Source organism: Azospirillum brasilense (genome assembly GCF_003349955.1).
GTDB classification, from domain to species: Bacteria; Pseudomonadota; Alphaproteobacteria; order Azospirillales; family Azospirillaceae; genus Azospirillum; species Azospirillum brasilense_B.
In genome coordinates this window covers 115,344-172,350 of sequence record NZ_QLKQ01000003.1, presented here as the reverse complement: position 1 = coordinate 172,350, position 57,007 = coordinate 115,344, and the positions used below count along the sequence as shown (strand labels likewise).

The window sequence follows — 57,007 nt, the reverse complement described above, 5'->3', positions numbered from 1 at the left end:
CTGCGCCCCGGCTTCGGCGGCCTGTCGGACCTGCCCGCGGTGTGCCGCCGCTTCTGGTCCATCGGGCATTGGGCGCTCGCCAACAACCTGTTCCTGATGCTGCGGGTGCAGAGCCTCGTCTGGCTGATGGCGGCGATGGACGGCATGGCCTCCACCGCCGCGTTCCAGGCGGTGGTCAATCTGGTGAACATCGCCAACCCGATCATCATCGGCATGGGCAACCTCGTCCCGCAGGTCGCCGCACGGGGACGAAGCGCCCTGTCGGACGACGGCGGCGCCCCTCATCCGGACGAGAAGGCATGGCTGGCGATCCGCGGCTACGTCGTCATCGGCGCGGCGCCGCTGCTGGTCTATTACAGCCTCGCCCTGCTGATCCCCGATCAGGTGCTGCACATTGTCTATGGCACGGCCTCGCCTTACGCAAACCAGGAGCTGCCTCTGCGCCTGCTCTCCATCGGGGCGCTGACCGGCTATCTGGCGGAGATGGTCTGCTCCTACTTCTACGGCGTGCAGCGCAGCCAGTTCGCGCTCGTGGTGAACGTCGTCGGCACGCTCGCCGTGTTCGCGGCGGTCGGGCCGCTGGCGGCGATGTACGGCGTCGCCGGGGTGTGCATGGCCCTGCTCTTCTCCAGCGTGCTGCGCGTCGGCGCGGCCCAATATTACCTCTCCAAGACGAGGACCGCCCATGTCGCCCGCTGACGGCAGCGCCGGACTGGCCTTCGAGGATGCCGGACTGCGCCCGCTCGACCTCCGGCACGTCGTGATCCAGCCGGCCATCGCCCACCCCTCCTCGGCGAACGGGCTGCACAACGTGGTGCGCTGCCTGATCGCGGAGCAGCGCGCCATGGGCGACGACGCCCGGCTGTTCCTGTTCTCCGACGATCCGGACGCCCTGACCGGCATCCCGGCGGACTGTCCGGCGCAGCGCTTCCCCCTCGGCGGACCGCGGCTGTCCGGACGGTCGCTGACCATCGCGGGGGCGACGCTGGACCGCCTGCTGGACGGCGCCGGGCCGGACACGGTGGTGCACATCCACGGCGCCGTGAAGCCGCTGTTCGCGGCGCTCGCCCGCGGGCTCCACCGGCGCGGCGTCGCCTATGGCGTGACGCTGCACGGCCAGTGCTCCCACGTCTATGACGGCGCGGGCCGGGTGCGGCGGCGCCTGCCCGCCGCGTGGCTGCGCGTCGTCGACGGCCCTGCCCTCGTCCGCGCCCGCTTCGTCCACGCCATCACGGAGGACGAGGCCGCCATCGTCCGCCGGGTGGCCCCCGGCGCCGCCGTCCGCCTCCTGCCCAACACTGCCTGGTCGGCGCGGCGCGGCGGCCTTCCCGCCGCCGTTCCGCGCGCCGCCCCGGACGGGAACCGGCTGACCTTCGGCTATTGCGCGCGCTACGAGATCGACCACAAGGGCGTGGACCTGCTGATCGACGGCTTCGCCGCCTACCGCCGGGCCGGCGGGCGCGGGGTGCTGGAGCTGGCGGGGTCCGGCCCCGCCCGCGCCGAGCTGGAGCGGCGCGCGCAGGCCCATGGCCTCGGCACCGACATCCGCATCCACGGCCCGGTCTTCGGGGCGGAGAAGGCGGCGATGATGGCGGGCTGGCACTACTTCGCCCTGACCTCGCGCTACGACGTGATGCCGACCGGCTGCCTGGAGGCTGCCCTGTCCGGCCTGCCGCTGATCGTGACGCGGGAAACCGGTCTCGTCCCCTATGTGGACGGTCACCGGGCCGGCTTCGGCATCCCGGACCTGACGGCCGGGGCGGTGGCCGACGCGCTGGCGCGGGCCGAGCGGGCCGGCCCCGGCATCTGGAGGGACATGGCGGCCAACGCGCACCGCATGGTCGTGGCGATCGGCGACTGGGGGCGGATCGCCGCCCGGCTGCGCGCCGCCGGCTATGGACGCCCGTCATGAGCGCCGTCCTCTCCACCCCCAAGCGCAGCCGGACACGGGTGGCGGACCTCTATCTGGGCTTCCTGATGGTGGTCCTTCTCGGCTACACCCTGGCCGGGCGCGGTTTCGCCTACATCGGGATGCCGCCCCTCTTCATCGGGGAGATCCTCCTGCTGACCGGACTCCTGGTCATGCTGCGGACCGGCGGCATCGTCGCAACGCTGTCCAGCCTGCCGGGAACGCTGCTGGCGATCCTGATCGTCTGGGTCCTGGCCCGCACCATCCCGTTCCTCGGCCTCTACAGCTTCGACGCCCTGCGCGACAGCGTGATCGTCATGTACGGCCTGTTCGCCTTCATCGTCGTCGTCGTGCTGTACGACGAGCCGGAGCGTTTGCGCCGCCTCGTGCTGGCCTATGGCAGCTTCGCGGTGCTGTTCGTGTCGATCATGCCGATCGTCTATCCGGGCTACCAGCTGCTCCAGTCGCAAATTCCCATCTGGCCGCGCTACAACGTTCCCCTGATCAGTCTGCGTCCGGGCGAGGTCGGCGTGCATTTCGCCGGGATCGCGCTGTTCGTCCTGCTCGGGTTCCGCCGCCTTGGCCCGGTGCAGTTGGCGTTGCTGGTGGTCGGGATCGCCATGGTCGCCGCGCACAGCCGTGGCGGAACGCTCGCCATCGTCATCCCGCTGTGCATCGCCCTGGCCATGGTGCCGCGCAGCCGCCAGCTCGCCCCGCTGCTGATGATCGCCGCGGCCATCGTGACCATCGCGGCCCTGCTGAATGTGGAAATCGAGGTGTCGTCGCGGAAATTGTCGGTCGACCAGATCGCCACCAACCTGATGAGCATCGCGGGCTCCGCCGATACCGCCAGCCTGGACGGCACCAAGCAATGGCGCATCATGTGGTGGGACAAGATCGTCAACTACACCGTCCACGGCGACTATTTCTGGAACGGCAAGGGGTTCGGCATCAATCTGGCCGACGATGACGGCTTCCAGGTCATCGACGAGGAGGAGGCGCAGGTGCTGCGCAGTCCGCACAACGCGCACATGACGATCCTCGCGCGGTCCGGCGTTCCCGGCTTCCTGCTGTGGGTGGCCATGCTGGGAAGCTGGGTGGCCTTCATGGTCCGCGCGTTCCTGCTGGCCCGCCGGCACGGCGACCGCGCCTGGGCGCGGCTGTTCGTCTTCCTGCTCTGCTACTGGCTGTCCATCGTCATCAACGCGTCCTTCGACGTGGCGCTGGAGGGCCCGATGCTGGGCATCTGGTTCTGGGTCCTGTTCGGGACGGGCATCGCCGCCGGCTTGATCCACCGCACGGAAATCGAAGGGCGGACGGGCGGGCGCCGGCTCGCCCGCTGAGGGGCGTGTAGCCCCGCGCCAGCTTGCGCACGATTCCGCCGCGGTCTTGGTTGAACCGGCCCCACCGCGGCACCCCTCGGGCTGCCCTCCCTGGGCGCCCCCCTTTTTCAGGGGGCGTCCTTTTCGGCGTGATGGAGCGACGTCGGGCTTACAACCCGTCGAAGAGAAGCTGGGCCGGCGGTTCGGCCTTGCGCTTCTTCTTCTTTTCCTTGGCCGCTTTCTCCGGGGGCACTTTCTCCGCAGCGGTCTTGTCCGGAGAGTCCGCCTCCAGGGCCATCTCGACCCGCTCCAATGGAGCCACCTCGGGCGCGGGGGCGGGTGATGCCGCCTCGACCGGTTCCGGATCGGCGGGCGCCACCGCGGCCAGCGCTTCCACAGGCGCCGCTTCCACGGGTGGCGCTTCCACGGACGGGGCGACCTCCGCCTCAACCGGCTCAACCGGCTCAGCGACCGGCTGAGCCGCCTTTTTCTTCTTCGGGCGGGCCGGGCGCGGTTCGATGCCAACCCCGTCCTTGACGCGGGCCTTGGCCTTGTCGCGGGCGACGGCCTCCGGAGCGTTCGGGTCGTCGTTCAGCCACTTGCCGCGCTTGATGACCTCGTTCACGCGGCCCTGGTTGACGCTGAGCTGGAACGCGATCTCCTGCTGCGTCATGTCGGTGGTGCGGTGAAGCTCCAGAATCTGCGCGGCAAGTTCCGGGGTCATCTTCTTGCCGACGACGCGCCGTGCCGGGCGAATCGACCGCTGGGCCTTGTCGCGCTCGCGCAGCTTGCCCAGGATCTCCAGGGCCTCCGTGTTGCCCGCCGTCTTCAAGGCTTCTTCGAATTCCTTGAGCGTCGCCACCCGTTCCTCCTGCCACCATCCACCCGCGGCGACACCATCGCATCGCCGGCCAACAAGACCGACTATACATGGAATCGCGCGGGCGGTTGAGAAGCCTCTTTCCGGGATATCCACAGAATGGCACGGCCGGAAGGGGACGGCGATGCGACGCTATTAGACGTCTAATCGACCAGCCTCGCCATTCGCTGCCACACGTCTGCCGCTCAAATCGGTTCCGCATTGGCGGAGACGGGAGGCAACATCCTGGCCCGGCAAACGTTGCGGCTTTCACAACACGGCCACCGAATTGCCCCGGCACAGCCCATCCGCCATCGGATAGGATGCGGCGGACAGAACCACAACGGAGGAACACCAATGCCGACCATGACCGTCCGACCCCTGTGCCTTGCCGCGGCGCTGGCCGGGTCCCTGGCGCTGGCCGGATGCGCCGGAAACTCGACGGGGCTCGGGCTGAATCTCGTCTCGCAGGAGCAGCTCGCCGAACTCGGCCAGCAGGACTGGCAACGCCTGATCCAGTCGACGCCGGCCACCACCAACGCCAGCCACCAGCGCCGCGCCGAGCAGATCTCCGCCCGGCTGCTGCGCGCCGCCTCGCTCGACCCCGCCGGCTGGGAAGTGCGCGTGTTCCAGGGCCAGGAGGCCAACGCCTTCGCCCTGCCCGGCCAGAAGATCGGCGTCTATGAAGGCCTCTTCCAATACGCCAAGACCGACGCGCAGCTCGCCGCGGTCATCGGCCACGAGATCGCCCACAATCTGGAAGGCCACGCCGCCGAGCGGGTGAGCACCCAGATGGCCACCGACGCCGGCACGAGCATCCTGGGCGCCGTGGCCGGGGCGAGCGGGGTCGGCGGCAGCGAGATGATCGCCGCGGCCCTGGGCACCGGCGCGCAGTACGGCCTGCTGCTGCCCTATTCCCGCAACCAGGAGCTGGCGGCCGACCGCGCCGGCCTGCTGATGATGGCCCGCGCCGGCTACGACCCGCAGGCGGCCATCGAGCTGTGGCAGAACATGAAGCAGGCCGGGGCCGAGCAGCCCACCTTCATGTCCACCCACCCCGGCACGGCGGACCGCATCGCCGCGCTGCAAAAGCTGATGCCCGAAGCGAAGGCGGTCTACAAGCCGGGCTGACCGGCGCGGCGGGCGGTGCTGCGGTCGCACCACCCGCCGGAACCCCGTCTCGCGAGAGAATCCCGCGAGAAAATTTTCTCGCCGAATGTTGACTCCCCTCCCCTGCCCCGGAGTCAACATTCCGGCTTGACCGCACTTCGGCGCCGCGCAAAAGTGGCCGCGGGGCAAGGCAGGGGAATGAACCATGCGCGGCGAGGACATCAAGGCGTTCCGGGAAAGCCGGACGCTGAACCAGCCGGATTTCGCGGCTTGGCTGAACGAAAAACTCGGCCGGAAATACGACAAGGCGAAGATTTCGCGCTGGGAGAACGGCAGCGAGAAGATCCCTGCCCCGGTCATTTCCCTGCTGCTGCAGGAGAAGATCGGCACGGTGACGCAGCATGGCCCGGCGCTGATCTGTGCGGCGGCCAACCGCAAGGGCGGTGTCGGCAAGACCGCCTTCACCGTCAACACGGCCACCCTGCTCGCCCGGCACTTCAAGGTGCTGCTGATCGACGCAGACCCGCAGGCCAACGCCACCATCCATCTCGGCATCAACTCCATCGAACGCGAGCGCGAGGAGAAAACCCTCTACTACGCGCTGAAGGCGTCCGTGGAGGCGCTGAAGGTGCGGGGGAAGGGGTTTGACCTCGGCGACTACATCGTCACCACGGAGAGCGGGCTCGACGTGATCCCCAGCGGCATGCGGCTGGGCGACGCGGAGGCGGAGCTGCAAAGCCAGTCGTCGGGCGACTGCGCGCTTCGGGAATGCCTGGATGGCGGAGCGCGGCAGAGCTACGATTTCATCTTCGTCGACACCCCGCCGCATTTCGGGATGCTGGCGCGCAACGCGCTGACCGCCGCCAACACCGTCGCCATTCCCTGCCAGACGGAGATGCTGAGCGTCGCCGGCGTGGAGTTCCTGCTGGAGAACCTGGACATGATCCGCCGCCGGGCCAACCCGGGGGTCAGCGTTCTCGGCATCCTGCCGACGATGTTCAACGCCCGGCTGACCCAGGATCAGGCGTCGCTGGACGACATCCGCACCCTGTTCGGCGCGAAGCTGCGCGTCTTCGGCCCGATCCCGCGGGCGACCGTCTACGCCCAGGCGGTGGCCGCCGGGCGCGCGGCGCTGGAGGCGGTTCCGGACGCGCCGGGCTACGAGGTCTATCAGGCCGTCGCCGACGCGCTGATCCAGGAACGTGCCTGCTTGCCGGAGGTGATGGCCCATGTCGCGTAAACTGGCCCGGACGAACACCGGCGTGCTGACCACCGCGGCGGCGGAGCGTCAGGCCCGCGAAGACGGGCAGGGCTTCAACCGCCGCGGCCCGGTCGTCGTGGAGATCGACATCGGCCGCATCGTCACCAACCCCGATCAGCCGCGCCGCCATTTCGACGAGGCGGACATGGAGGCGCTGAAATCCTCCATCGCGCAGCACGGGCTGGCCCAGCCGGTCGGCGTGCAGCAGTTGAGCGACGGGCGGTTCCAGCTCGTTTTCGGGGAGCGGCGTTTCCGCGCCGTTCGGGCGCTCGGCCACCCGACCATCTACGCCGTCACCGTGACCGGCGCGTCGGACGAGCTGGCGCTGATCGAGAACGTCGTCCGCGCCGACCTGTCTCCCTTCGAGGAGGGCGACGCCTACGCCCGGCTGATGGAGCGCCACGGCTACCGGCAGGAAGATGTCGGACGGATCGTCGGCAAGGACCGGGTGGACATTTCCCGCGCGCTGCTCATCAGCCGCCTGCCGCAGCGCATCCGCGACGAGTATCCGCTGCACCGCCCGGCGCGCTACCGGCTCGTGGAGATCGCGCGGCTGAAAGGGGAGGGGGACCAGCTGCGCGGCTGGGACGCTCTGGTCACCGAGATGACCCGGCGGTCCGCCGACGAGGAGGCTCCGGCGCCTGCGGCGGCAAAGCCCCGCGGCAACGCGGTTCCAACCGGCAGCGCCCTGCCAAAGTCGCTGGCCAAGATGGTGTTCGGGGCGCGCCAGACCGTCGCCAGCGTCCGTGAACAGGGCTTGACCCTGGCGGATATCGACCGGGAAACGCTCCGCGCGATCCGCGACGACATCGACGCGATCCTGAACGCCGGTCCGAATGCCGGGAAGGGCAGGGGAGGGGAGTGAGAAGGACCGGCTCCGCGAGAAAATTTTCTCGCGGAGCCGGGACGTCCAATACGGGTCAGCGGCTCGCCAGGGCCACCGGCGCGGCCGGGGGCCGGGCGCTCTCCAGCGATTGCAGCAGGTTGGTGCGCGCCATCACCAGCAGCAGGTCCGTCTGGGTCACCACCCCCAGCAGCCCGCCGTTTCCGTCCACAATGGCGACCTCGTGCGTGCTCCCGTCCGACAACGGGCCGAGCAGGCGGAAGGCCGGGGTTTCCGGGCCGGCGGTCACCGGCGGGGCCATCATTGCGGCCACCGTTGCGGCGTCCCCGACCAGATGCCGGTGCCCGACCAGACCGACCACCACGTTGCGCTGGTCCACCACCGGGAGGGTTCGGAAGCCGTGCTCGATCAGGCGGGCGCGGGCCAGCTCGGGATGGGCGTCCGCGTTCACCGTCACCACGTCGCGGGACATGATGTCGCCGCAGGTGATCCCGCCGTGCATCCGCTCCATGGCGTGAAGCTCGGCCTTCTCCAGGAGGGCGCTCAGGTCGTCGCGGTTGACGTCCAGCGCCTCTCCCAACTCGCGGATCGCCTCGTCCAAGTCGTCGGCGGTCAGGCCGGCGCGCGTTTGGGCGGGGGGATCGGCGGTGCCATGGCTGTTGGCCGGCTTGGGTGGCGCCTGGTGCGGGTAGGAATGGCCGGAGAAGCGATGGAACGTCCAGCCCGCCAGCACCAGCAGGATGGAGTTGACAGCCACCGGATAGAACACGAACTGCATCCCCGACGCCGCGATCGCCGGGCCGCCGATCACCGCGGTCAGGGCGGCGGCGCCGCCCGGCGGGTGCAGGCAGCGCGTCATCGACATGGTCGCGATCGCCAGCGCCACCGCCACGCCACCGGCCAGCATCGGATCGGGGATCAGCGCCGCCACCATCACCCCGACCAGCGCCGACAGGGTGTTGCCGCCGATGATCGACCAGGGCTGGGCGAGCGGGCTGGCCGGCACCGCGAACAGCAGAACCGCCGACGCTCCCATGGGAGCCACCAAGGCCGGCGCGCTGGTGATGTGGGTCAGCAGGTTGTGGCAGAGCAGACCCGTCGCGGCGAGCCCGAGCATCGCTCCGCAGCAGGCAATCAACCGGTCCTTCAGGTTGGCGCCGGGCAGGATGGGCCTGAACAGGGCAAGGCGGCGGCGGTTCTCGCGTTTCTTCAGCAGAGTGATTTTCCAGCGGCGCAGCAGATGCCGTATCTCGCGGTGCATTCGGCCCGGTCCCTCCCAAGGTTTCGACGTGCGGCGGCAGGATAGAACCTCAAGCTAAGTTGAGGTCAAACGGAAAGTGCCGGACCGCGTCACCGCTTCCGCGCGGTTGTGCCGCCATCGGAGCGAAAATCGGGAGCATCCGCCTTGACCGGGGGCAAGGGGGTGATCCCGTCCAGCGCCTCCTTCAGACCACGCACGCGCTCGACCGACGCCGTCCACTGGGCGACGGTCGCCAGATTGTCGATGGGCCAGGACAGCGCCGCGACGGCCTGCTGGAAGGCCTGCGCGGTCTGCATCATCACCCCCAGCGTGATGGCTCCGGCGGCGTAGCGGGGCGCCACCACCAGAATGGGAAAGACTGCGGACAGCACCGAATAGGACGCGCCGAAGGCCATCACGCGGACCAGCGCGCCGGTCTGCCGCTCCCAGCCGCGGCGCACCCCGTCGAACAGCAGGGCCATGCGGCCACGCTCCACGGCCTCGCCGCGCTGCCGGGCGATGACCGAAGCGTTCTCGCGAACCCGCGCCAGCCCGAAGCGGAAATCGGCCTCCAGTCCCTGCCGGCGCTCCGCCGCGCCGACCAGCGGCCGGGCGACGGCGAGGGCGGCGGTGGTCCCGGCGGCAGCGAAGGCCAGGGCGAGGATCAGCAGATGGCCGGGCACCGGGACGCTCACGCCGCCGATGGCGATAGGCACGACGCCGGACAGCCGCCACAGAATGCCGGCGAAGCTGACCAGAAGCAGCAGGCAGTAGGTCAACGAATGGCCGAGATCGACGGCGAGTTCGGTGACGACGCGGACGTCCTCGGCGATGCGCCCGTCCGGATTGTCGTGGTCGCCGGGGCGGGAGGGGAGGGCCTGCTCCCGCCCGTCCGACACCCAATCGCCGACCAGCCGCCGGGTCAGCCACGCCCGCCAGCCGAACTGGAGGCGCCGCCTCACCCACAGATGCGCCACGGTGACCGCGATGTTGTAAAGCAGGATGCCGCCGGCCGCCGCGGCCATCACCGGCAGGCGGTCCATCGCCCGCTGCTCCAGCGCGTCGAAGAGGCGCTGGCTCCACAGGTTCATCATCACCGGAACGGACACCTGCGCCACCGTCAGGGCCAGCAAGGCCGCCGCCAGCGACCGCACCGACCAACGGCCCCGTCCCGACCAGTAGCCCCCGGCCAACCCGGCGAAGCGCCGGATGAAGCCGGGGGCGGTCCTCAGGGAAGCCTCTCTCACCATGACCGACCATCCCGGCCGCCCGACCGAGGCGCCCGACATTCGCGCCTCGGTTCAGCCTACCACCCTTCCGACGGAGGGGAACCGGAACAAGCGGTGATCCCCTCATCCCGCCGGATCAGGCGGCCCGGACGGTGGCGATGAAGCTGCGGACCTCGCTGCGCAACCGCTCGGCCTCGGCGGCCAGTTCCTCCGACGTGCCGTGGACATGGCTGGCGGCATTGCCGGTCTCCGACACCGCCGTGCTGACGCCGGCGATGTTGCGCGACACCTCCTCCGTCCCCTGGGCGGCCTGGGACACGCTGCTGGCGATCTCGCGAGTCGCGGCGGCCTGCTCCTCGATGGCGGCGGCGATGGTGGTGGCGATCTCGCTCATCCGGCCGATGGTCTGGCCGATGCTGCCGATGGCCTTCTGCGCGCCGCCGGTGGTCTGCTGGATTTCCTGCACCTTCGACTGGATTTCATCGGTCGCCCTGGCGGTCTGGTTGGCCAGCGCCTTCACCTCGCCCGCCACCACCGCGAAGCCCTTGCCCGCGTCGCCGGCGCGGGCGGCCTCGATGGTCGCGTTCAGCGCCAGCAGGTTGGTCTGGGCGGCGATGCCGCTGATGATCTCCACCACCTGTCCGATCTGCTCGGCGGCGGTGACCAGGGCGCGCATGGTGCGGTCGGCCCCCTCCGCGTCGGTCACCGCCTGACCGGCGATGCGGGTGGAGATTTCCACCTGCTGGCCAATCTCGGCAATCGAGGCCGACAGTTCCTCCGTCGCGCTGGCGACGGTCTGCACGTTGGCCGAGGCCTCCTCGGAGGCGGAGGCGACCAGCAGCGAGCGCTCGCTGGCGTCCGCCGCGGTGCCGGACAGGGTGCTGGCGGCGTTGTGCATGCCGCCGGCGGCGCTCGCCACCGCCTCGACGATGCCCTGGACGGTCGCCTCGAAGGTGTCGGCCATGCGGATCATCGAGGCGCGGCGCTGCTCGGCGGCCTGCCGTTCGGCCTCCTCCTGGGCCTTGCGCATGCGCTCCATCTCCTCGGCGTTTGACTTGAAGACCTGAAGGGCGCGGGCCAGCGCGCCGATCTCGTCCTTTCGCCACCCCTCGTCCACCTGCACCGTACGGTCGCCCTCGGCCAGCCGGCCCATCGCCCCGGTGATGGCGCCGAGCGGACGGGTGATCGCCCGCGAGATCATCCAGGCCAGCAGCAGGCCCAACGCCACGGCGGCGGCGGTCACCGCGGCGCCCTGCCGCTCGGCGGCGGTCACCGCGGCGGCGGCGCTGACCTCCAGCCCCTTCAGGACCTCGGTGGAGTGCCGGCGGATCGAGCCGATCTTCCCGTTGATCTGGGCTCCGGCGCGGGTCAGCGTGTCGGCGTTGACGCGGGCCATCTCCTCGGCGATGGCGGCGATGCGCTCGATGCCCGCGGTGTAGCGCGGCAGCTTGGCGAGCACCTCGGTGCGCTTCGCGGCGCCCGGGGAGTCGGTCCAGCCCTTGGCTTCGCCCTCGACGTCGGCGGCCACCGCCGCCAGATCCTGGCGGATGCGGACCAGATCCTCGGGCTTCGTCTCGGTCACGAAGCGGGCGACCAGAACACGCACCAGCAGATACTGCTCGCTGACCCCCGCGGCCTGAACGGTGCGGTCCAGATTGCCGGTCTGCCGTTCGGCCGTCACCAGATCGCTCAACGTCCGACGGATGTCGGCCCCCAGCTTGTTCACCACATCCGCGACGATGCCGTCCCGTTCGGTGCGCAGGGCGACCAGTCGGTCGAAGCCGGTCAGGAAATCCCGTTCCAGCCCGCGGATCTCGTCCACCGCCTGACGGTCGCCAGAGTCCCCGATGCCGGGGGCCGCCTTGTCCAGATGCCGGCGGAAGTCGCCGGCTGTCGCGCGGAAGCGGTTGGCAGCACCGTCCGTCCCGGAGACGAGAAACTCCGCCGCCGCCCCCAGCGCGTCGGACAGCGCGGTATCGGCCTCTCCCAACGTCACGGTGATGTCGGACTGCGCCGCGTAGCTGCGCAGCGCCGTATCGTTGGACCGAAGGCCACTCCAGGAAACCGCCCCCAACGTGACCAGCAGGGCCAGCGTGACCCCGAAGCCGGTGTAGACCTTGGTTGCGGTGCGCAAGTTGGCGAAAGCACGAAGGGAGGTGGTCATGATGGGATGTCCTGCCTGGGGGTTTCTTCCTTGGGGGTATTTTTTGTTCGGCGTCGGTCGCCCGCACCGGATCAAATCATTCTCAAATTCCGTACCAACTCCCAATCCCCACGCAATTGCTGTTCCACCCAGCAAAATTCCCGAGCGGGCCGCCCGGTTGTTTCTTCCCATCCGTTGCAAAATGCCAACGCGCTCCCATCCGCGTCGCAAATTGCCACGCCAGCGTCGGCAGGTTGCGAATGGGAACGCCGTGACCCTCCCCGTGTTGAGGGCCGGTGTTGAGGGAAGCGCCGCCAGAGCGCACACTGCCCCCTCTCTGCACCCGCGCATCAACGAGAGGTCGATCATGCCGGACAGCAAGCATTTCGCTCCGCCCGGACCCATCGGGTTTGGTGGCGCTCCGCTCGGCAACATGTTCGAGGAGGTGCCGGACGACGTGGCGGAGGCCACGCTGGCCGCCGCCTGGGACGCCGGCATCCGCTATTTCGACACGGCCCCGGAGTACGGCCCCGGCATATCGGAGCACCGGTTCGGCCATGTTCTGCGCAACCGGCCGCGCGACGACTTCGTCCTGTCCACCAAGGTCGGGCGCCTGCTGCGGGCCGACGCCAGCAAGGGCGGCCAGCACGGCCCCTTCGTGAAGGGGCTGCCCTTCCGCGTGGACTACGACTACACCGCCGACGGGGTGCGCCGTTCCATCGAGGACAGCTTGCAGCGGCTGGGCATGGCCCGCATCGACATCGCCTACATCCACGACTGCGCCGAGGACGCCCACGGCGACCGCTGGCTGGAGGTGTTCGACACCGCCATGAAGGGCGCCGCCGTGGCGCTGACCCAGCTTCGCGAGGAGGGCGTGATCCGCGGCTGGGGCCTGGGCGTCAACCGGGTGGAACCCTGCGTGATGGCGCTGGAGCGCGCCGATCCCGACGTCTTCCTGCTGGCCGGGCGCTACAGCCTGCTGAACCAGCCGGCGCTGGACACGCTGTTCCCGCGCTGCCAGGAGCGCGGCGTCCATGTGGTGGTCGGCGGCCCCTACAACTCCGGCCTGATCGCCGGGGGCAAGAATTTCGAGTACCAGGAGGCTCCGCCGGACAAGGTGGCGGCGCGCGACCGTCTGGCCGAGATCGCCAAGCGCCACGGCGTGGACCTGCGGGCGGCGGCGCTGCAATTCTGCGCGGCGCACCCGGTCGTCGCCTCGGTCATTCCGGGCACCAAGAACCCGCCGCGCGTGCAGGAGAACATGGCCCTGATGAAACAGCCGATCCCGGCGGACTTCTGGCGGGAGTTGAAGCAGTCCGGCGTTCTGCCCGAGCAGGCGCCGACTCCGGCCTGAGATTCCGGCCTAATCATCCGCCCGGACGGCGGCGGCGATCCAGTGGCGGAAGCTCTGCATCGCCGCCGTTTCGGAGCGGGAGTGCAGGCGGGTCAGCCAGTAGCGGCCCGCCGGCACCTCGATGGCGAAGGGACGGACCAGCCGGTCGGTGGCCAGATCGTGCCCGAACAGCCGCGCGGGCAGCAGCGCCACCCCGGCGCCCATTGCGGCGGCGGCGGCGATGGTGGGCGAGGAGTCGAAGACCGGGCCGCGGATGGCCGGGCAGGGCACCCCGGCCAGCGCGAACCAGCGCTGCCATTCCTCAATCCGGTAGGAGCGCAGCAGCACCTCCCGCGCGAGGTCCGCCGGGGTGAACAGCCGCTGCGCCAGCGCCGGGGCGCAGAGTGGGGTCAGCGGCGCGTCGAGCAGCGGCACCGCCTCCACCCCGTGCCAGGAGCCATCGCCGAAGCGGATGGCGAAATCCAGCCCTTCGCCAGCCAGATCGACCCGGTTGTTGTTGGTCAGGATGCGCAGGTCGACCGCCGGGTTCGCCGCGGTGAAGGCCGGCAGGCGCGGCAGCAGCCAACCCGTGGCGAAGGTTCCCACCACCCCGACTGTCAGCACCTCGTGGTAACGCCCGTCGGCGAAGCGGTCGAGCGTCGCGCCGATGCGCTCGAAGGCGTCCATCAGCACCGGCACCAGCGCCGCCCCCTCGTCGGTCAGGGCGAGGCCGCGCGGCAGGCGGCGGAACAGGGTGACGCCCAGCCGCGCCTCCAGCGTGCGGATCTGCTGGCTGACCGCCGCCTGGCTGACGCACAGCTCCAACCCGGCGCGGGTGAAGCTGAGATGGCGGGCCGACGCCTCGAAGGCGCGCAGCGCGTTGAGCGGAAGCTGGGGACGGGCCATCGACAGCCATTAGTTTTTCTTGTGGCTTGTGAAAACTATCATCGTTTGTTCCGACGCCGGGAGCTTTTTATCGTCCGCCCATCGACACGGCATGACACGAGGACACGATGATCGGACGGCGGGCTTTCCTGGCCGCGGCGGGCGGCGTGACGCTGCTGGCGGCGACCGGCGTGAAGGCGGAGAAACCCAGGACTTTCGGGGACAAAAGGCTGGCGGACGCCATCGCCGCGCTGGAAAAGCGCAGCGGCGGGCGGCTGGGCGTGGCGGTGCTCGACACCGGCACCGGGCAGCGCTTCGGGCAGCGCGCGGACGAGCGCTTCCCGATGTGCAGCACCTTCAAATTTCTTTTGGCTAGCGCCGTCCTGAAGCGGGTGGACGAGGGGCGCGAGCGGCTGGACCGGCGCATCGCAGTGACCAAGGCGGACATGGTCCCCTACGCCCCCTTCGCCGAAACCCGCCTCGACGGTCCGCCCCCCACGGTGGCCGAACTGTGCGAGGCGACGATGACGCTCAGCGACAACGTGGCGGCGAACCTGCTGCTGCCGGCGGTGGGCGACCCCGCCGGGCTGACCGCCTTCCTGCGCACGCTGGGCGACCGGAAGACCCGGCTGGACCGCAACGAGCCGTCGCTGAACAGCGCCATCCCCGGCGATCCCCGCGACACCACCACGCCCGCGGCGATGGTCCACAGCATGGAGCGGCTGATGCTGGGCGACGCGCTGACCCCGGCGTCGCGCGACCAGCTCATCGCCTGGATGGTCGCCAACCGGACCGGCGACAAGCGCCTGCGCGCCGGCCTGCCGAAGGGCTGGCGCGTCGGCGACAAGACCGGCACCGGCGTGCGCGGGACGGCCAACGACATCGGCATCGTCTGGCCGGAGGGCAGGGCGCCCCTGCTGATCACCAGCTACCTGACCGAGACGCCCGACAGCTTCAAGGAACGGGACGCCACCCACGCCGGCGTGGCCCGCGCCGTCGCCGACGCCCTCAAGGGCTGATCCACGCCGGACACTGTGCTCCGCCCCCTGCGGCATGTCGTCACTGGGGTTTACCCTAAGAAGTGTAGGGATGCCCCCAATGGGAGTGGGGACAGGGCGCCGGTACCCTTCGCACCGTAGGGCCGCGGTTCGTCGCGGCCGAAGGAATCAGGTGCGAAGAGGCCAGCCATGGACCGATCAAGGCGCAACTTCTGCCTCGGCGCCGGCGCCACGACCATCGGGGCCGTGACGGTGGCTGCGATGCCCGCCGCCGCAGCAGCCCCCGGCGCTGCGTCGCCCCGCCGCGACGGCGATCCGGCGCACCGCTGGGCGATGGTGGTGGACGTGGGCAAATGCGTGGGCTGCCAAGCCTGCACGGTCGCCTGCATCATGGAGAACGATGTCCCGGAAAACAGCTTCCGCACCATCGTCTCCACCTACGAGGTGACCGAGCAGGGCAAGGCCGGCAGCTACATGCTGCCGCGCCTGTGCAACCATTGCGAGGACCCGCCCTGCATCCCCGTCTGCCCGACCGGCGCCACCTTCCAGCGCCGGGACGGCATCGTCGTCGTGGACAACACCGTCTGCGTCGGCTGCGCCTACTGCGTCCAGGCCTGCCCCTACGACGCGCGCTTCATCAACCACGAGACCCAGACCGCCGACAAATGCACCTTCTGCGTCCACCGCGTGGAGGCCGGGCTGCTGCCCGCCTGCGTGGAAACCTGCGTCGGCGGCGCCCGCATCTTCGGTGACCTGAACGACCCGCACAGCGCCGTCGCCACCCTGGTCCGAGAGGAGAACCCCAAGGTGCTGAAGCCGGAGCAGGGGACCCAGCCGCGCGTCTTCTACCTCGGCCTCGATCCCCGCTTCCAAGGGAAGGTCGACGGCACGCCGACGCTCTGGCGGCCCACCAGCCAGCCCCATTCCCAGAAGGAGCACGCGTGATGGACAACCACATCGTCGAGGTCATCAACGTGACCCGCGAGGTCGCGTGGCTTCCCTGGGCCGTACAGTATTTCTTCCTGATCGGCCTGTCGGTCGGCGGCCTGCTGCTGAGCCTGCCCGGCTACGCCTTCGCCCGGGCGGATTGGCGTGCGCTCGGGCGCATCGCCCTGCTGGTGGCGCTGACCTGCGGGCTGGCCGCCCCGGTGGCGCTGCTGTCGGACCTCCACCAGCCCGGCCGCTTCTGGCATTTCTACGTCGTGCTGCGCCCGACGTCGTGGATGTGGTGGGGGTCGATTTTCATCCCCCTCTACGTCACCGTCCTGCTGGTCTACGGCTGGGCGTGCTTCCGCGAGGAGTTGCAGGCGCACGGCCGGGTGGACAGCCGCCTCGCCGCGCTCTACCGGCTGGCGTCGCTGGGCGGCGGGCGCAACGACGCGCTGATCCGCGCCGCCGGCCTGTTCGCCCTGGCTGGCGCGCTCCTCGTCGCCCTCTACACCGGGGCGGAAGTCGCGGTGGTCAAGGCGCGCCCGCTGTGGCACACGCCGTTCCTGCCCGTGCAGTTCCTGCTGACCGCGCTGGCCGGCGCCGCCGGGCTGGTGCTGCTGCTGAACCGCTTCGCCGCCGGCAACGACCGCGCGGTGGAGGTGCGGGCGAACCGGCTGCTCGCCGGCGTCCTGGGCGGCGTCATGCTGGTCGGCGCGCTGTGGCTGGCGCTGGGCCTGTTCGGGCTGGACGCCACCCACGCCGAGGCGCTGGGCAGCGTCGCCGGGTCGGAGGCGTGGCGAGTCACCGCCGTCTGGGCCGTCGCCGCCACCGCGCTGCCCTTCGCCATCGCCGTCGCCAAGCCGGCCGGGACGGGCCTGCTGACCGGGCTGATCGCCCTGCACGGCGCCTGGATGTTCCGCTGGACCGTGTTCATCGGCGGCCAGACCGTGCCGAAGACCGGCGCCGGCTTCTACGACTACGCGCTGCCCGCCGGTCCGGAGGGGCTGCTGGGAATCGTCGGCACGGCCGGACTCTGGCTGTTCCTGCTGATCGCCCTCACCGCCATCCTGCCTTCCCCGCGCCGCCCGGCGCCCGCTCCGGCCCGCGCCCCCCGGGCGCCCGCCGGACCCGTGGCCGCCGCCGAGTGAACGGAGCAACCATCATGTCGATTTCCCGTCGCCTTCTCCTGAAGACCAGCGCCGCCGGCGGCGCGCTCGCCGCCTTCGCGGGTGGCTTCTCCGACACCGGGCGCAAGCTCGTCAAGGGCGCCTGGGCCGGGGACAAGCCCGACCATGCCATCTCCGGCAACGCCCCGGCCCCCGAATTCCGCGTCGATCCGGCGACCGGCGCCCTCACCCCGACGCCGGGCCAGATCGTCGCCAACGTCGCCTGCCTCGGCTGCACCACCCTGTGCGGCGTCCGCGTCCGGGTGGATGTGGAAAAGAACAAGGTGCTGCGCGTCGCCGGCAACCCCTACAGCCCGCTGTCCACCGATCCCTTCCTGCTCTACGGCACGCCGATCAAGGAGAGCTTCAAGTCCCTGTCGCGGCTGGACGAGAAGGGGCTGAAGGGCCGCTCGACCGCCTGCGGGCGGGGCAACGCGGCGCTGGAGATGCTCACCTCGCCCTTCCGCGTCGCCACCCCGATGAAGCGGGTCGGCCCGCGCGGCTCCGGCCAATGGGAGCCCATCGCCTTCGATAAACTCGTGGAGGAGATCGCGGAGGGCGGCGACCTGTTCGGCGAAGGTCCGGTGCCCGGCCTGCGGTCTTTGCGCGACCTGAAGACGCCCATCGATCCGGCCGCCCCCGAACTGGGGCCGAAGGTCAACCAGGTGGCCCTGCTGTCCTCGGTCAACGACGGGCGCGACCCCTTCGTGCGGCGCTTCTTCAACCAGGCGCTGGGGACGATCAACTATGTCGGCCACGGCTCCTACTGCGGCGGCGCTTACCGATCCGGGTCGGGGGCGGTGTTCGGCGACGCCAAGAAGATGCCGCACGCCAAGCCGGACCTGCAGAACGCCGAGTTCGTTCTCTTCATCGGCACCGCCCCGTCGAACGCCGGCAACCCGTTCAAGCGGCAGGCCATGCTGCTCGCCAAGGGGCGGACGGACGGCGTTCTGAACTACGTCGTCGTTGATCCGGTGCTGACCAACGCCGACAACCGCGCGGCGGGGGAGCGGTCCAACTGGATTCCCATCCGGCCCGGCACCGACGGCGCCCTGGTCATGGGCATGATGCGCTGGATGTTCGAAAACGGGCGCATCGACACCAACTATCTCGCCCAGCCCAACGGCAAGGCGGCGGAGGCCGCGGGCGAGGCCGGCTGGTGCAACGCCACCCATCTGGTGATCCAGCAGGCGGGCCACCCGCGCGACGGGCGGATGCTGCGCGCCTCCGACCTCGGCTGGGTGACGCTGGGCGAAAAGGAGCGCTACGGCGCCAAGGACGCCTTCGTCGTGCTCGACCCCAGCGGGACTCCGGTGGCCCACGACGCGCTGATGGGGCCGGCCGCGCTGTTCCACGGCGGGACGGTGGCGACCCCGGCGGGCGACGTCGCGGTGAAGACCAGCCTGACTTTGCTGCGCGAGCAGGCGATGAAGCTCGACCTCGCCGGCTACGCCGACGCCTGCGGCATCCCCGCCGACGTCATCGCCGGGCTGGCGCGGGAATTCACCAGCCACGGCAAGAAGGCCGCCGCCAACACCCACGGCGGCATGATGGCCGGCAACGGCTTCTACAACGCCTTCGGCGTAGTGACCCTGAACACGCTGATCGGCAACCTGAACTGGAAGGGCGGCACCATCTTCGGCGGCGGGCGCTTCCCGGACGAGCAGGACGGTCCGCGCTACAGGCTGGCGAGCTTCCCCGGACAGGTGAAGCCCTCCGGCACCGCCATCAGCCGCCCCGTCCCCTACGAGAAATCCAGCGAGTTCAAGGCGAAAAAGGAGGCCGGCAAGCCCTATCCGGCCAAGGCGCCCTGGTACCCCAACGCCCCGCAGCTCACCACCGAGTATCTGACCAGCGGCGTGGTGGACGGCTACCCGTACCCGCTGAAGGCCCTGTTCCTGTGGAACAGCAACCCGGTCTACGGCATCCCCGGCGTGCGCGCCCAGGTGGAGGCGAAGCTGCGCGACCCGAAGGCGCTGCCGCTGATCGTGGCTATCGATCCCTTCATCAACGAATCCACGGCCTTCGCCGACTACATCATCCCCGACACCGTGCTGTACGAGACCTGGGGCTGGGCGTCCCCCTGGGCGGGCGTGCCGACCAAGACCTCGACGGCGCGCTGGCCGGTGGTGACGCCGCGCACCGAACCGCTGCCGGAGGGCCGGCACGTCCAGATGGAAACCTTCCTGATCGCGCTGGCGAAGCGGCTGGACCTGCCCGGCTTCGGCCCGGACGCCATCGCCGACATGGACGGCAACACCCACCCGCTGGAGCGGCCGGAGGACTGGTACCTGCGCGGCGGCGCCAACATCGCGTGGCTGGGCGAGCAGCCGGTGCCCGACGCCACCGACGAGGACATAGCCCTGTCCGGCGTCGCCCGCGTCCTGCCGGCGCTCCAGGCGGTGCTTAAGGAGGAGGAGTGGCGCAAGGTCGCCTTCATCCTGGCGCGCGGCGGGCGCTACCAGAACCAGGCGGAGGGCTTCGAGGGCGACAGGGCCACCCACCGCTTCAAGGACGGGCTGCTGGTCTACAACGAGGCGGTCGGCGCGGCGAAGAGCAGCGTCACCGGCAGGCGCTGGACCGGCACCGCCACCTGGACGCCTCCGGCCTTCGCCGACGGCACGCCGATGCGGCAGATCCACACGGCTGAGGACTGGCCCTTCCAGCTCATCAGCTCGAAATCGGTGCTGGTCAGCGCCTACACCATCGCGGCGAGCCGCCTGCGCCACCTGCACCCGGAGAACCCGGTGGGCATCAACGCGGAGGACGCGCGGCGGCTGGGCATCGCCACCGGAGACCGCATCCGCATCGCCACGCCCGGCGGGTCGGAGCTGGCGACCGCCATCGTCCGGCACGGCGTGATGCCCGGCGTGCTCGCCGTCGAGCACGGCTTCGGCCACAAGGAGTTCGGAGCGCGCCCGCACGTCATCGGCGGCCACAGCCAGCCGGTGGTGCCGGAGATCGGGGCGGGGGTGAACATCAACGATCTCGGCCTGCACGACCCGACCCGTCCGGGCGCCTCGGTCTGGGTCGATCCCATCGCCGGAACGGCGGTGCGCCAGGGCCTTCCCGCCAAGATTGAGCGCGTCGCCGCGGCGTGAGTCATGGATCCCCTTTGAAATCCCCTCTCCCCTCTGGGGAGAGGGTCAGGGTGAGGGGGTTGCGCGTGTTGATGTGTTCGGCAAAAGCGCATCCCCCTCACCGGCCCTGCGGGCCACCCTCTCCCCAGAGGGGAGAGGGTTTACTTTCCCCCATCACATGTCGAGTTCCGGCATCCGCCAGTTCCCGCCGAGATCGGCGTTGCGCAGCAGAAGGAACAGCTCGTCCTGCGAGCGGGTGACGGCGGTGTAGAGCCAGCGCCACTTGTGCTCGCGGAAGGCGGCGGAGTCGTCGAGCACGGTGACCGAAGGAAACTCCGATCCCTGGGCGGAATGGCAGGTGATCATCCAGGCCCAATCGAACTGCTGCACGTCGCGCTCCACCCGCGGCGCCTTGGTCTCGCCGCTGTAGTGGGCCTGGAACATCCAGGGATGGACCATCAGTTTGCTTCGGGGCTTCACCTCATCCTCCATATGGACGCCGAGCGACCACAGCCCGTCCTGGCGGCCCCGCCCCTCGGCCGCCGGGCGGGTCAGCGTGCCGATCATGCCGTTGAACAGCCCCTCCTCGCGGTCGTTGCGGCGGCAGATCACCCGCTCGCCCGCCTGGGGCATCACCGTGTCGAAGCCATGGCGGGTGCGGATGCGCCGGGTGAAGTCGGTGCGCACGCGGTGGGTGCCGCAGATGGTCTGGGTGTCCACCCGCAGGGCCAGCGGCTCGGTCACCCGGTTCAGCGGCAGGACATGGGCGTTCCCGGCGGTGCCGAAGCGGCGCGGCAGCTCCTGCCGACGCAGCAGGTGGGCGAGCCGGATCACCGGGCTTTCCCGCGCCGTGCGGTGCGGCTCGACCAGCCGGAAATCCGGCTCGCCCTTGGTCAGCGTGCCCTGGCCGGTCACCGGGGGAAGCTGGTAGTCGTCGGCGATCATCAGGATCTTCTTGCCCGAGCGCAGCAGGTCGCCCGCCACGTCGTCCCCGACCATCGAACCCTCGTCGCAGACGATCAGGTCGGCCTCGGCGAACTTGCCCTCCGACTTGCGGGCGAAGAACAGCTCGCCGGTGTCGTCGTCCTGCCGCGGCGCGTAGATCAGCGAATGCAGCGTCGCCGCCCGGTCGATGCCCTTGCGGCGCAGCACCTGCGCGGCCTTGCCGGTGGGCGCGCCGACCACGAAATTCTCCAGGTTGCGGCGGTCCTGGAGATGGTCCAGCGCGAAGACGGTGGTCTTGGTCTTGCCGGTCCCGGCCTCGCCGGCCAGCCAGAACATCTGGGGGGCCGCGGGGTCGGCGTACCAGGCGTCGATGGCCTGGATCGCCCGGAACTGCTCGTCGGTCGGGGTATCGGTCGGTGTGTCGGTGGTGCTGGGCATGGAGCGCGGGGGAGGGGGGCTGCCGGGCGGGCCACAATAGACCGCCGGGCCGCCCGCGGCCAAGCCTTACGGCTCCGCCCGGAAAGGGCCGCTGATAAGCCGGCGCAGGCCAGCGAACAGGGTCAGCCCGCCTGACACCACCCCGACATAGACGAACAGCGCGTCGTGCCCGAACCACTCCATGGCCGCCGTCGCCAGCAGCGGGCCGAGGGCGGCGCCCAACGCCCAGGCGAGCAGCAGCGCGCTGGCCAGCGGAACCGTCTCCTCCACCGTCACATGGTCGTTGGCGTGGGCCACGCAGATCGCGTAAAGCGACAGGGCGGCGCTGCCCCACAGGGTGAACAGGCCGAGCAGGACGGTCTGCGGCGCCGCCCCGCCGGGCGGGTTGGCGAAGGCGGCGATCAGGAAGGCGGCGACCGTCGCCACCGCGGACACCGCGAAGATCACCAGCCGCCGGTCATGCCGGTCGGAAAACCGGCCGATCGGCCATTGCAGAACCACGCTGCCCACCTGGATGCCCGACATGATCAGCGCCACCCCGGCGGCGGGCAGGGCCAGACCGGCGAGCCAGGCCGGGCCGATGCCGGTGACCGCGGTGTTGCACAGGCCCACCATCAGGCAGCCGGCGAAGGCCACCGGCGCCCGCCGCACATACTGCCAGGGCGAGGGCGCCGGCCCCTTCGGCGCGGCGCCGGCCGGCGGACGGACCGCCGCCACCGGCACCAGCGACAGGCCGTAGCAGCCCGCCGCCAGGACGGTCAGCCACAGGGCCGACAGGTCCGGGCTGGCGAGCAGCATCTGGCCGCCGATCACCGCCACCTTGCAGGCGATCATGTAGAGGGAGAAGACGCTGCCCCGCGATCCCGGCGGGGTCAGGCCGGCCAGCCCGCTTTCCGCGACGGTCAGCATCCCGACATAGGACACCCCCATCAGCAGCCGCAGCCCCACCCAGGCCTGGACGTCGGGCAGCAGGTTCAGCAGCAGCGTGGCGGCGGCGGCGAGCAGCCCGAAGGCGGCGAAGGACCACACCCCGCCCACCCGGCGGATCATCCAGGGCGCCGCCCAGCAGCCCAGGACGAAGCCGACCGAATAGGCCGAGGCCACCGCCCCGACGACCAGCGGCGGGGCCGCCGCCTCGGCGAGGCGGAGCGGCAGCAGGATCTGCAGGATGCCGTTGGCGACCTGGATGACGCAGACGCCGAGGATCAGCGCGGCCAGCACCATGAGCGGCGAGGCGGGCGCCCGGGGGGAGTGGGGCAAGATGGACGGGGCGTCAGTGGTTGCCGGGCAGGGTGTCCAGCGGGTCGTCGGCCGCCGGCTGCGGGCGGGCGCCGGCCAGATGGCCGTCCACCAGCGCGCGCAGGAAGCCGCGGGTGCGCTCCTGGGTCGGGTTGGTGAAGATCTGCTCCGGCGAACCGGACTCGACGATGCGCCCGTCGGCCATGACGACCACGGTGTCGGCGACCTCGCGGGCGAAGCCCATCTCGTGGGTCACCACCATCATGGTCATGCCTTCCTCGGCCAGCGTCTTCATGACCTGGAGCACCTCGCCGACCAGTTCGGGGTCGAGGGCGGAGGTCGGCTCGTCGAACAGCATCACCTTCGGCTTCATGGCGAGCGCGCGGGCGATGGCGGCGCGCTGCTTCTGCCCGCCCGACAGGGTCGACGGATAGACGTCGGCCTTGTCGCCCAGCCCGACCTTGCGCAGCAGCTCCATGGCCAGCTCCCGCGCCTCGGCTTTCGCCATGCCGCGCACCACGACGGGGGCGCGCATGACGTTCTCCACCGTGGTCATGTGCGGGAACAGGTTGAAGGACTGGAAGACCATGCCGGTCTCGGCGCGCAGAGCGTTCAGCTCCTTGTCGGGCAGCGGCTTGCCGTCGGCGATGATGGTCCGGTGGTTGATGCGGATCTCGCCGCGGTCGGCGGTCTCCAGGCAGTTGCAGCAGCGCAGCAGCGTGCTCTTGCCCGAACCGGACGGGCCGATGACCACGGTGGTGCGCGAGGGCGGCACGGTCAGGCTGACGTCCTTCAGCACCTCGGTGCTGCCGAAGCTCTTGTAGACGTTGCGGATCTCGATCACCGGCTTACCCTCTTTCCACGGTCATGCGCTTTTCGATCTGGCGCAGGATCCAGGTGGCCGCGTTGGTCAGCACGAAATAGATCAGCGCCACCGCGATGTAGACCTCCAGCGCGCGGAAGCTGGTGGAGATGATCCGCTGCCCCTCGCGCATCACGTCGTCGATGGTCAGCAGCGACACCAGCGCCGAGTTCTTGATCAGCGCGATGGTCTCGTTGCCCAGCGGCGGCAGCATGCGGCGGAAGGCCTGGGGCAGGACCACCTCCCACATCGCCTCGCGGTAGGACATGCCGAGCGAGCGGGCGGCTTCCATCTGGCCGCGGTCGATCGACTGGATGGCGCCGCGCACCACCTCCGACACGTAGGAGCCGCTGTAGATGCCGAGCCCGATCACGCCGCACAGCATTGCCGGCAGCAGGATGCCGAATTGCGGCAGACCGAAGAACAGCAGGAACAGCTGCACCAGCAGCGGCGTGCCGCGGATGAAGGCGACATAGGCCGACGCGATGCCGTACAGCACGCGCCGCGCCGGGTTGAGGCGGATGATGCCGACGAGCAGGCCGAGCACGGCGCTGAGCAGGAAGGCCGCCGCGGTCACCTCGATGGTGACCACGGTGCCCTTCAGCAGCTCCGGCAACCCTCCCCAGACGGGGGCGAAGTCGAGCGTCACGGGAGGGGTCCTCCGTTCACGAAAAGATCGATCACTTCTTGGCTTCGAACCACTTGTCGATGAGCTTCTGATAGGTGCCGTCGGCCTTCAGCTTGGCGATGGCGGCGTTCACCTTGGTCACCAGCTCGGTGTTGTCCTTGCGCATGGCGAAGCCGTAATCCTCGGTGGTGAGCTGGTCGTCCAGCACCTTCACGGTCGGGTGCGTCTGGGCGTAGAGCTTGGCGGCGGGCTTGCCGGTCACCGCGACGTCGGTGCGGCCGGTCTCGACCTGCCCGAACATCTCGGCGTTGGTCTCGACCTCGACGATCTTGGTCTTCGGGAAATGCTCCTTCAGATGCACGACCGACTTGGTGCCGATCTGCACGGCTGCGGTCTTGCCCTCCAGGTCGGACGGGCCCTTCACGGCGCTGTTGTTCGCCTTGACCATGATGACGAGGCCGCCCGGATAGTAGGTGTCGGAGAAGGCGACGACCTTGCGGCGCTCCTCGGTGATGTACATGGCCGAGGCGATCATGTCGAAGCGGTTGGCCATCAGGCCGGGGATCAGGCCCTTGAAGTCGATGTCCACCCACTCGACGCCCTTGGTGGCGCCCAGCTCCTTGGCGATGGCCTCGACCAGCTCGATGTCGAAGCCGGTCTTCTTGCCGTCCTGCGAGAATTCGAAGGGCGCGAAGGTGGCGTCCACGCCGACGCGGAAGGTGCCGTTCTGCTTGATCGAGGCGATCACCGCGTCCTCGGCGCGGGCCGGGACGGACCCGGCGCCGACCATCGTAACGACCGCGGCGGCGGCGAAGGAGGCGGCGGCGAGAAACTTACCAAAGGACTTCATGGGTCGGAATTTCCCTGTTCGTTGCGCCTGCGTTGCCAGTTTCGCACGCCGGGGAACCCCCTTGCGTAGCGAGCGGCTTGGCAGCGCCGTGTTTTGCCTATAAAACATATGTTGCCCAGGGAAAACAGTCGCGTCAACGCCGTTTGTCATACTGGAGCATGACGGACGCCCTATGGCAACGCCGGTGTTGCGGCCACGTAACGCGAACGCCGCGGAAGCCAGGGGCGACCGAACAGGGACGCAAAAGGTTTTGCTGACAAAACACTTGTCGCACGGGAGAGATGATATGGACGTTTTCGGGTTTCGCGCCGCGCGCCGTCCGGTGCTGGTCAGCCTGCCCCATGTCGGCACGGCACTGCCGGACGGATTCGTCGGCCGGCTGGTGCCGGAGGCGCAGGGCCTGCCCGACACGGACTGGCACCTGCCACGGCTCTACGACTTCCTGGAGGACCTTGGAGTCGGGGTGATCCAGGCGTGTTTCTCGCGCTACGTCGTCGACCTGAACCGCCCCAGCAACGACACGCCGCTCTACAGCGGCGCCACCACGGGCCTCTGCCCGACCACCCTGTTCGACGGGGCGCCGCTGTACCAGCCGGGCGCCGAACCGGACGCGGCGGAGGTGGCGGAGCGGGTCACCCGCTACTGGGCGCCCTACCACGACGCCATCACCGCGGAGATGACCCGGCTGCGCGACCAATTCGGGCGGGCGGTCCTGTTCGACGCCCATTCCATCCGCTCCGTCGTGCCGCGGCTGTTCGAGGGGCGGCTGCCCGACCTGAACATCGGAACCAACGACGGGCACAGCGCCGATCCCGTGCTGAGCGAGCGGCTGGTCGCGGTCGGCGCGGACGCCGGGGCCGACGGCTTCACCCATGTCCTCAACGGGCGCTTCAAGGGCGGCCACATCACCCGCCATTTCGGGCGCCCGACCGAGGGCTGGCACGCCGTTCAGCTCGAGATGGCGCAGGTGACCTACATGGAGGAGGATGCGCCCTTCGCCTTCGACGAGGCGCGCGCCGCGCGGATTCGTCCGCATCTCCGGCGCTTCATCGGAGCGATGGCGGATTGGGCCGAGGAACGGGCGTGATGGAGGCGAAGATGGACGGCATGAGCGGGCTTTTCTGCGAACGGGCGCTGCTGCCCGACGGCTGGGCCTCGAACGTGGCGCTGCGCTTCGACGCGCGGGGGACGCTGACGGCGGTGGAGCGGGACGCCTCGGCAGACGGCCTCCCGCTGGCCGCCGGGCCGGTGATCCCCGGCATGCCCAACCTGCACAGTCACGCCTTCCAGCGCGCCATGGCCGGGCTGACCGAATACGCCGGCGCGTCGGAGGACAGCTTCTGGACGTGGCGCGACGCCATGTACGGCTTCGTCCGCCGTATGACGCCGGAGGCGGCGGAGGCTGTCGCGGCGCTGCTCTACATGGAGATGGCGAAGCAGGGCTACACGGCGGTCGCGGAGTTCCACTACCTGCACCACGGTGCCGACGGGCGCCCCTACGCCGACCGGGCGGAGATGTCGCGCCGCATCCTGGCCGCCGCGGACACGGCGGGGATCGGCCTGACCCACCTGCCGGTGCTCTACGCCCACAGCGGCTTCGGCGGCAAGCCGCCGTCCGACGGTCAGAAGCGCTTCATCAACGACGTGGACGGGCTGCTGTCCATCGTCTCCGCCATGCAGAAGGCCATGGGCACGGAGCGGGCCGGGCGCCGCGCCGGTCTCGCCCTGCATTCGCTGCGCGCGGTGACGCCGGAGGAGATGCGCGACGCGCTGGCCGGCCTCGACGCGCTCGACCCCGGCGCGCCCATCCACATCCACATCGCCGAGCAGACGGCGGAGGTGGACGACTGCGTCGCCTGGAGCGGCAAGCGCCCGGTGGAATGGCTTCTGGAGAACGCCCCGGTCGGGCCGCGCTGGTGCCTCGTCCACGCCACGCACGTCACCCCGGCCGAGGTTGACGGCATGGCGGCGAGCGGCGCGGTGGCCGGCCTCTGCCTGACGACCGAGGCCAATCTGGGCGACGGGCTGTTCCCTGCCATTCCCTTCCTGGCGCAGGGCGGGCGGTTCGGCGTCGGGTCGGACAGCCACATCAGCGTGTCGGCGGCGGAGGAGCTGCGCCTGCTGGAATACGGCCAGCGGCTGGTGCAGCGGCGGCGCAACGTGTTGCGCATCGGGGACTGCCCGTCCATCGGCGGCGGCCTCTACCGGGCGGCGGTGGACGGCGGCGCGCAGGCGCTGGGCCAGCCGGTGGCCGCCAACGGTACATGGGGTGGGATTCAGGTGGGCCAGCCCGCCGACCTCGTCGTGCTTGACGCCGACAACCCGAAACTGCTTTCTCGGACCGACGACAGCCTTCTGGACGCCTATGTCTTCGCCAGCGACGGGCACGCCGTGCGCGACGTGGTCGCGGCGGGGCGGACCGTGGTGCGCGAGGGCCGCCACGTCCGGGAGGACGCCATCCAGGCCGCCTACCGGCGCGCCATCGAGGGGTTGCGCCGGGACACATGAGCGAGACCGATCCGAACACCTACATCGCCCCGGCGCTGCAGCGCGGGCTGGCCATCCTGGAGCTGTTCACGCCGCAGCGCCGGACCCTGTCCCTGACCGACATCGCCAAGGCGCTGGGGATCGGGCGGGCCTCGGCCTACCGGCTGGTCTTCACGCTGGAGCATCTCGGCTACATCGGGCGGGTGGGGGACGGCAAGTCCTACCGCCTCGCTCCGCGGTCGATGCAGCTCGGCTACCATTACCTGTCGGGGCTGGACGGGATCGAGGTGGCGATCCCCTACATCGACGGGTTGCGCGACAGCACGCAGATCTCCGCCCACATGGCGGTGCGCGATGGGACGGAGATCGTCTACGTCTACCGCGCGCACTCGCACATGACGCTGTCGAGCAACATCGCGGTCGGCTACCGCCTGCCGGCCCACGCCACCGCGATGGGGCGGATGCTGCTGAGCGGCCTCACCGACGAGGCCATCGCGCAGCTCTACACCGGCGTGCGGCTGGACCGCTACAGCGACACCACGGCGGTCACGCTGACCTCGCTGATCCAGGAGGTGGCGGAGGACCGCAAGCGCAGCTGGACGATGAACCGCTCCTCCTTCGTGTCGGGGATCGTCGCCATCGCGGCGGCCATCCGCGACCACCGGGGCGAGGTCATCGCCGCCATCAACCTGTCCGGCCCCAGCGCCGTGATGGACCAGCCCGCCACGCTCGACCATCTGCGGACCAAGGTGGTGGAGACGGCCGACGCGATCTCGCACCAGCTCGGCTACCTGCCGCGCGGTTGAAGGGGAGGGGCGGCGAAGCGGTCGCCCAAATGACCCTCTCCCCTCCGGGGAGAGGGAGGGGACCCGCGCCGCAGGCGTGGGGAGGGTGAGGGGGATGCGCTTTTGCCGGACGCCACGCCACGCGCAACCCCCTCACCCTAACCCTCTCCCCGGAGGGGAGAGGGGACACCTTTCCCCGTAGCGTGGAACGCGGCATTCTGACCGAGCTCAGAGAAACGGACGGGAGAAGCTCCATGCCTGCGCATCGCAACGCCCTGCGCATCGCCCTTGTGACGACGCTCGCATGGGGAGGCACCGCCCTCGCCGCAGAAACCGCGGGGCCCTCCTTCTCCTGCGCCACGGTCGAGGCGGGCAGCATCGAACGGATGGTCTGCACCGACGCCGACCTGTCGGCGCTCGACCGCAAGCTGGCCGAGGTCTATGGCCAAGCCACGGGCAAGGCGGCGAACGAACACCCTCCGGTGCTGAAGGCGGAGCAGCACGGCTGGATCAAGGGCCGCAACGACTGCTGGAAGGCCGACGACCGCCGCGCCTGCGTGGAGGAACAGTACCGCCTGCGCATCGCCGAGCTTCAGGCCAGGTACCGGCTGGTGCCCTCGATCGGCCCGGTCCGCTTCGCCTGCGACGGGCAGGCGGCCAACGAGCTGACCACCACCTTCTTCGAGACCGACCCGCCGACGATGATCGCCGAACGCGGCGACGCCGTGTCGCTGATGGTCGGACAGCCGGCGGCGTCCGGCGCCCGCTATCAGGGCCGCAACGAGAGCTTTTGGGAGCATCAGGGCGAAGCGCGGGTGACCTGGGGCTACGGCGCTCCGGAGATGACCTGCCGGAAGGCGCCGTAAGCCCTCACGCCGGCTCCTCTACCCGCGCGCCGCGACGCGGGCGAGGACGGCGCAGGCCCCCGGCCCGGTTTCCAGCGTGGCGGCCGTGTCGTCCAGACGGGCGGTCCAGCCCGGCGACACCCGCGCCACGCTGTCGCCGGTGCGCAGGATCACCTCGCCGTCCAGCGCGTGAACCAGCGCCATGCCACCGGCCGGGATGTCCGCCGCCGTGTCGGCCGGCAGGATGTCGAGCCGGGCGTCGGCCCGCTCGCGGTCGAAGATCAGGTTGAAGTCACGGATCGGCCCGTCCAGCAGGGCGCAATCCACCGCGGCGTCGCCGGAGAAGCGGAATGGGGCGGCGCGGTTGGTGACGGTCGCCGGGACGCCGTCCACGGTCAGCCGCATGCCGGTCCCCTCGACCACGGCGATCAGCCGTTCGTAGCCGGTGAAGGCGGAGAAGGGGCCGGCCTCCGCCACGTCGGCGATGCTGACCCGCCACAGGAAGCGGCCGGCGGCGCCGGGCAGCTCCTGGAGGGCGATTTCGGTGGTCGTGCCGCCGCCGTTCTTCCAGGGCATGCGGCGGTAGCGGGCGGGGTCGAGAAGAGAAACAGCCATAAGAATCCTCACGGGACGGGGGAGGGCGTCCGGCCCATCCCCCATCCCTTGTCCTTCGTATACGTGTCTGCGGCGCCGATGGGCGGTGCGTCAGGCGTCCCCGAGCGACTGGGTCAGGCCCCGGTGCTTGAGAAGCGCCTCGATGCGCGGCTCGCGTCCGCGGAAGGCGGTGTACAGCTCCATCGGGTCGCGGGTGTCGCCCGACGAATAGATCGTCTTCAGCTTCGCCGCAAGGTCGGGATCGAAGGGGTTGCCCATCTCCAGGAACGCCTCGAACCCGTCGGCGTCCAGCACCTCGGCCCACAGGTAGGCGTAATAGCCCGCAGCGTAGCCGCTGCCGGCGAACAGATGCTGGAAATGGGTCGGGCGGTGGCGCACGGCGATCTCCGCCGGCATGCCGATCTTGTCCAGCACCGACCGCTCGAAGGCGGCGACATCCGTGTCGGCGGCGTCGCTGCGGGTGTGGAACTCCAGATCGAGCAGAGCCGCCGCGGTGTATTCCACCGTGCCGAAGCCCTGGTTGAAGTTGCGGGCGGCGAGCAGGCGGCGCAGCAGGTCCTGCGGGATCGGTTCCCCGGTCTGGTGATGGCGGGCGTAGGTCGACAGCGTTTCCGGAACCGCCAGCCAGTGCTCGTAGATTTGCGAGGGCAGCTCCACGAAGTCGCGGCGGACCGACGTGCCGGACTGGCTCGGGTAGCGGACGTTGCTGAGGCAGCCGTGCAGGAAATGGCCGAACTCGTGGAACAGCGTCTCGGCGTCGTCGAAGCTGAGCAGAGTCGGCTCGCCCTTCGAGAAGTTGTTGTTGTTGACGATGATCGGCGACACCGCCCCGTCGAAATTCTCCTGGTCGCGGTAGCTGCTCATCCAGGCGCCGGAGCGCTTGGACGACCGGGCGAAATTGTCGTGCAGGAAGATGCCGACATGCCGCCCGTCCTTTTCCGTCACCTCGTAGACGCGGACGTCCGGGTGGTAGACCGGCAGGTCGGGCCGCTCGGTGAAAGTCAGCCCGAACAAACGGCCGGCGGTGTCGAAGGCCGCGCGCACCATGTTCTCCAGCACGAAGTAGGGCTTCACCTCCGCTTCGTCGATGTCGTACTTGGCCTGCCGCACCTTCTCCGCGTAATAGCGCCAGTCCCAGGGGGCGATCGGCTCGTTCATGCCCTCCGCGCGGGCGCAGTCCTGAAGCTCCGCGCGCTCGGCGGCGGCCTTCTCCTTGGCCGGACCCCAGACTTGAAGCAGCAGCCGTTCGACGGCGGAGGTGTCCTTCGCCATGCTGTCGTCCAGCTTGAAGTCGGCGTAGCTGGCGTAGCCCATCAGCTTGGCCTGCTCGGTGCGCAGCGCGACGATCTCCCGGATCAGCGGGCGGTTGTCGTGTTCGCCCTCATGCTCGCCGCGGCGGATCCAGGCCTCGTAGGCCACCTGCCGCAGGTCGCGGCGGGCCGAGAAGGTCAGGAACGGCTCCACCGAGGAGCGGGCCAGCGTGATGACGTACTTGCCCTCCTGCCCACGCTCCTTGGCGGCCTGGGCGGCGGCGTTGCGCGCGAAGTCGGGCAGGCCGGCGAGGTCGCTCTCCTCCAGGACGAGCTGCCAGTCCTTCTCGTCGTGCAGCACGTTCTGGCCGAACAGCGTGTGCAGGGTCGCCAAGCGCTCGGTGATCGCGGTCATCCGCGCCTTGGCGTCCGGCGGCAGCAGCGCGCCGCTGCGCACGAATCCCAGATGCTGGCGCTCCAGCAGGCGCAGCTGGTCGGGGGCGAGGTCCAGCGTGTCGCGCCGCTCGTAGAGGTCGGCGACGCGGGCGAACAGCGCCGGGTCCAGCGCGATGCGCATGGAATGCTGGGCGAATTTCGGCGCGTAGTCGCGGGCGATGGTCTCCAGCGCGTCGGTGGTGTTGCTGGAGTTCAGGTTCCAGAACACGCCGCTGACCCGGTTCAGAAAGCGCCCGCCGCGCTCCATCGCTTCGATGGTGTTGGCGAAGGTCGGAGCGTCGGGGTTTCCGGTGATCGCCGCGATCTCCGCGATGCTCTCCGCCATGCCATGGTCGAAGGCGGGCGGAAAATGCTCGGCCTGGATGCGGTCGAAGGGCGGCAGGCCGAAGGGCGTGGTCCAGGTTTCGAAGAACGGGTTGCTCATCAAGGCCCCTTGCTGACCGGAAACGGAAGACATGCAAGGACATGGTGCCGCAACCGGTCCGCCGCCACAACACGCCGGTCGCCGCAGGGCGCATCCCAGAGCGGCGAAAAAAGAAGGAACCGCGGCACGTCATTAGGACAATAAGCCTTTAAATTCGCGCTTGAACGACATTGATCCGGCGCCATATCCAACCGAGACATAAAAAGGCTTCAAATCTCTCATAAACTTTGTTAGCCTGTTGTCAGTGGCGGCCAGGAATTGTCCTCTTGAACGCGCTTCAGGAGCGCCAATTCGTGTGCGCATTTCCCTACAACCCCAGTCTGTTTCAGAGGTGACATCGGTATGCATGCATAGATAAATCTGTTTTCTTGTTCATATAGCCTTCAATTTCATGAGTCTTCGCTGTTTTTGCGTTTTCTCATGTAGCTTTACTTTCCCTGTGGTTGGCGGGAGGCGGTCGCGACGCGGCTGTCGAAATTGCTGGCGTGCGGACGAAAGTCCTTGCCTTGCGTGCCTCTCCACCCCGGCACGCCCCTGCTTTCCCCTGCTTCCAATGAAGGCTGCAAGACGGTCCGGTCCCGTTCGGGCTCCGGAACCACACGCATTTTGCCAAGAGCGGAGGCATCAGCGGATGACCGCGAAAATTGCCGTAAACGGCGTCACCCGGATTTTCGGGCGCCACCCACGTCAGGCACTCGACCTGCTGAAGGCGGGTCTTTCCAAGGAAGAAATCTTCAAACGCACCGGCCAGACCGTCGGCGTCCTCGACGCCAGTTTCGAGGTCGAGGCCGGTGAAATCTTCGTCATCATGGGCCTGTCGGGCTCCGGAAAATCCACACTGGTCCGCATGCTCAACCGGCTGATCGACCCGACCGCGGGCGAGATCCGGATCGACGGGCGGGACATCACCAAGCTGTCGCGCGCCGAGCTGACCGAGTTGCGGCGGCGCGACCTGGGCATGGTGTTCCAGTCCTTCGCCCTGCTGCCGCACCTGCGGGTGTGGGAGAACGCCGCCTTCGGGCTGGAGATCGCCGGGGAAAGCCTGACGGCGCGGCGCGACAAGGCGCAGCAGGCGCTGGACGCGGTCGGCCTCGGTCCCTACGCGGAGAGCTTCCCGCGGGAGCTGTCGGGCGGCATGCAGCAGCGTGTCGGGCTGGCCCGCGCGCTCGCCAACGAACCGTCCGTCCTGCTGATGGACGAAGCCTTCTCGGCCCTCGATCCGTTGATCCGCACGGAGATGCAGGACGAGCTGCTGCGCCTTCAGGCCGAACGGCAGCGCACCATCGTCTTCATCAGCCACGACCTGGACGAGGCGATCCGCATCGGCGACCGGCTGGCCATCATGGAAGGCGGCCAGATCATCCAGGTCGGGCGCCCGGACGAGATCCTGAAGCAGCCGGCCAACGATTACGTCCGCTCCTTCTTCCGCAACATCGACGTCACCAAGATCCTGACGGCGGGCGACATCGCCCGGCGCGATCAGGTGACGTTGATCCGCCACACCGGCGAAGGCCCGCGCGCCGCCGTCCGCCAGCTGCGCGAGCGCGACCGCGAGTTCGGTTACGTCCAGGACGGGCGCCGCCGCTTCCACGGCGTGGTGTCGGTGGAAACGCTGGTCTCCGCCATCGAGCGGCACAACGGCTCCGCCACGCTGGACGAGGCGCTGCTTCCGGGCATCGAGCCGCTTCCCGTCGACCTGCCGATGGACGAGGTGCTGCCGCGCATCGCGTCGGCCCCGTGCCCGCTGCCGGTGGTGGACGGGCAGGGCGCCTATGTCGGGGCGATCTCCAAGACCGCCTATCTGGAAACCCTTGGACGGACGCGCTGACCATGGAGTTCAAGCTTCCCATCGGCGATTGGGCCGACGCCGCGGTGATGTTCCTGCTGGACCACGCGCAATGGCTGTTCGACGGCATCGACCTCGTGGTCGGCGCGGTCGCCAACGGCGTCCAGGCCGCCCTGACCTCGCTGCCCGGCGTGGCGCTGGCCGCCATCGTGGTGCTGATCGGGCTGTGGCGGAACGGCTGGCGCTTCGCGCTGTTCGCCGCGGCCGCGCTGTTCGTCGTCGCCGGGCTGGGCATGTGGCATCAGACGGTGGACACGCTGGCGCTCGTGCTGACGGCGACCGCCATCGCCCTGACCATCGGCGTTCCGCTGGGCATCGTCGCCGCGCGCAACGACCGGGTGGAAACGGTGGTGCGCCCGGCGCTCGACCTGATGCAGACCATGCCGGCCTTCGTCTACCTCATCCCGGCGGCCATGCTGTTCGGGCTGGGCCGGGTGCCGGGGATCATCGCGACGATCATCTTCGCCATGCCGCCGGTCGTCCGCCTGACCAGCCTGGGCATCCGGCAGGTCCCGCACGAGCTGGTCGAGGCCGGCCTCGCCTTCGGCTGCACGCCGCGCCAACTCCTCTTCAAAGTGCAGATGCCGACCGCGCTGCCGTCGATCATGGCGGGCATCAACCAAACCATCATGCTGTCGCTGTCGATGGTCGTCATCGCCTCGATGATCGGGGCGGGTGGCGTCGGCAACGAGGTGCTGCGCGGCATCCAGCGGCTGGACATCGGCCTCGGCGTCGAGGGCGGGCTGGCCGTGGTGATCCTCGCGATCCTGCTCGACCGCATCACCCAGAGTTTCGGAAGCCCGGACGCGGGAGGACGCTCCCCCCGGTCCGCCTTGCGCTCCCTGCTGACCCGCCGCCGCGCGGATCAGCCCAAGGACAACACGCACACGTCTCCCACGCACGGAGTCACCGGAGCGGGATGAACCGCCATCCCCAAAACCATACAAAACAAAGGATTGTTTGCATGAGACGCACGTTTCTGAAGATGATGGCCCTTGGCGTCGCCGCCGTGATCGGCAGCACCGCCCTGTCCTCCGCCAGCCTGGCCGCTGAGGACAAGAAGCCGGTCCGCATCGGCTGGACCGCTTGGTCCGACGCCGAGGCGGTGACCAAGCTCGCGCAGCGCCTCATCCAGGAACGGCTGGATCAGCCGGTCGAGCTGGTGCTTGCCGATATCGGCCTGCAGTATCAGGGGCTCGCCAAGGGCGACCTCGACTTCATGATGATGTCCTGGCTGCCGACCACCCACGCCTCCTACCTGGACAAGGTGGGCAAGGACATCGTGCCGTTGGGCATGCTTTACACCCGCGCCCGCCTGGGCTGGGCCGTGCCGGACTATGTGCCGGAGGATCAGGTGAAGACCATCGCCGACCTCGCCAAGCCGGAGATCCGCGAGAAGCTCAAGGGCAAGATCCAGGGCATCGACCCCGGTTCGGGCCTGATGCAGGCGTCGGAGAAGGCGCTGAAGGACTACGGCCTCGACGGCTACGAGCTGGTGTCGGCCAGCGGTGCGGCGATGACCGCCGCGCTCGGCCGCGCCGACCGCCGCCAGGACTGGATCGCCGTCACCGCCTGGAGCCCGCACTGGATGTTCGCCAAGTGGAAGCTGCGCTACCTGGAGGACCCGAAGGGCTCGCTGGGCGGGCTGGAGCGCGTCCACGTCATGGCCCGCAAGAACTTCTACCAGGAACACCCCAAGGTCGCCGAGTTCCTGACCCGGATGTATCTGCCGCTGGAGGATCTGGAGACGATCATGCTGGAGGCCGACGCCACCTCCTATGAGAAGGCGATCGACACCTACATCGCCAACAACAAGCAGCGCGTGGACTATTGGGTGACCGGCGAGATGCCGGCCTCCTAACCCTACACGGGCTCGGAGAGGGCCTCGACGCTGTCCTTCAGCACGCCCTCCAGGCATCCCGCCAGGGCCAGGGCCTCGTCCGGCGGGGCCTTCTCCAGCGCCAGCGCGAGGTCGCCCAGTCGCTTCGCCCCAACGTTCCAGGACAACCCCTTGAGCGTGTGGGCGGCGCGGCAGTGCTCCTCGCCGCTGGCCAAGGCGGCGCTGATCCGCGTCACCTGCTCCCGCGCGGTGCGCGAGAAGCCTTGCACGGCCTCGGACCAGCTCTCCGGTCCAAGCGCCTCGGCAACGCTGTCCACCTGCTCGCGGTCCAGCAGCTCCGCGATCGGGGCGGCTTCCGGAACCGCCTCGGCAACCGCCTTGGGCGCGGGGCCGCCGACCACCGCGCGGATCGCCGCGTCGAGCGCCGCCGGACGCAAAGGCTTCGGCACGAACCCGTTCATGCCCGCCGCCATGCATTCCGGAAGCGAACTGCCCGACGCATGAGCGGTCAGCGCGATCACCGGAACGCCGTTGCGCGGCGCCGGCAAGGCGCGGATCAGGCGGGTTGCGGTCAGCCCGTCCATTCCCGGCATCTGGATGTCCATCAGGACCACGTCGAAGGGCTCCTCCGCCCGCTCCACGCTGCGCACCGCCTCGTCGCCATCCACGGCGGTGACCACGCTGTGCCCGCCGCGCACCAGCAGGCCGCGCACGATGTCCCGATTCACCGCGTTGTCGTCCACCGCCAGTACCCGCAAGGGGGGCAGGGGGGCGGCCGGCGGCGACTCCGCGGCGTGGCGCAGCGCCGCCGGATCGCCCGGAGCGCAGGCGACCGAGAATTGGAAAAGGCTTCCCTTGCCCGGCGCGCTGGTGACGGAAATCGTCCCGCCGAGCAGCCCGCACAGCTCCTTGCAGATCGCCAGCCCCAGACCGGTACCGCCGTAACGGCGGGTGATGGAGCTGTCGGCCTGCGTGAATCGGTCGAACAGCGACGGGACGGACTCCGCGGCGATGCCGATGCCGCTGTCCTCCACCTCGAACTCCAGCAGGAAACGCCCGTCCGGCAGATCGGCGCCACGCCGCGCGCGCACCGCCACATGGCCGGTGCTGGTGAACTTCACCGCGTTGCCGACGAGATTGAACAGGATCTGCCGCAAGCGGGCCGGGTCGGTGACCACCGCCTCCGGCACGGTGGGCAGCATGCGGCAGGACAGGGACAGCCCTTTGTCCGCCGCCGAGGGCTGGAACACCGCCATCACCGCCTCCGCGAGGTCGGCGGGCGCGCAGGTCTCCTCCTCGATGGCGATGCGGCCGGCTTCCAGCTTGGAGAAGTCGAGGATGTCGTCGAGCAGCCGCAGCAGGCTTTCCGCCGAGCGGCGGGCGACGCCGGCCAGCCGCCGCTCCTCCGCGTCCAGCCCTTCGCCGTCCAGCAGGGTCAGCGTGCCCAGCACGCCGTTCATGGGCGTGCGGATCTCGTGGCTGATGGTGGCCAGGAACTCGCTCTTCATCCGGTTGGCGTGCTCGGCGCTGTCACGGGCGCGGCGCAGGTCGGCCTCGATCTGCTTGGCCTTGGACAGGTCGTGGAAGACGCCGATGAAATGCTCCCGCCCGCCGGCCCGCCAGCTCGACAGGGCGATCTCGGTGGGAACCAGCCGGCCGTCGGCGCGCTGCACCGGCACCTCGCGGATCATGCCGCTCGGGCTGCCGCGGCCGCTGGACTGGTAATCGCGGAACAGGCGGTCGTGGCTGGCGGCATGCGCGTCCGGCATCAGGGCGCTGACGTTGCGCCCGATCATCTCCGCCTCGCGGAAACCGAAGAGGGCCTCCGCCGCCGGGTTGAAGCCGGTGATCACGGCGTTCTGGTCGGTGACGACGATGGGCTGGCCGACCGCGGCGAACATGGCGCGGTAGCGCCCCTCACTGTCGGTCAGCGACCGTTCCGCCCGGCGGCGCTCCGTCACGTCGGAGCCGGAGCCCCGGTAGCCGGCGAAGGCGCCCTGGTCGTCGAAGACCGGCTTGCCGCTGAGCGACCAGATACGGATGTCGCCGTCCGGTCCGCGAACCGCGAATTCGAAATCGCGGAAGGGCTGCCGGTCCTCCAGGGTGCGGCGGTGGTCCTCCCAATGAGCGCCGTCGCCGGCTTCGCGCTGGGCGATGTCCTCGCAGCGCCGGCCGCGATACAGCTCCGGATCGCGGATCGACCCGGCATAGGCTCCGGACACGCCGGCGAAGCAGAGATCGGCGTCCATCTCCCAGAACCAGTCGGACGCCGTCTCCGCGATGTCGCGCAGCTTCGTCTTGCTGGCGCGCAGGTGCCGGGCGGCCTCGTCCAGCGTGGCGTGGGAGCGCTCCTGGGCGCGGCTCTGCAGCGTCACCAGCGCGGCCAGGACGAACAGCAGGGCGGTGGTCAGGCCCGCCCCCACGGTGTAGGCCCGCTGCCGCGCCCAGGTTTCGGCCATGAACTCCGCCTCGCCCAGGCCGGCCGTGACGATCAGCGGATAGCTGGTCAGGCGTCGGAAGCTGGTCAGACGGGCCACGCCGTCGATCGAGCTGACGGAGCGCACAAAGCCTTCCGTACGTTCCTTCGCCTCCGTGAAGACGATGCTGCGGCTGACGTCCAGCCCGATGATCCGGTCATCCATGACGCTGCGCGCCCGCAGGATGCCGTCCAGTCCCAGGATGGTGATGACGCCCTCACGGCCCACATCCAGATTGTCGAAGGTCCGCCCGAAGTAGAAGGGGTCGAGCGAGGCGACGATCATCCCGCCGAACCCGCCGTCCGGGGCGGTGACCTTGCGGCTGAGCTGGATCGACCATTTGCCCGACGCCCGCCCGAAGACCGGCCGGCTGATGAACAGCCCGTCGACCGTGCCCTCCTTGTGCACGCGGAAATGCTCGCGGTCGGCCAGATTGACACGGGCCGGGGCGTTGTCCACGCTGGTCTGGATCAGGTCGCCCTTGCCGTCCGCGTAGGCGAGTTGGAGCAGAAGGTCCGAATCCAGCGTCGCGTTGCGCATCACGTCGCGCAGCAGCGGGCTCTGGCTGCCCAGCCGGTACAGGTCGTAGCCGATGAAGGACAGGATGCGGTCGGTCCCGGCGATGGCCCGCGTGGTCTGTTCCGCGATGATGTGCGCCAGATTGCCGGTGTCGCGCTCGGCCCGCTGGAGCGCGTCGCGCCGATCGCGCTCCGTCAGGTAGAGGGCCGCGGTCCAGGCCGCCGCGGTCAGCAGAAGCGTGGCCATCCACACCCCCGCGACCAGCGCCCTGGACCGCAACGCGTAGGCCCGGTGGCCGTGCTCGGGCAGGGATAGGGAGGCGGGAGTGTCCGGCATCGCGTCCTCCCGTCTAGCGGAACGCGGCGCCGTCCGTCCCGGTGAAATCCGGGTCGGGATTGGCGTCGTGAATGGCAAGGATCGACGTCCAGGCGCGCAGGAAGGCATCGACGCAGACCGGGTCGAAATGGCTGCCGCTGTGCTCGACGATGTAGGCCTTGGCGGTGTCGAGCGACCAGGGCTTCTTGTAGGGGCGGGCGGTGGTCAGCGCGTCGAAGACGTCGGCGATGGCGACGATTCGGCAGGCCAGCGGGATCTCCTCCCCCCGCAGGCCCTTGGGATAGCCGGTGCCGTCGTACTTCTCGTGATGGCCGAGCGCGATCTCCGCGGCCTCGCAGATGAGGGGGTGTTCGCTTCCCTGCAGCACGGCGTGGCCGATCGCCGGATGCTCGCGCATCACCCGCATCTCGCTGTCGGTCAGGCGGCCGGGCTTCAGCAGGATGGCGTCGGGAATGCCGATCTTGCCGATGTCGTGCATCGGCGCGGCCTCGGCCAGCCGGGCGCAGTCGTCCGGGTCCATCCCGAGGCTTTCGGCGATGACGCGCGAGTAGCTCGCCATCCGCTCGATGTGCAGGCCGGTTTCCGGGTCGCGGTACTCCGCGGCGCGGGCGAGGCGGGCCACCAGCTCCTGCGCCTGCTGGCGGAGCTGGGCGGTCGCCTCCTCCACCCGGCTGCGCAGGACTGCGGCCTGATCGCGCATCATCCGCTGGCCCAGCCGCAGGCGCAGCAGGTTCTGCGCACGGGCGAGCAGTTCCGGCACGATGATGGGTTTGGTCAGGAAATCGGTGCAGCCGCTTTCGAGGGCGGCCACCCGCAGCTTCACCGACGTGTCGGCGGTGATCATCACCACCGGAACGTCGGCGAGATGCCGCTGGGCGCGGATGCGCTCCAGCACGTCCATGCCGTCGAGATCCGGCATGACATGGTCGATCAGGATCAGGTCGGGCGTGTTGACGGCCAACCAGTCCAGAGCCTCCAGCGGACTGCCCATGCCGATGGGCTCCGCGTCGTCGATCCGCCGGATGACCGCGCTGGTGATGAACAGCGTGGAGGGATCGTCATCGACGATTACAACCTGCATTTTTGCGCCCGCCCCAGACCACCATTTCGGGTATCATTAGAAAATGATACACGGCAAAATCTTAAAGAATCTTGCTAAAATTGGTCATATGAGCGGGAAAAAGTCGCGGCCGGACCGTCCGGCCGCGTGCAGGGGGCCTGTGATTTCGGGTGCGCCTCAGCGGGCGGCGGTCAGGCCGCCGTTGGCCGGAGCGCCCGGACGGCTGAAGGCCGCCGCCAGACGGCGGAACAGGCTGCGCAGATAGGCGGCCCGCAGGGCTTCCGCCTGACGGCGGATGTTGCGCAGTTCCGTGGACGACAGGGGATTGGCAAAGCTATCGGCGTTCATGGCTGTCCTCATGGCGGCATCGTGGGCCGCGGTTCGATGGAAAATGTCTCTGGCGGTGCCGCTCGGGCGCCGGGGTCGGCGGCGGGCCGTGAAAGGGGCCTGCGCGATGCCGGCGGAGGGGCGGTGCTGCCTGCCTGGATATATTGACACCGCCTTCCCGAAAGACGACGCGCCGATAACGCATGGCTTCCATTACTATGATGCAGCGCACAACGCAGAATAAAATGGAGCATGATTTTTCAAGAAAGCAAGTCATCGCAGCGCTGCTAAAAGAGTTTATCGCAGCGCTATGACGACGGGAACTTCCGCAGCGCTGCGAAGCGCGGGTGTCCTGCTTGCGAGGTGAGGCGGACACACAGCGGACCGGATGATCCCTGGAGGACGGGTTGACCGCTCGCCGCCGCCACGGCAGAGTCGGGATCCGACCGTCGAAGGGGAATCCGCATGCTCCGCCCAGCGCTGCTCACCCTTGGCCTCCTGGCCCTGCCGACCGCCACCGCCGCCGCGGCGGGCTTCCCCTGTTCCAAGGCCGCCACCGCGACGGAAAAGGCGATCTGCGCCGATCCGGCGCTCTCCGCTCTGGATGGGCGGTTGGCCGCGACGTACCGCACCGCTCTGGAGCGCCTGTCGGGCGCCAGCCCGGAGGATGGTACCGCCGGGGCCGCCGTGAAGGCCGACCAGCGGGCCTGGCTGCGCGACCGCGACTCCTGCGGCGCCGACGCGGCCTGCCTGCGCCGCGCGTATGATGGGCGTATGGCCGTCCTGTCCTTCCGCACCGACCCGGCCGCTCCGCCATCGCCGGTCGCACGCTACGTCGGCCTCTTCGACCATGAGGGGTTCGTCGGCATCGCCGCCATGGCCCTGCGCAACGGGACCGTCGCCGTCAGCGTCAGCGGCGCCGAACCCTCGGCGGGACGCTGGGTGTGCAACTTTTCCGGTGTCGGGCGGCCGGACGACCAGGGGCGGCTGATCGTCGGCACGCCCGATGCGGAAGGCGGCGGCCTGATCCTGGTCGCCGAAAAGGACGGCGGGGTCGTCATCCCCGACCTGGAGCCCAACCGCGCCGCCAGCGGCTACTGGTGCGGCCACAATGGCAGCGTTGTCTGGAGCTACCGGCGCGCGCCCTGACCCCTTTCCCTTGCGAAGCACGTGCCCCGGCGCCATTCCGGCAGTGCATTGCGCGCAATCGAATAGCGCATGGCCAATCACATTGCGCGCAATTCGATTTTACGCAATAGTCCTTCTCGACAACAAGCGGCAACCCGCTTCCCCGATCGAAACGATCCATCTGTTCGAAGGAGTGCAAACCATGAAGATCCTCTACACGACCAAGGCGACGGCCACCGGCGGGCGTGACGGCAAGGCGGAGACCGACGACGGCCTGCTGTCGGTGGCGTTGGCCGCCCCGAAGGAGCTGGGTGGCAAGGGTGGCGCCACCAACCCGGAGCAACTGTTCGCCGCCGGCTATTCGGCCTGCTTCCTTGGCGCCATGAAGTTCGTGGGCAACCGTGACAAGATCACCGTTCCGGCGGACGTGACGGTGACCGCCCAGGTCGGCATCGGCCCGCGCGACGATGGCGAGGGCTTCGGCATCGCGGTGGACCTCACCGTGTCGCTGCCCGGCCTGGACAAGGCGGCGGCCGAGGATCTGGTGGCCCGCGCCCATAAGGTCTGCCCCTACAGCCACGCGACCAAGGGCAACATCGCGGTGAGCACGGCCATCGCGTAACAGGGCGCATAACAGGGTTTCATGCTCGCGGGCGTGTTGCGTGCCATACCCCCATGCGCTATGGGGTCGCGCGCAACAGGCCCGCGACGCGTCCCCGATTGGGAACCCCCGAACGATGAGCACCGAGAACGACAACCCGCTTCTTCTGGCCAACCAGGCCTGCTTCGCCCTCTATTCGGCGAATCTGGCGATGACGCGGGTCTACCGCCCGCTGCTGGAGGCGCTGGAGCTGACCTACCCGCAGTATCTGGTCATGCTTCTCCTCTGGGAGCAGGACGGCCAGACCATGAAGGCGCTGGGAGAACGGCTGCTGCTCGACAGCGGCACGCTGACCCCGTTGCTGAAAAGGCTGGAAGGGCAGGGGCTGGTCACCCGTGGGCGCGACCCGGTGGACGAGCGCTTGGTGCGCATCCACCTGACGCCGCAGGGCACCGCGCTGCGGGAACGGGCGACGGCGCTGCCGGAACACATCGCGGCGGCGGCGAACTGTCCGCTTCCCGACCTCGCCGGACTGCGTGATGCGCTCCTGCGCTTGCGGGACTCGTTGAACACCGCCGCCGAGAACGCCACCGACCGGGACTGAGCCCGGTCGCGGGACTGTCGTCAGCCGGCCTCGGCCATCGGCAGGCGTGGCGGCTCCTCGGTCAGCCGCTTGGCGCGGCGGGCCCGGGTCTCCACCGTCGCGGCGGGGGTGACCGGCACGAAGTCGGTGGGCCGGCGGTCGTCGCCGGTGATCGCCCGCATGGCCGCCACGTTGGCGCTCTCCACCGCCTGCGCCTTGCGCACTTGGGCCAGGAACTTGGCGCTGGGCAGCATCACATAGGTGATCCCCTCGATGCGGGCGCCCACCTTGTCGTAGAGCTTCTCCGCGCTGGTCAGAATGCCTTCCTCGACCAGGGCGTCCACCGCCGAGGTCACCGCGCGCAGCGTGTCGCGGCGGCGGCTCCACACATTCATGCCGCTGTTCTTGATGATCTCGTCGGCCGAGAGCGTCATCGCCTTGGCGCCCAGATCGCCCGGCGCCTCCGCCCCCGAATAGTCGTACTCTGCGCTGAGACGGTTGTAGAGCCAGCGCGACACCGGGCTTTTCAGCCGCATCAGCCATTGGTAGCTGACCGGCTTGAACTCCAGGTTGCGGATGGCCGAGGAGACCAGCGGGTTGAACTGCAGGTGGGTTTCCTCGTCCCCCCCCTCGTCGCCGATCAGATCGGGGCGGGAGCGAATGGCCAGCACCGGGAAAGCCGTGGATTCCAGCAGGTTGGCCCCGCGCCCCTTCTTCACGCCCTCCGCCGGCTTGCCGATGATGATGCGCGAGCGCGCCAGGATGGTCAGCGATTCGCGGATGTCGCGGATCGACAAGGTGTGCCCGACCGCCTTCAACTCACGCTGGATCTCGTAGAGGGTGAAGCGCATCTGGACCTTGTCGCGGTTTTCGCCGCCCAGCGACAGGCGCGAGCGGTCCATGGCGAGGCGGCGCACCACATGCTCCACCACCTGCTCGCGCTCGGCGGGGAAGACCTCGTACTCGATCTCGGTCTGGCCGTCGGCCTGGGCGGTCCCGTCGTCGCGATTGGCCATGTCGCGGCTGACCATCTTGGTCAGACGGGCGGGCTGGATGGTCAGGTGGAAGGTGCTGCCGTGATAGGTGAACTCGCGCTTGATCGACGCGACGAAATTGCCCTTCGCGGGCGCGGTCTCCGCGGACCGTCCGCCGTCGCGCGAGGCGAAGACGTAGCGCGGCGCCAGATCGTACAGCGCGATCAGGTGCGACTGGGAGCGGTCCTCCAGCTCGAACAGAACCAGTTGCAGCGCGCCGGGTGTCGCGATCTTGCTCATCCAATCCCTCCTTGCCCGGCTATGACCATGCGGCGGCCGGCGCGCCCTGACAACCGCTTCGTGACGGGCGACCTCCTTCGGTATGGAGCCTTTGCCCGCGCCTATGGAGTGATAGCCCGCGGATATGGAGTGATAGCCCGCGCTTCTCCGGCATGGCGTTGACGTCTTTCGACTTTGTCCACGACTCCGTCCCCCGGTGCGAATCGCTCTGCGCCGGCAGGGGCCATGGCGCGGAGCAAGGCGCGGGCTATCGCTCCAAGGCTACGAGTCTCCCCGCGAGTCGGAACTCCAGGGGGTGGAGCGGCGAAGCGCGAGCAAAAGCTCCATCCCTTGCTCGCCGCCGGCTTACCACCGGGGACGGGTGAAGAGGACAGGGCGCGGGCAATCGCTCCATATCCGCGGGCTATCACTCCATGATGCGTGGGGGGCTCCCCGCCGAAGCGCGGGCTGTTGCTCCATGCGCCGGCGCTCCAGCCGCGGCCCGTGGCTCCATGTCTCCGACTCCAAGGGCGCGGGCTATCGCTCCAGGGGCGCGGGTTCCCGCTCCAGGATTCCGATTCGGCGGTGAAGCGCGGGCTGTCGCTCCATGGTGGCGGGCAAAGGCTCCAGGAGCGCGGGCCAGGGCTTCAACAGCGCGGGTTACCGCTCCATGCCCGGCTATGGAGCGACAGCCCGCGGTTTGAAGAGCTGGACGCCGCCGGGAATCCTGATCCGCAAAGCCACCGGCCCGCCGTCCGTGCGGAGCCGGTCCCGATTGCCTTGCGGAGACCGCATCATGACACCCCGCGACGACACAGCCATGGACATCCCACCGGATGAGTGTCCACGAGAATCCGGTCCACAGGAATCCGGTCCGCCCGCCGACACCGGGCGGTGGGGCCGGATTCCGGCTTGGTGGCTCGGCCACCCCGCCATCGACGCCGACGGTCTGGCCGTTCTGGCGGCGCTGGCGACCTACGCCAACGCCCGCGGCGAATGCTGGCCGTCCCAGGCGACCCTCGCCACCGCGCTGAAGCGCAGCCGCAGCACGGTGAACCGCATCCTCGGCCATCTCGCCGAATCCGGGGTGATCGAAAGGGAGTCCCGCCGTTCCGCCTCGGGCGGGCGCCTGTCCTGCCGGTACCGGCTGCGGCTGGTTCCCGGCGACGGACCGATTCCGGCGGCGGCCACGGCGGCCACGGCGGAATGCGATCAGACCGGAACACCCCCTGTGCAGCCGCCGGGCAAGGATGTCGCTCCCGCCGACTCCCCATGTGCGCCGGTGCGACAGAAACAGCCGGAATCCGAACAGACTCCGGACTCGCACGCTTCGCGCGGGACCGCTCAGACGGTGCCGGACGGTTGGATGCCGGATGCCGAAGACCGCGCCTGGGCCGAAAGCCGCTTTGCCGGAATCGATCTCGACCGCCACGCCGAGGGATTCCGCCTGCGCTGCCAAGCCCACGGCTACCGCTACCGTGACACCGGAGCCGCCTGGAAAGCCTGGCTGACGCAAGACGCAACCGCCGGCAAGGCGCCGCTGCTCCGCTCGACCGGCCGCGCCACCACCGCAAGGACGGCGCCCGCCGCACCGGTTCCCGAACAGAAGCTCGGCGCCTGGATGGCCGCCGCGGCGAAGCTCAACGCAAGCCACGGCGTCGGCATCACGCCGCAAGCCCACCCGAACGTTTGGAGTTGAAGGACAGGCCATGACCGCACAGCCACGATCCGCCCCACCCGGGGCTCCCAACCGATCGGTCGTGACCCACCTGCCGTCCCGCCCGCCGCTTCCCTTCGATCCCGCCGCCCCTGCCCATGAGCGCGGTTTGGCGCTGGCCTCGGCGCTGCCGGCGCCGCTCAGGACCGTCCTCGCCTCGGGGCTCGTGGAGCGCCGGCCGCGCTTCGGCGACCGTGGGTTCGACGGGGTGACGGAGGACTGGAGCCCGCCGGAAGGGGTGACTGCCCAGCACGCCCTGATGGCGCGGCGGGCGCTCGACGAGTTGACCGGCTCGATTCTCGCCCCGGCGACGCCGGACCATTTGCTGGCCCGCGTCCTGGCCCTGCTCAGCCACTATCCGGCCAAGGGAACCGCGCCGGAGGTGGAGCATCTGGTCGCGCTCGACTGGGCGGAGGATCTCGGGGAGTTCCCGGCCTGGGCGGTCGACGCGGCGGCGCGGACCTGGCGCCGGACGCAGAAATGGCGCCCGTCCATCGCGGAGATGCGGGCGCTGTGCGAGGAGGCCTGCGCGCCGGAATGGGCGCTGGCGCGGCGGCTGTCGGTGATCGCGGCGGCGGGAAGCGCGTCCGGAGACGGGGCGGGCGGGGGGACGGGCCACGGCCGCGCCGGCCGGCTGCGCGCGCTGGCCGGGGGAGCGGTGCGGCGGATGGAATGAGCTGACCGCCCGGCTGCGCCGCCTACGGCGTCCGCTCCTCGCGGATCGCCCGTTCGAAGGCGGCCAGCATTTCCACCCCCTCGGCTCCGAACCGCCGCTCGATGGCCTGCCGCACCGCGGGCTGGGTCACCTTGCGGAACGCGTCCGCCTCGCGCGGGGTCAGCGTGTGGACCTCCATGCGCTGCGCCAGCGGCGGCAGGCCGCGGTCCGAGGATTCGATCAGGCGGCTGAGGCCGCGGCTGGCGACGACGCCCAGCCGGGCGGCGTTCATCACGGCCGCGCGGTCGCTGGGGGCGAGGTCGTCCAGGAACTTGGCGTTCATCACCCAGACATAGGGGAGGAACAGGTGGTTGCTCAGCGTCAGGTGGCGCTGCACCTCGTCGAAGCGGGCGAAGCGGACGATCGGCACCGGGTTCATCTGGCCGTCCACCGCGCCGGTGCCCAGCGCGTTGTAAAGGTCCGACCAGGCGACGTTGACCGGTGTGCCGCCAAGGCTGCCGATCATGATGCGGTGCGTCTCCAGATCCATGGTGCGGATCTTCAGCCCCTTCATGTCCTCGGGCTGGCGGATCGGGCGCTTGGAGTTGGTGATGGTGAACAGCCCGCCCGGATCGCCGAAGCCCAGCACGGCGAGCCCCGCCTTGCGCCGGATCTCCTCGGCCAGCCGGTGGCCGAAGGGGCCGTCGAAGACGTCGTAGGCGTTGGCGACCGAGGAATAGGCGAAGGGCAGGTCGATGACCGCCAGCATCGGGTAGAGCGGCGCCACCCCGCCGACCGAGGAGATGGCCGACTGGATGGTCCCCTGGCGGACCAGCTTCACCGCGTCGCCGTCGCGGCCCATCTGGCCTTCGGGAAAGATCTCCACGCGCACGCGCTTCTCGGTCGCCACCTCCACATGGTTCTTGAAGACGATCGCCATGGCCCCGGCGGTGTTGTCGAAGGCGTCGTTGCGGTTGGGGTGGGCCAGCTTGATGACCGTCTCGGCGGACACCCCGGCGGCGGCGAGCGCCAGCGCCAGTACCGTGCAGGCGGCCAACAGCCGCGCCGTCCATCTGCTTTTCATCGCGTCCTCTTCTGGCTACTTGGTCTTGAAATGCTCGGCGGGGTCCCAGCCGTCGCCGGGCGGATCGGCGATCAGCCGCTCGCAGCGCGCGATGTAGAGCCGGGCGAGCGCCGCCACCTCCGGCTCGTCGGCCAGCGGCCGCAGGAGGTCGAGCGCGGCCGACCAGCGCCGGCCGCGGTAGAGCGAGACGGCGACGTGCCACTGGCGGCACAGGTCATGGGTCTCCGGCGGGCGGGCGAAGGCCGAATGCGGGTCGAGCGCGCCGACCAGTTCGAACAGCTCGATCGGCGCCGACAGGCCCGAGGGCACCGCCAAATCGACGGGACGGAACAGGAAGCGCCCGCGCACCGCCTGCTCCACCGCGCCGGTGACCAGGATGCTGGTGCCGTAGACCTTGTTCAGCCCCTCGATGCGCGAGGCGAGGTTCACGTGGGAGCCCAGCGCCGTGTACTGCATGCGGTCGGAAGAGCCGACATTGCCCACCACCACCTCCCCCAGATGCAGGCCGAAGCGGGTCGGCATCGGCGGCATGCCGGCGGCGAGGCAGGCGTCGTTGATGGCGCGGTTGACCGACAGGCAGCCGAGCGCGGCAAGGCAGGCGTGCTCCGCATGGTCGGGGTCGGGGCGCGGCGCGTTCCAGAAGGCCATGATGGCGTCGCCGATGAACTTGTCCACGGTGCCGCCATGGCCGTGGATGCAGGCGGTCATCCGCTCGAAATAGGTGGTCAGCCGGTCCAGCACCTGCTGCGGCGGCATGGACTCGCTGGTGGCGGTGAAACCGGCGATGTCGCTGAACAGGATGCTGAGGGGGCGCGTCTCGCCGCCCAGCTCGCCGCCGTCGCCGGTCACGATGATGTCGCGCACCAGCGCCTTCGGCACATAGGCGCCGAAGCGGCGCAGCCCGCCCTTCATGGCCTCCACGGCGCCGGCCAGCTCCGCCACCTCCTGCACGCGGGTGCGGACGGCGAAGCGGCCGGTCAGGTCGAAATGGCGGATGCGCTTGGTCTCCGACACGATGTCCTGCATCGGGCGGGTCAGCCGGTGCGACAGCCAGAGCAGCAGCAGGACCGACACCGCCAGCAGCCCGGCGCCGATCACGACGATGCGGTAGGTGGCGCGGCGCAGCGAACCGACGAACTCGTCCACCTCCACCGCCACGCCGACGGTCCAGCCGCTGCCGATCCCGTCGGCCAGGGTCGCGAACTCGACGATGTAGTCGCGGCCCTGCGGCCCCAGCGGGGCGATGAAGCGGTCGCCGGCCCCGCCGTTGCGGCGCTCCACCGCCTCGGCCAGCACCGGGTCGGGGAAGGACGCGGTGGTGTGGAGCGACGCCGTCGCGCTGTCGCCGCCGACCAGCAGGTCGGCCCGGTTGTGGCAGATCACCCGCCCGTTGCCGTCGATCACGAACACCGCCCCGGACGGCCCGATGCGCAGGGCGTCCAACCGGGCCGCCAGCCGGTCCAGCGAGACGTCGGCCCCGATGGTGCCGATGGGCACCCCGTCGTCGGTGGCCATCCGGTAGGAGACGGTGACCACCGGCCGGCGGGTCGCCGGCAGGACGAAGGCGTCGGACATCACCGCCACGCCCGCCTTCTGCGCCGCCACGTACCAGGGGGCGGTGCGCGGGTCCTCCGTCGTCTCCGTCCGCTCCACGCCGGTGACCTGCCCCCAGGAGCGCAGATAGAAATAGGAGTCGGCGAACCGGCCGGAGCTGGCGTCCTGCATGCGCAGGGCGAGCGCGCTCCCCGGTGGCGGCGCGGCGGGGCCGAAGCGTCCGCCGTCTGGCGCCAGCCGCGCCATCTGGAAGAAGGCGCCGTCCCCGGCGAAGCCGACATAGAGGGAGGCGAGCTGCGGCAGGGTGGCCAGGGCGTCGGAGAAGTAGCGCAGCGATTCGATGCGCCTCAGCCCGTTCCGGTCGATCCGCCCGAACCCGGCCATCGCCTCGGCGACGCGGGCCACCGGGCTGACCAGACCGTTCAGGTCGTTGGTGACCGTCTGGGTGGTGCGCGCGATGGACTGCGAGGCCACTTCCAGCGCGGTGCGGGAATTCTCGTGGTAGAGATAGCTGAGCATCACCGCGATCAGCGGCACCGTCGTCAGCAGGAAGACCAGCGCGATTCCCACGCGCAGGCGTATCCGGTACGGCGTCTGGGACATCGGGCGGTCTCCGGAGGGCCAGGGGAGCAGGGACAAGGGGAGCCTCAGCCGCCGGCCGGGGCGGACAGGTCTCGGACGAAGAGGAGGCGGTCGTGCCCGTCGTGCTTGGGCTTGCGCGCGAACACGCGCATGCCGACCGACAGCATCCCGCGCACGCTCGCGGTGTTCTCGGGCCGGACGGTGGCGAACCAGTAGCGGTGCCGGCCCGGCGTCAGGACCCCTTGTGCGGCGGTTTCGATCAGGCGCCGGTGCAGACCCTGCCCGCGCCGGTCCGGATGCACCAGGATGCCGGTGAAGTGCAGAGCCTGGTCGAGATCCCCGTCCGGAAGGCCGTAATCGCGGCCCAGATTGTGGGAGGCCCGGCCGGGAAACTGCACGGCGAGGAAAGCGGCGAGCGCATGGTCGGTCACAGCCCCGAGGACCACCCCGTGCCCCTCCGCCGGCCCGGCAAGCATGTCGGACAGCTCGGCCGCGGTGAGCGGGTGCATCAGCGGGCCGCAGGCCTCCCGCTGCAACGCCAGGACGGCGCCCAGCGCGTCCGGGGTCAGGAGGGCGAAGCACAGGCCGGTCATCGTCCGCCCTCCGTCCGCGCCCGCCCGATGCGGTGCGGGACGGTCCGCCGCCAGGTCAGCAGGGCGAAGAGCAGCAGGCTTCCGGCCAGCAGCCCGCCGATCACCCCCACCCCCTCCGGCCCGGCGCCCAGCGGGACGGCGGCGGCCAGCGTGCCGAACAGCAGCGGCCCGGCGGCCTGCCCGAGCTTGCGGGTGTTGACGTGCAGGGCCAGCACGGAATCGCGTCGCCGCGCCTCGCGCGCCGCCAGAAGCTCGGCATGGCGGATCTGGGCGGACAGCCCGAAGCTTTCCGCGAGGCCGATCAGGAACACCGTGGCGAAGGCCGTCCACAGCGACGCCTGGAGGCCGAACAGCGCCAGCGCCCCGGCGATCATCGCCGCCGACAGCAGGGTCACCCCCGGGATCGGAAGGCGCTGCGCCGCCATCCGGGTCAGCAACGGCCCGGCCAGCACGACGCACAGGCCGTGCAGCAGGTAGGCGCGGCCCACCGTCGCCGACGACAGGCCGAGGTCCGCGATGAACAGCGGCAGGTAGAAGGGCAGGAACATCGCCGCCACCGCGGTGGGCAGGGAGATCAGCGCCAGGAACAGCGGCACCTTGATGCGCCGCCGGCGCGGGTGAACCGTCCCGCATGGCGTGGGAACCGCCGCGGGCGCGCAGTGCGTGTCCGGCGGCACGGCTCCGGGCAGGCGGGGGATGCCGAAGGCGGTGTAGAGCAGCCCGGCGACCGGAATCAGGGCGCCCGCGGCGAACACCGTCACCGGGCCGTAGGTGGTGGAGAGCAGGGCGCCCGACACCGCCCCGCAGTTGACCCCGGCGTACATGCCGGCGAACAGGCCGGGTTGCAGGGCGGAACTGTCGGCAACACCCCGCAGCCGCCCGATCAGGGCGTTCGCGGCGATCAGCCCGGCCATGCCGCCCGCCCCGCCCAGCCCGCGGGCCACCACGAACAGCAGCGGGTCGGCGGCGGCCGCCGCCGCCGCGGCCAGAGCCATCCCCGCCGCCGTCGCCGCGAAGCCAGCCAGCGAGACCGCCCGCCAGCCGACTCGTCCGGTCAGCCGTCCGGCGGCCAGCGCCGCGACGACCCCGCACAGCATCTCCGCCGTCAGGGGCGCCGCGGCGACCTGGGGCGGCGACAGCAGGGGAAAGGGGTTCCCGCCGAAACTGGTCATCAGCAGCGGCACGAAGGACACCGGCAGGAAGGCGCCGAAATACATCAGAAAAGCCGAGAAGCGGATGGAGCCCGCGAAATCACCGGTCGCGCCCGACACGGGCCTTGCCGGTTCGGCCCGCCCGTTTCCGGTGCGGCGGGCCATCCGCGTCCGTCCGCCGAGCACGCGGTCCATCTCGAACATGAACAGAAGCGAGGTGACGAGGATGGTCGCCATGTCCAGCCCGAACTCGGTCAGCTGGGCGGCCACCCGGTCGCCATCCACCACGGCCACAAGCTCGCGCCCCTCGCCGCCGCGGTCCTGGGCGAGCGGCCAGCGCAGCGTCACGTCCGGCATGTCCGACAGGAAGGGGACACCGCCCACGATGTGGCGGGCGTCGTGACTCGGCGGGGTAATGCCGGGGAGGGCCAGCTCGATGGACTGCAGGGTGGGCATGCTGGCGCGGATGCGCTCGAAATAGCCGTCCACCCCGGCCAGCGACCCATAGTCCAGTCCGCGCCGGACCACCGACTCGACGTCGTTGCGGATCATCCGGGCGACGATCTGGGTCGCCTGTTCGGCGGCATCCAGATGGGCGGTGGAGATCAGCGTGTAGCATTCCGCCGCCGCCGCGGTCTGGGCGGCCAGCATCGCGCCGAGCGCCAGCAGCCGGCGCAGGCGCTCCAGGCGGACCCGTCGTGCCTCCGGCGCGCGGCGCAGCCCGAAGGCCATCGCCAGCCCGGTCAGGCCGAGGAAGCCGACCGTTCCCAGCCCCGTCCACAGGAGTTGCGGCAGGGTGCGGTCGCGGAAGTCCTCCACCCGGTCGTCGACCCGGGCGCTGTCGGATTGGACGATGAGAAAGCCGGCGGGAGCGTCGGCGGTCCGTCCGTCCCGCTCGGCCTCGCCGGGATTGCGGATCGGCAGATAGAGGCTGTAGGTGCCGTGGTCGGGCTCGTGCCGGAACCAATGGGGACGCCGCTCCAGCTCCGCGCGGGCGCGGCGCAGGGTGGCCTCCTCCATCGGCTCCACCGGTCGGCCCTTGGCGGTGGCGACGACGCGCCCGTCGGCCACCGCCACCCCGATCCCCCGCGCCCAGGGCAGATTGGCGGCAAGCTGGTCGAGAATCGCTTCCAGCCCGTAGAAATCGTCCAACGGCTTGCCGTAGCCCAGTGCGTCCTGGACGTTCTCCACGGTCTTGCCGCCGACCACCGCGAAGGCGGCCATCAGCGTGCCCGCGTAATTCTGGCGGAAGGACCCGAGATTGATGCTCAGGCTGAAGGCCAGGGTCACCCCGACCAGAAGCACCGACACCAGGAAGGCGCGGAGGGGGCCGGAGCGGCCGGACGGGGCGCCGGGTGAGGCCATGGCTAGAGCACTCCGTGCAGTGAATCCGCCGCCAGCAGGGCCGGGAAGGGGATGCGGTAGCCGATGGTGGCCGCGGTCGCGGCGTTCCAGGCGATGGACGGGGTGTCGAAATAGACCTGCGGCAGGTGGCGCAGCGGCTCGCCGGCCATGACGCGGGCCAGGGTGGCGGCGCCAAAATGGCCGATGCCCGCCATGTCGGCGCGGGCGATGCTCATCAGCGCGCCGCGCTCCACCTCCTCGGGGCCGAGTTGAGAGAAGGTCGGGATGCGCCGTTTCAGGAAGGGTCGGGCCAGCGCGGTGAAGCGGTCCAGCGGCCAACGCCCGTAGGTGATGTAGACGGCCTCGGCCTCGCGCGACAGCCCGTCCCAGGCGGCGGTCAGATCAACCTCGTAGCGGTACTGGTCGAGATGGTCGATCGGCGCGCGGACATGCCGGCGCACCAGCGCGAAGCCGAGCCGCTCGGCCGTCGCCTCGATGTCGGGCAGCGAGGCGATGGCCCGCCCCGTCGGGCTGTCGTCGTAGGCGATGCCCAGCCGCCGGAACCCGAAGGTCTTGTGGAAGATGGAGAGCTGGCGCTGGAAGCGCCGCGGGTCGAGATGCGCCCACACATGATCGCGCCCGGTGTCGGTCTCCGACTCGACGATCCCGGCGGCGATCGGGTTGGTGCAGGAGAAGGCGAGGACCGGCACCCGGTGGGCGTCGGTCGCCAGGGCGACCCCGGCCACCGTCCCCATGACGATCATCAGGTCGATGTCGGGCGGGTCCTGCAGGCGCCTCACCAGCGCGGCGGCGCCCTCGGCCGTCAGATTGGTGGCGTGAGCGTCGGCAACGAACTCCAGAACCGGACTGCCGGCTCGGGCGGCCAGCCAGGACCACAGGGCCGCGGTGTCGGTCTGGCCCGGACGGTAGGGCATGCCGGTCAGTTCGCCGGTCCAGCCCATCCGCTCCAGCTCGCCCAGGATGGCAGCGAGGGTCGCGGCGTAGTTGCCGTAGGGCATGGATTCGGCGTAGCCGACGCGCCAGCGCCGCGGCACGTCCCGGACCGAGGGGAGCGGTCGGGGGGCGGCCAGCACCGTGGCCGGCGGGCAGAGGGCGCCGAGGCTGGCGCCGAGACCGGCGGCGGCGGCGCCGGCCATCCAGCCGCGGCGGGTGATCGCCGTGGCTCCGGGGGCGTCGGAGGAGGAATGCGGGCTCATTCCGGCTGCTCCTCTCCCGTGGCGCCGGTCCGGTAACGGCGGACGACCCGCGGTCCGAGAAGCGGGACCGCGCTGGGCCGCAGCCCGGACCGCGCCGCGATGTCCTCCACCGTGATCCGGTGATCGCCCTGCCGCCCGATCAGGACCGCCTCGTCGCCCGGCTGGACGCCGGGGATGTCCGTCAGGTCGGCCAGAAGGCCGCTCATGAAGGGGCGCGCCAGGATCGGCGCCGGGCGGCCACGGATCAGCAGCACTCCGCCGGCAAGCCGGTGCAGATGGTGTCCGTCGGAGAAGCCGAAGGGCAGGACCGCCACCGGTATGCGCCGGGGCGCCGCGCTGGCGGCGGCGTAGTCAGCGACGTCGCCCGGCTCCAGCGCGGTCACGCGGGTGACGCGGGCCTTCAGGCTCATCACCGGGGCGAGGGGGAGGGGCGACTCACCGTCCACCATGCGGATGCCGAACAGGGCGGCTCCGCACCGCACCGCCGTGCAACCGATGCGCGCCGCGGCCGCGGTCAGCAGGGGCCGGCCGAGCGCCGGGCTGCTGAGCGCGTGGACCAGCGGCGGCAGCAGCCCGGCGGCCCGAGCCACGTCGACCGCCTCGCCGAACCGCTCCAGCTCCGCCAGGCCGCCGTCCTCATAGGGGCCGTAGGCGCCGGACAGGTGGGTGTAGAGCCCCTCCAGCCGCAGCGTCGGCGCGCTGGCGACCGCGGCCAGCAGGTCGGTCAGGTCCGCCTGCGGCGCCCCGAAGCCGGCGAAGCCGGTGTTCACCCGGACATGCACATCGACCGTCCGGCCGGCGCGGTTGGCGGCGGTGGCGAGCGCCCGCGCCTCGATCAGGCTGGTCACGGTGGCGCCCAGCCGGTGCAGGGCGGGCAGCCGGAGCTGGCTGGACAGCGGTGGGTCGATGACCAGGATGGGGGCCGTGACTCCGGCCCGCCGCAGGGTGATGCCCTCGCCCATGTCGGCCACCGCCAGCCCGTCGACCCCGAACCGCTGGAGCGCCCGCCCGACCGGTCCGGCGCCGTGGCCGTAGGCGTCCGCCTTGACCACCCCAAGGACCGCCTGACCGGGGGGAAGGCCGCGGCGCAGCCGTTCCAGGTTCCGGCCGAGGGCGTGCAGATCGATGTCCGCCCAGGCGGTGGTGCTGCCCCGCCGGCCCGTCCGCGTTCCCGTCATGCAAGGAACTTCGCGCTGATGTCGGTCGAGGATTCCCGGCCGATCTTGTCGAAATGCTGATCCAGGAACTCCTCGGCCTTGTGGCGGCCCGTTTCGAACATGTAGGTCAGGAAGTCCCAGTCGGCGTTCAGCTTGCTGGTGACGCCCAGCTTCTCCACCACCTCTTCGGCGTCGACGGTGTGGATGTGCATCTTCTTGTGCTTGTCGGGGCTCAGCTCGCCGGCATCGATCAGCTTGGAGACGAAGTCGACGACGCGCAGCTCGCGCATCATGCTGGAGTTGAAGCTGAGCGTGTTGACGCGGTCCATGATCTCGCGGGCGGTGCGCGGCGGCACCGGCACGCGGACGGGGTTGATCTGGACGATCAGGATGTCGCGGCTGTCGCACTGGTCGATCAGCGGGAACAGCGGCGGGTTTCCGGAATAGCCGCCGTCCCAGTAGAAGGCGTTGCCGACCTGCACCGCCTGGAACAGAAAGGGCAGGCAGGCCGAGGCGAGCACCGCGTCCACCGAGATGTCCTTGGGGCCGAACACCTTCAGCCGGCCGGCGCAGACGTCGGTCGCCGCGATGAAGGTCTTGCAGGCCGGCGCCTTGCGCAACCGCTTGAAGTCCACCACGTCCGACAGCACGTCGCGCAGCGGGTTCATGTTCATCGGGTTCAGCTCGTACGGCGACATCATGCGCGACAGCGCGTCGAACATCTGCCAGAGCGGGGAAAAGTCCATGTTCCCCTTGCTGAACATCTTGTCGAGCGGGGTCGGCTGAAGCGGACCCTTCTTCGCCTCGTCGGAAATGCGGCGCCAGAACTCGCGCAGCTTGCTCCGCGCCCCCTCGGGACCGCCGATGGTCAGGCCGTAGGCGGTGACAGCGCAGTTCATGGCGCCGGCGCTGGTTCCGACGATGCCGTCGATGGTCAGGCGCCCGTCCTCCAGGATGCGATCGAGCACGCCCCAGGTGAAGGAGCCGTGGGCGCCGCCCCCCTGGAGCGCGAGGTTGATCGGCTTGGCGCTCTTGCGGTTGGCGGGCTGGACGGCGGGGGCGGGCATGGTCTGGTCGGGCATGGATGGCTCCGGTCGTGGAAATCGTTGAGCGAAAGCGTCGTGGAAAAGGTCGCGCTCGGGTGGCGATGCTGGTCAGAGCGCCGGCTTCATCGTCTTGGATGGCGGAGTGGTGGAGGGCTTGGGCGGACGCGTTCTGGTCAGCACGCCGTGCTTGGTCGCGCGCCGCGACTGCGGCGTGTCGGGGGGCGGCTTCGCCAGCAGGTCGCGATGGTCGGGAACCGCGCTGCGCAGGTAGCTGCGGATCTGCTGAATCCATTTGCGCGCCAGCTCTTCGGAGATCGACAGCTCGGCGGCGATGTCCGCGTAGGGCTGCTCCTCGATGAAGCGCATGCGGGCGGCCTGGCGCATCCGCTCGTCCCGGATGCCGTCGAGCGACTCCAGAACCTTGGCGAGCAGGGCGCGGTCGGCGTTGGTGCGTTCCGGGTCCATGGCGTCCCGGCCGCTGGTCCCGTCGGCGATGGAGGCGATTTCGACGAGGGAGCCGACCAGGACGGGATGGCGCTGGTGGGCGCGGTGCCGGTCGATGAAGTGGTTGATGGCGGTGCGGCGCAGCCAGGTGCGCGTCTTGATGATGGATCGCGCGTAGAGGGGAAGGGCTTCCGACAGATTGATGCAGAGCCCGCTCAAGCAGTCGTGGATCTCCTGCCTGTTTCCTTTGCACAACCTGTGATACGTCCAAAACAGGTCGGTGTAGTGGCGGCACCAGAAGACCCAGAAAGCCGTCTGATCCCGGGTCGCGATGCGCTCCAGAAGGCCGGAATCGTCCAG

Annotated in this window: 47 protein-coding genes (2 of these 47 only partly in view); 23 read left to right on the top strand and 24 right to left on the bottom strand. The window is 70.0% G+C overall.

Translation table 11 applies throughout. The features are described 5' to 3' along the window. The 3 genes from DXK32_RS02695 to DXK32_RS02685 all read left to right on the top strand — a co-directional run. On the top strand, nt 1-699 hold part of the coding region annotated (locus tag DXK32_RS02695) for a lipopolysaccharide biosynthesis protein (RefSeq protein WP_247876939.1) (this coding region is incomplete at its 5' end). Its footprint begins 594 nt before the window's first position; 699 of 1,293 annotated nt are visible. Then, on the top strand, nt 686-1,912 hold the full coding sequence (locus DXK32_RS02690; RefSeq protein WP_114857100.1) for a glycosyltransferase family 4 protein: 1,227 nt from the start codon (nt 686-688) through the stop codon (nt 1,910-1,912). The genes DXK32_RS02695 and DXK32_RS02690, both read left to right, overlap by 14 nt. Then, nucleotides 1,909-3,252, top strand: a complete 1,344-nt coding sequence (locus DXK32_RS02685; RefSeq protein ID WP_114857099.1) for an O-antigen ligase family protein — start codon at nt 1,909-1,911, stop codon at nt 3,250-3,252. Before DXK32_RS02690 ends, DXK32_RS02685 begins: the two co-directional genes overlap by 4 nt. Before the next feature lie 148 nt (nt 3,253-3,400). Here DXK32_RS02685 and DXK32_RS02680 read toward each other — a convergent pair whose 3' ends face one another. Continuing rightward, nucleotides 3,401-4,093: a hypothetical protein gene (locus tag DXK32_RS02680; RefSeq protein ID WP_114857098.1), complete on the bottom strand. Its 693-nt coding sequence runs from the start codon at nt 4,091-4,093 to the stop codon at nt 3,401-3,403. Nucleotides 4,094-4,447: 354 nt separating this feature from the next. Between DXK32_RS02680 and DXK32_RS02675 the strand changes: the two genes are divergently transcribed. The 3 genes from DXK32_RS02675 (at nt 4,448) to DXK32_RS02665 (ending at nt 7,326) form a co-directional block, all read left to right on the top strand. Further along, nucleotides 4,448-5,221, top strand: coding sequence for a M48 family metallopeptidase (locus DXK32_RS02675; RefSeq protein WP_114857097.1), 774 nt, complete (start codon nt 4,448-4,450; stop codon nt 5,219-5,221). 184 nt (nt 5,222-5,405) lie between these two features. Then, nucleotides 5,406-6,440: an AAA family ATPase gene (locus DXK32_RS02670; protein WP_114857096.1), complete on the top strand. Its 1,035-nt coding sequence runs from the start codon at nt 5,406-5,408 to the stop codon at nt 6,438-6,440. Then, nucleotides 6,430-7,326: a ParB/RepB/Spo0J family partition protein gene (locus DXK32_RS02665; RefSeq protein ID WP_114857095.1), complete on the top strand. Its 897-nt coding sequence runs from the start codon at nt 6,430-6,432 to the stop codon at nt 7,324-7,326. The genes DXK32_RS02670 and DXK32_RS02665 overlap by 11 nt, the downstream gene beginning before the upstream one ends. Nucleotides 7,327-7,381: 55 nt before the next feature. Here DXK32_RS02665 and DXK32_RS02660 read toward each other — a convergent pair whose 3' ends face one another. The 3 genes from DXK32_RS02660 to DXK32_RS02650 all read right to left on the bottom strand — a co-directional run bounded on the left by DXK32_RS02660 (nt 7,382) and on the right by DXK32_RS02650 (nt 11,938). Then, the gene (locus tag DXK32_RS02660; RefSeq protein WP_114857094.1) at nt 7,382-8,566 is read right to left on the bottom strand and encodes an HPP family protein; all 1,185 of its coding nucleotides are present in this window, start codon (nt 8,564-8,566) and stop codon (nt 7,382-7,384) included. Between the two features lie 89 nt (nt 8,567-8,655). Next, complete coding sequence (locus tag DXK32_RS02655) at nt 8,656-9,795, bottom strand: SbmA/BacA-like family transporter (protein ID WP_114857111.1); 1,140 nt, start codon at nt 9,793-9,795, stop codon at nt 8,656-8,658. A 115-nt stretch (nt 9,796-9,910) separates the two neighbouring features. Further along, complete coding sequence (locus DXK32_RS02650) at nt 9,911-11,938, bottom strand: methyl-accepting chemotaxis protein (protein WP_114857093.1); 2,028 nt, start codon at nt 11,936-11,938, stop codon at nt 9,911-9,913. Nucleotides 11,939-12,284: 346 nt separating this feature from the next. Here DXK32_RS02650 and DXK32_RS02645 point away from each other — a divergent pair, with 346 nt between their 5' ends. Then, nucleotides 12,285-13,271 carry an aldo/keto reductase gene (locus DXK32_RS02645; RefSeq protein WP_114857092.1) on the top strand — a complete coding sequence of 329 codons (987 nt, stop codon included), beginning with the start codon at nt 12,285-12,287 and terminating at the stop codon, nt 13,269-13,271. Between the two features lie 9 nt (nt 13,272-13,280). On the opposite strand, the gene DXK32_RS02640 is transcribed toward DXK32_RS02645, so the two are convergent. Beyond that, entirely contained in the window at nt 13,281-14,156 is an 876-nt protein-coding gene (locus DXK32_RS02640) for a LysR family transcriptional regulator (protein WP_114857091.1), read from the bottom strand. Nucleotides 14,157-14,263: 107 nt separating this feature from the next. On the opposite strand from DXK32_RS02640, the gene bla reads away from it, so the two are divergent. The 4 genes from bla (at nt 14,264) to DXK32_RS02620 (ending at nt 20,330) form a co-directional block, all read left to right on the top strand. Beyond that, entirely contained in the window at nt 14,264-15,154 is an 891-nt protein-coding gene (gene bla, locus DXK32_RS02635) for a class A beta-lactamase (protein WP_114857090.1), read from the top strand. Between the two features lie 168 nt (nt 15,155-15,322). Next, the gene (gene dsrO / locus DXK32_RS02630) at nt 15,323-16,078 is read left to right on the top strand and encodes a sulfate reduction electron transfer complex DsrMKJOP subunit DsrO (protein ID WP_114857089.1); all 756 of its coding nucleotides are present in this window, start codon (nt 15,323-15,325) and stop codon (nt 16,076-16,078) included. Then, entirely contained in the window at nt 16,078-17,211 is a 1,134-nt protein-coding gene (nrfD, locus tag DXK32_RS02625) for an NrfD/PsrC family molybdoenzyme membrane anchor subunit (protein ID WP_114857088.1), read from the top strand. Before dsrO ends, nrfD begins: the two co-directional genes overlap by 1 nt. Before the next feature lie 14 nt (nt 17,212-17,225). Next, entirely contained in the window at nt 17,226-20,330 is a 3,105-nt protein-coding gene (locus tag DXK32_RS02620; RefSeq protein ID WP_114857087.1) for a molybdopterin dinucleotide binding domain-containing protein, read from the top strand. Nucleotides 20,331-20,483: 153 nt separating this feature from the next. On the opposite strand, the gene DXK32_RS02615 is transcribed toward DXK32_RS02620, so the two are convergent. The 5 genes from DXK32_RS02615 to DXK32_RS02595 all read right to left on the bottom strand — a co-directional run bounded on the left by DXK32_RS02615 (nt 20,484) and on the right by DXK32_RS02595 (nt 25,271). Beyond that, nucleotides 20,484-21,692, bottom strand: coding sequence for an ATP-dependent DNA helicase (locus DXK32_RS02615; protein ID WP_114857086.1), 1,209 nt, complete (start codon nt 21,690-21,692; stop codon nt 20,484-20,486). A gap of 66 nt (nt 21,693-21,758) precedes the next feature. Continuing rightward, nucleotides 21,759-22,952 carry an MFS transporter gene (locus DXK32_RS02610; RefSeq protein WP_114857085.1) on the bottom strand — a complete coding sequence of 398 codons (1,194 nt, stop codon included), beginning with the start codon at nt 22,950-22,952 and terminating at the stop codon, nt 21,759-21,761. A 13-nt stretch (nt 22,953-22,965) separates the two neighbouring features. Beyond that, nucleotides 22,966-23,775 (bottom strand): amino acid ABC transporter ATP-binding protein, encoded by an 810-nt coding sequence (locus DXK32_RS02605; protein WP_014241976.1) that lies wholly within the window; start codon nt 23,773-23,775, stop codon nt 22,966-22,968. 4 nt (nt 23,776-23,779) lie between these two features. Continuing rightward, complete coding sequence (locus tag DXK32_RS02600) at nt 23,780-24,442, bottom strand: amino acid ABC transporter permease (RefSeq protein WP_014241975.1); 663 nt, start codon at nt 24,440-24,442, stop codon at nt 23,780-23,782. 31 nt (nt 24,443-24,473) lie between these two features. After that, complete coding sequence (locus DXK32_RS02595; protein WP_114857084.1) at nt 24,474-25,271, bottom strand: glutamine ABC transporter substrate-binding protein; 798 nt, start codon at nt 25,269-25,271, stop codon at nt 24,474-24,476. Between the two features lie 286 nt (nt 25,272-25,557). Here DXK32_RS02595 and hutG point away from each other — a divergent pair, with 286 nt between their 5' ends. From hutG to DXK32_RS02570, 4 genes are all read left to right on the top strand, one after another. Next, nucleotides 25,558-26,358 carry an N-formylglutamate deformylase gene (gene hutG, locus DXK32_RS02585; RefSeq protein WP_114857082.1) on the top strand — a complete coding sequence of 267 codons (801 nt, stop codon included), beginning with the start codon at nt 25,558-25,560 and terminating at the stop codon, nt 26,356-26,358. Continuing rightward, nucleotides 26,358-27,779, top strand: a complete 1,422-nt coding sequence (locus DXK32_RS02580) for a formimidoylglutamate deiminase (RefSeq protein WP_247876938.1) — start codon at nt 26,358-26,360, stop codon at nt 27,777-27,779. The genes hutG and DXK32_RS02580 overlap by 1 nt, the downstream gene beginning before the upstream one ends. Continuing rightward, nucleotides 27,776-28,564, top strand: coding sequence for an IclR family transcriptional regulator (locus tag DXK32_RS02575; RefSeq protein ID WP_114857081.1), 789 nt, complete (start codon nt 27,776-27,778; stop codon nt 28,562-28,564). The genes DXK32_RS02580 and DXK32_RS02575 overlap by 4 nt, the downstream gene beginning before the upstream one ends. Before the next feature lie 233 nt (nt 28,565-28,797). After that, the gene (locus tag DXK32_RS02570; RefSeq protein ID WP_114857080.1) at nt 28,798-29,409 is read left to right on the top strand and encodes an MliC family protein; all 612 of its coding nucleotides are present in this window, start codon (nt 28,798-28,800) and stop codon (nt 29,407-29,409) included. Nucleotides 29,410-29,427: 18 nt separating this feature from the next. Here the strand turns inward: DXK32_RS02570 and DXK32_RS02565 are convergent, their stop codons facing one another. Further along, nucleotides 29,428-30,003, bottom strand: coding sequence for a HutD/Ves family protein (locus tag DXK32_RS02565; protein WP_205215624.1), 576 nt, complete (start codon nt 30,001-30,003; stop codon nt 29,428-29,430). Nucleotides 30,004-30,093: 90 nt separating this feature from the next. Continuing rightward, nucleotides 30,094-32,133: a M3 family metallopeptidase gene (locus tag DXK32_RS02560; RefSeq protein WP_114857079.1), complete on the bottom strand. Its 2,040-nt coding sequence runs from the start codon at nt 32,131-32,133 to the stop codon at nt 30,094-30,096. A 631-nt stretch (nt 32,134-32,764) separates the two neighbouring features. Here DXK32_RS02560 and proV point away from each other — a divergent pair. The 3 genes from proV to DXK32_RS02545 are packed head-to-tail and all read left to right on the top strand — an operon-like array spanning nt 32,765 to nt 35,840. After that, a complete protein-coding gene (gene proV, locus DXK32_RS02555; protein WP_114857078.1) occupies nt 32,765-33,961 on the top strand; it encodes a glycine betaine/L-proline ABC transporter ATP-binding protein ProV in 1,197 nt (398 codons plus the stop codon). 2 nt (nt 33,962-33,963) lie between these two features. After that, nucleotides 33,964-34,902, top strand: coding sequence for an ABC transporter permease (locus tag DXK32_RS02550; protein WP_114857077.1), 939 nt, complete (start codon nt 33,964-33,966; stop codon nt 34,900-34,902). A gap of 41 nt (nt 34,903-34,943) precedes the next feature. Further along, nucleotides 34,944-35,840 (top strand): glycine betaine ABC transporter substrate-binding protein, encoded by an 897-nt coding sequence (locus DXK32_RS02545; protein WP_247876937.1) that lies wholly within the window; start codon nt 34,944-34,946, stop codon nt 35,838-35,840. Nucleotides 35,841-35,842: 2 nt separating this feature from the next. On the opposite strand, the gene DXK32_RS02540 is transcribed toward DXK32_RS02545, so the two are convergent. The 3 genes from DXK32_RS02540 to DXK32_RS32540 all read right to left on the bottom strand — a co-directional run bounded on the left by DXK32_RS02540 (nt 35,843) and on the right by DXK32_RS32540 (nt 40,559). After that, nucleotides 35,843-39,151: a PAS domain S-box protein gene (locus DXK32_RS02540; protein ID WP_114857076.1), complete on the bottom strand. Its 3,309-nt coding sequence runs from the start codon at nt 39,149-39,151 to the stop codon at nt 35,843-35,845. Between the two features lie 13 nt (nt 39,152-39,164). Next, entirely contained in the window at nt 39,165-40,232 is a 1,068-nt protein-coding gene (locus tag DXK32_RS02535; protein WP_114857075.1) for an HD domain-containing phosphohydrolase, read from the bottom strand. Nucleotides 40,233-40,388: 156 nt separating this feature from the next. Further along, nucleotides 40,389-40,559 (bottom strand): RSP_7527 family protein, encoded by a 171-nt coding sequence (locus tag DXK32_RS32540; protein WP_205215623.1) that lies wholly within the window; start codon nt 40,557-40,559, stop codon nt 40,389-40,391. A gap of 444 nt (nt 40,560-41,003) precedes the next feature. On the opposite strand from DXK32_RS32540, the gene DXK32_RS02530 reads away from it, so the two are divergent. The 3 genes from DXK32_RS02530 to DXK32_RS02520 all read left to right on the top strand — a co-directional run bounded on the left by DXK32_RS02530 (nt 41,004) and on the right by DXK32_RS02520 (nt 42,871). Next, on the top strand, nt 41,004-41,687 hold the full coding sequence (locus DXK32_RS02530; RefSeq protein ID WP_114857074.1) for a lysozyme inhibitor LprI family protein: 684 nt from the start codon (nt 41,004-41,006) through the stop codon (nt 41,685-41,687). A 181-nt stretch (nt 41,688-41,868) separates the two neighbouring features. After that, the gene (locus DXK32_RS02525; protein WP_014241956.1) at nt 41,869-42,288 is read left to right on the top strand and encodes an organic hydroperoxide resistance protein; all 420 of its coding nucleotides are present in this window, start codon (nt 41,869-41,871) and stop codon (nt 42,286-42,288) included. 115 nt (nt 42,289-42,403) lie between these two features. Further along, nucleotides 42,404-42,871 carry a MarR family winged helix-turn-helix transcriptional regulator gene (locus DXK32_RS02520; RefSeq protein WP_114857073.1) on the top strand — a complete coding sequence of 156 codons (468 nt, stop codon included), beginning with the start codon at nt 42,404-42,406 and terminating at the stop codon, nt 42,869-42,871. Between the two features lie 20 nt (nt 42,872-42,891). Here DXK32_RS02520 and DXK32_RS02515 read toward each other — a convergent pair whose 3' ends face one another. Continuing rightward, nucleotides 42,892-44,124 (bottom strand): plasmid replication protein, encoded by a 1,233-nt coding sequence (locus tag DXK32_RS02515; protein WP_114857072.1) that lies wholly within the window; start codon nt 44,122-44,124, stop codon nt 42,892-42,894. Between the two features lie 775 nt (nt 44,125-44,899). On the opposite strand from DXK32_RS02515, the gene DXK32_RS02510 reads away from it, so the two are divergent. Further along, nucleotides 44,900-45,802: a helix-turn-helix domain-containing protein gene (locus DXK32_RS02510; RefSeq protein ID WP_247876936.1), complete on the top strand. Its 903-nt coding sequence runs from the start codon at nt 44,900-44,902 to the stop codon at nt 45,800-45,802. Between the two features lie 61 nt (nt 45,803-45,863). Next, on the top strand, nt 45,864-46,496 hold the full coding sequence (locus DXK32_RS02505; protein ID WP_348981585.1) for a hypothetical protein: 633 nt from the start codon (nt 45,864-45,866) through the stop codon (nt 46,494-46,496). 22 nt (nt 46,497-46,518) lie between these two features. On the opposite strand, the gene DXK32_RS02500 is transcribed toward DXK32_RS02505, so the two are convergent. The 8 genes from DXK32_RS02500 to DXK32_RS02465 all read right to left on the bottom strand — a co-directional run. Continuing rightward, on the bottom strand, nt 46,519-47,559 hold the full coding sequence (locus tag DXK32_RS02500; protein ID WP_114857070.1) for a DctP family TRAP transporter solute-binding subunit: 1,041 nt from the start codon (nt 47,557-47,559) through the stop codon (nt 46,519-46,521). A gap of 15 nt (nt 47,560-47,574) precedes the next feature. Further along, nucleotides 47,575-49,716 carry an adenylate/guanylate cyclase domain-containing protein gene (locus tag DXK32_RS02495; RefSeq protein ID WP_114857069.1) on the bottom strand — a complete coding sequence of 714 codons (2,142 nt, stop codon included), beginning with the start codon at nt 49,714-49,716 and terminating at the stop codon, nt 47,575-47,577. Between the two features lie 44 nt (nt 49,717-49,760). Then, entirely contained in the window at nt 49,761-50,288 is a 528-nt protein-coding gene (locus DXK32_RS02490; RefSeq protein ID WP_114857068.1) for a GNAT family N-acetyltransferase, read from the bottom strand. Further along, nucleotides 50,285-52,804, bottom strand: a complete 2,520-nt coding sequence (locus tag DXK32_RS02485) for an MFS transporter (protein WP_114857067.1) — start codon at nt 52,802-52,804, stop codon at nt 50,285-50,287. Before DXK32_RS02485 ends, DXK32_RS02490 begins: the two co-directional genes overlap by 4 nt. 2 nt (nt 52,805-52,806) lie before the next feature. After that, nucleotides 52,807-54,000 (bottom strand): ABC transporter substrate binding protein, encoded by a 1,194-nt coding sequence (locus DXK32_RS02480; RefSeq protein ID WP_114857066.1) that lies wholly within the window; start codon nt 53,998-54,000, stop codon nt 52,807-52,809. Then, nucleotides 53,997-55,178, bottom strand: coding sequence for an alanine racemase (gene alr, locus DXK32_RS02475; RefSeq protein WP_114857065.1), 1,182 nt, complete (start codon nt 55,176-55,178; stop codon nt 53,997-53,999). Before alr ends, DXK32_RS02480 begins: the two co-directional genes overlap by 4 nt. Further along, nucleotides 55,175-56,239, bottom strand: a complete 1,065-nt coding sequence (locus DXK32_RS02470; protein ID WP_114857064.1) for a patatin-like phospholipase family protein — start codon at nt 56,237-56,239, stop codon at nt 55,175-55,177. Before DXK32_RS02470 ends, alr begins: the two co-directional genes overlap by 4 nt. A 72-nt stretch (nt 56,240-56,311) precedes the next feature. Further along, nucleotides 56,312-57,007, bottom strand: the 3' portion of a protein-coding gene (locus tag DXK32_RS02465) for an RNA polymerase sigma factor (RefSeq protein ID WP_114857063.1). 51 nt of this gene lie beyond the right edge of the window; only the last 696 of its 747 coding nucleotides appear in the window; its start codon lies beyond the right edge, outside the window; its stop codon occupies nt 56,312-56,314.

What these genes read in the sequence shown, in the direction of transcription:
- DXK32_RS02690 (WP_114857100.1), top strand. Translation starts at nt 686, where the DNA reads ATGTCGCCCGCTGACGGCAGCGCCGGACTGGCCTTCGAGGATGCCGGA.
- DXK32_RS02685 (WP_114857099.1), top strand. Translation starts at nt 1,909, where the DNA reads ATGAGCGCCGTCCTCTCCACCCCCAAGCGCAGCCGGACACGGGTGGCG.
- DXK32_RS02675 (WP_114857097.1), top strand. Translation starts at nt 4,448, where the DNA reads ATGCCGACCATGACCGTCCGACCCCTGTGCCTTGCCGCGGCGCTGGCC.
- DXK32_RS02670 (WP_114857096.1), top strand. Translation starts at nt 5,406, where the DNA reads ATGCGCGGCGAGGACATCAAGGCGTTCCGGGAAAGCCGGACGCTGAAC.
- DXK32_RS02665 (WP_114857095.1), top strand. Translation starts at nt 6,430, where the DNA reads ATGTCGCGTAAACTGGCCCGGACGAACACCGGCGTGCTGACCACCGCG.
- DXK32_RS02660 (WP_114857094.1), bottom strand. Translation starts at nt 8,566, where the DNA reads ATGCACCGCGAGATACGGCATCTGCTGCGCCGCTGGAAAATCACTCTG.
- DXK32_RS02655 (WP_114857111.1), bottom strand. Translation starts at nt 9,795, where the DNA reads ATGGTGAGAGAGGCTTCCCTGAGGACCGCCCCCGGCTTCATCCGGCGC.
- DXK32_RS02650 (WP_114857093.1), bottom strand. Translation starts at nt 11,938, where the DNA reads ATGACCACCTCCCTTCGTGCTTTCGCCAACTTGCGCACCGCAACCAAG.
- DXK32_RS02645 (WP_114857092.1), top strand. Translation starts at nt 12,285, where the DNA reads ATGCCGGACAGCAAGCATTTCGCTCCGCCCGGACCCATCGGGTTTGGT.
- DXK32_RS02640 (WP_114857091.1), bottom strand. Translation starts at nt 14,156, where the DNA reads ATGGCCCGTCCCCAGCTTCCGCTCAACGCGCTGCGCGCCTTCGAGGCG.
- bla (WP_114857090.1), top strand. Translation starts at nt 14,264, where the DNA reads ATGATCGGACGGCGGGCTTTCCTGGCCGCGGCGGGCGGCGTGACGCTG.
- dsrO (WP_114857089.1), top strand. Translation starts at nt 15,323, where the DNA reads ATGGACCGATCAAGGCGCAACTTCTGCCTCGGCGCCGGCGCCACGACC.
- nrfD (WP_114857088.1), top strand. Translation starts at nt 16,078, where the DNA reads ATGGACAACCACATCGTCGAGGTCATCAACGTGACCCGCGAGGTCGCG.
- DXK32_RS02620 (WP_114857087.1), top strand. Translation starts at nt 17,226, where the DNA reads ATGTCGATTTCCCGTCGCCTTCTCCTGAAGACCAGCGCCGCCGGCGGC.
- DXK32_RS02615 (WP_114857086.1), bottom strand. Translation starts at nt 21,692, where the DNA reads ATGCCCAGCACCACCGACACACCGACCGATACCCCGACCGACGAGCAG.
- DXK32_RS02595 (WP_114857084.1), bottom strand. Translation starts at nt 25,271, where the DNA reads ATGAAGTCCTTTGGTAAGTTTCTCGCCGCCGCCTCCTTCGCCGCCGCC.
- hutG (WP_114857082.1), top strand. Translation starts at nt 25,558, where the DNA reads ATGGACGTTTTCGGGTTTCGCGCCGCGCGCCGTCCGGTGCTGGTCAGC.
- DXK32_RS02580 (WP_247876938.1), top strand. Translation starts at nt 26,358, where the DNA reads ATGGAGGCGAAGATGGACGGCATGAGCGGGCTTTTCTGCGAACGGGCG.
- DXK32_RS02575 (WP_114857081.1), top strand. Translation starts at nt 27,776, where the DNA reads ATGAGCGAGACCGATCCGAACACCTACATCGCCCCGGCGCTGCAGCGC.
- DXK32_RS02570 (WP_114857080.1), top strand. Translation starts at nt 28,798, where the DNA reads ATGCCTGCGCATCGCAACGCCCTGCGCATCGCCCTTGTGACGACGCTC.
- DXK32_RS02565 (WP_205215624.1), bottom strand. Translation starts at nt 30,003, where the DNA reads ATGGCTGTTTCTCTTCTCGACCCCGCCCGCTACCGCCGCATGCCCTGG.
- DXK32_RS02560 (WP_114857079.1), bottom strand. Translation starts at nt 32,133, where the DNA reads ATGAGCAACCCGTTCTTCGAAACCTGGACCACGCCCTTCGGCCTGCCG.
- proV (WP_114857078.1), top strand. Translation starts at nt 32,765, where the DNA reads ATGACCGCGAAAATTGCCGTAAACGGCGTCACCCGGATTTTCGGGCGC.
- DXK32_RS02550 (WP_114857077.1), top strand. Translation starts at nt 33,964, where the DNA reads ATGGAGTTCAAGCTTCCCATCGGCGATTGGGCCGACGCCGCGGTGATG.
- DXK32_RS02545 (WP_247876937.1), top strand. Translation starts at nt 34,944, where the DNA reads ATGAGACGCACGTTTCTGAAGATGATGGCCCTTGGCGTCGCCGCCGTG.
- DXK32_RS02540 (WP_114857076.1), bottom strand. Translation starts at nt 39,151, where the DNA reads ATGCCGGACACTCCCGCCTCCCTATCCCTGCCCGAGCACGGCCACCGG.
- DXK32_RS02535 (WP_114857075.1), bottom strand. Translation starts at nt 40,232, where the DNA reads ATGCAGGTTGTAATCGTCGATGACGATCCCTCCACGCTGTTCATCACC.
- DXK32_RS32540 (WP_205215623.1), bottom strand. Translation starts at nt 40,559, where the DNA reads ATGAACGCCGATAGCTTTGCCAATCCCCTGTCGTCCACGGAACTGCGC.
- DXK32_RS02530 (WP_114857074.1), top strand. Translation starts at nt 41,004, where the DNA reads ATGCTCCGCCCAGCGCTGCTCACCCTTGGCCTCCTGGCCCTGCCGACC.
- DXK32_RS02525 (WP_014241956.1), top strand. Translation starts at nt 41,869, where the DNA reads ATGAAGATCCTCTACACGACCAAGGCGACGGCCACCGGCGGGCGTGAC.
- DXK32_RS02520 (WP_114857073.1), top strand. Translation starts at nt 42,404, where the DNA reads ATGAGCACCGAGAACGACAACCCGCTTCTTCTGGCCAACCAGGCCTGC.
- DXK32_RS02515 (WP_114857072.1), bottom strand. Translation starts at nt 44,124, where the DNA reads ATGAGCAAGATCGCGACACCCGGCGCGCTGCAACTGGTTCTGTTCGAG.
- DXK32_RS02510 (WP_247876936.1), top strand. Translation starts at nt 44,900, where the DNA reads ATGACACCCCGCGACGACACAGCCATGGACATCCCACCGGATGAGTGT.
- DXK32_RS02500 (WP_114857070.1), bottom strand. Translation starts at nt 47,559, where the DNA reads ATGAAAAGCAGATGGACGGCGCGGCTGTTGGCCGCCTGCACGGTACTG.
- DXK32_RS02495 (WP_114857069.1), bottom strand. Translation starts at nt 49,716, where the DNA reads ATGTCCCAGACGCCGTACCGGATACGCCTGCGCGTGGGAATCGCGCTG.
- DXK32_RS02490 (WP_114857068.1), bottom strand. Translation starts at nt 50,288, where the DNA reads ATGACCGGCCTGTGCTTCGCCCTCCTGACCCCGGACGCGCTGGGCGCC.
- DXK32_RS02485 (WP_114857067.1), bottom strand. Translation starts at nt 52,804, where the DNA reads ATGGCCTCACCCGGCGCCCCGTCCGGCCGCTCCGGCCCCCTCCGCGCC.
- DXK32_RS02480 (WP_114857066.1), bottom strand. Translation starts at nt 54,000, where the DNA reads ATGAGCCCGCATTCCTCCTCCGACGCCCCCGGAGCCACGGCGATCACC.
- alr (WP_114857065.1), bottom strand. Translation starts at nt 55,178, where the DNA reads ATGACGGGAACGCGGACGGGCCGGCGGGGCAGCACCACCGCCTGGGCG.
- DXK32_RS02470 (WP_114857064.1), bottom strand. Translation starts at nt 56,239, where the DNA reads ATGCCCGACCAGACCATGCCCGCCCCCGCCGTCCAGCCCGCCAACCGC.